Source organism: Flavobacterium sp. (assembly GCF_031411595.1).
Classification (GTDB): Bacteria; Bacteroidota; Bacteroidia; order Flavobacteriales; family Flavobacteriaceae; genus Flavobacterium.
Map to the genome: position 1 here is coordinate 1 of NZ_JANOBI010000038.1, position 47,684 is coordinate 47,684.

39 protein-coding genes and 1 tRNA gene are annotated in these 47,684 nt (G+C 37.5%); 23 read left to right on the plus strand and 17 right to left on the minus strand.

Annotation, left to right across the window (positions count from 1 at the left end):
- Positions 1 to 126 precede the first annotated feature (126 nt).
- The 11 genes from RMO03_RS09195 to RMO03_RS09245 all read left to right on the plus strand — a co-directional run bounded on the left by RMO03_RS09195 (position 127) and on the right by RMO03_RS09245 (position 7,829).
- Entirely contained in the window at positions 127 to 1,527 is a 1,401-nt protein-coding gene (locus tag RMO03_RS09195; RefSeq protein WP_309641811.1) for a dihydrolipoamide acetyltransferase family protein, read from the plus strand.
- Between the two features lie 130 nt (positions 1,528 to 1,657).
- Positions 1,658 to 2,434, plus strand: coding sequence for a 3'-5' exonuclease (locus tag RMO03_RS09200; RefSeq protein WP_309641812.1), 777 nt, complete (start codon positions 1,658 to 1,660; stop codon positions 2,432 to 2,434).
- 211 nt (positions 2,435 to 2,645) lie between these two features.
- A complete protein-coding gene (locus RMO03_RS09205) occupies positions 2,646 to 3,257 on the plus strand; it encodes a fumarylacetoacetate hydrolase family protein (RefSeq protein WP_309641813.1) in 612 nt (203 codons plus the stop codon).
- A 1-nt stretch (position 3,258) separates the two neighbouring features.
- Positions 3,259 to 3,603, plus strand: a complete 345-nt coding sequence (locus RMO03_RS09210) for a histidine kinase (RefSeq protein ID WP_309641814.1) — start codon at positions 3,259 to 3,261, stop codon at positions 3,601 to 3,603.
- Positions 3,604 to 3,801: 198 nt separating this feature from the next.
- On the plus strand, positions 3,802 to 5,052 hold the full coding sequence (locus RMO03_RS09215) for a competence/damage-inducible protein A (RefSeq protein WP_309641815.1): 1,251 nt from the start codon (positions 3,802 to 3,804) through the stop codon (positions 5,050 to 5,052).
- A gap of 74 nt (positions 5,053 to 5,126) precedes the next feature.
- Positions 5,127 to 5,363: a 50S ribosomal protein L28 gene (rpmB, locus tag RMO03_RS09220; RefSeq protein WP_200105856.1), complete on the plus strand. Its 237-nt coding sequence runs from the start codon at positions 5,127 to 5,129 to the stop codon at positions 5,361 to 5,363.
- A 15-nt stretch (positions 5,364 to 5,378) separates the two neighbouring features.
- Positions 5,379 to 5,561, plus strand: a complete 183-nt coding sequence (rpmG, locus tag RMO03_RS09225) for a 50S ribosomal protein L33 (RefSeq protein ID WP_008253902.1) — start codon at positions 5,379 to 5,381, stop codon at positions 5,559 to 5,561.
- 22 nt (positions 5,562 to 5,583) lie between these two features.
- Positions 5,584 to 5,736, plus strand: a complete 153-nt coding sequence (locus RMO03_RS09230; protein WP_091090435.1) for a DUF4295 domain-containing protein — start codon at positions 5,584 to 5,586, stop codon at positions 5,734 to 5,736.
- 309 nt (positions 5,737 to 6,045) lie between these two features.
- A complete protein-coding gene (gene ftsY, locus RMO03_RS09235) occupies positions 6,046 to 7,017 on the plus strand; it encodes a signal recognition particle-docking protein FtsY (protein ID WP_309641816.1) in 972 nt (323 codons plus the stop codon).
- A gap of 94 nt (positions 7,018 to 7,111) precedes the next feature.
- Positions 7,112 to 7,552 carry a lipocalin family protein gene (locus RMO03_RS09240; protein WP_309641817.1) on the plus strand — a complete coding sequence of 147 codons (441 nt, stop codon included), beginning with the start codon at positions 7,112 to 7,114 and terminating at the stop codon, positions 7,550 to 7,552.
- Positions 7,533 to 7,829 (plus strand): DUF721 domain-containing protein, encoded by a 297-nt coding sequence (locus RMO03_RS09245; protein ID WP_309641818.1) that lies wholly within the window; start codon positions 7,533 to 7,535, stop codon positions 7,827 to 7,829. Before RMO03_RS09240 ends, RMO03_RS09245 begins: the two co-directional genes overlap by 20 nt.
- 169 nt (positions 7,830 to 7,998) lie before the next feature.
- Here RMO03_RS09245 and RMO03_RS09250 read toward each other — a convergent pair whose 3' ends face one another.
- The 6 genes from RMO03_RS09250 to bshC all read right to left on the minus strand — a co-directional run bounded on the left by RMO03_RS09250 (position 7,999) and on the right by bshC (position 17,099).
- Positions 7,999 to 8,418, minus strand: a complete 420-nt coding sequence (locus RMO03_RS09250; RefSeq protein WP_309641819.1) for a nucleoside-diphosphate kinase — start codon at positions 8,416 to 8,418, stop codon at positions 7,999 to 8,001.
- Between the two features lie 125 nt (positions 8,419 to 8,543).
- Positions 8,544 to 10,052, minus strand: a complete 1,509-nt coding sequence (locus RMO03_RS09255; RefSeq protein ID WP_309641820.1) for a T9SS type A sorting domain-containing protein — start codon at positions 10,050 to 10,052, stop codon at positions 8,544 to 8,546.
- A 312-nt stretch (positions 10,053 to 10,364) separates the two neighbouring features.
- Positions 10,365 to 12,950 (minus strand): hypothetical protein, encoded by a 2,586-nt coding sequence (locus tag RMO03_RS09260; RefSeq protein WP_309641821.1) that lies wholly within the window; start codon positions 12,948 to 12,950, stop codon positions 10,365 to 10,367.
- A gap of 2 nt (positions 12,951 to 12,952) precedes the next feature.
- Positions 12,953 to 14,062 (minus strand): hypothetical protein, encoded by a 1,110-nt coding sequence (locus RMO03_RS09265; RefSeq protein ID WP_309641822.1) that lies wholly within the window; start codon positions 14,060 to 14,062, stop codon positions 12,953 to 12,955.
- Positions 14,063 to 14,336: 274 nt separating this feature from the next.
- Positions 14,337 to 15,500, minus strand: a complete 1,164-nt coding sequence (locus RMO03_RS09270; RefSeq protein ID WP_309641823.1) for a T9SS type A sorting domain-containing protein — start codon at positions 15,498 to 15,500, stop codon at positions 14,337 to 14,339.
- Between the two features lie 9 nt (positions 15,501 to 15,509).
- Positions 15,510 to 17,099: a bacillithiol biosynthesis cysteine-adding enzyme BshC gene (bshC, locus tag RMO03_RS09275; protein WP_309641824.1), complete on the minus strand. Its 1,590-nt coding sequence runs from the start codon at positions 17,097 to 17,099 to the stop codon at positions 15,510 to 15,512.
- Between the two features lie 229 nt (positions 17,100 to 17,328).
- Between bshC and RMO03_RS09280 the strand changes: the two genes are divergently transcribed.
- From RMO03_RS09280 to RMO03_RS09295, 4 genes are all read left to right on the plus strand, one after another.
- A complete protein-coding gene (locus RMO03_RS09280; protein ID WP_309641825.1) occupies positions 17,329 to 19,548 on the plus strand; it encodes a B12-binding domain-containing radical SAM protein in 2,220 nt (739 codons plus the stop codon).
- Between the two features lie 99 nt (positions 19,549 to 19,647).
- On the plus strand, positions 19,648 to 20,130 hold the full coding sequence (locus RMO03_RS09285) for an acetyl-CoA carboxylase biotin carboxyl carrier protein subunit (RefSeq protein ID WP_309641826.1): 483 nt from the start codon (positions 19,648 to 19,650) through the stop codon (positions 20,128 to 20,130).
- A 4-nt stretch (positions 20,131 to 20,134) separates the two neighbouring features.
- On the plus strand, positions 20,135 to 21,577 hold the full coding sequence (gene accC, locus RMO03_RS09290; RefSeq protein ID WP_309641846.1) for an acetyl-CoA carboxylase biotin carboxylase subunit: 1,443 nt from the start codon (positions 20,135 to 20,137) through the stop codon (positions 21,575 to 21,577).
- 3 nt (positions 21,578 to 21,580) lie between these two features.
- Entirely contained in the window at positions 21,581 to 23,122 is a 1,542-nt protein-coding gene (locus RMO03_RS09295; RefSeq protein WP_309641827.1) for an acyl-CoA carboxylase subunit beta, read from the plus strand.
- A gap of 140 nt (positions 23,123 to 23,262) precedes the next feature.
- Here RMO03_RS09295 and RMO03_RS09300 read toward each other — a convergent pair whose 3' ends face one another.
- The 6 genes from RMO03_RS09300 to RMO03_RS09325 form a co-directional block, all read right to left on the minus strand.
- On the minus strand, positions 23,263 to 25,977 hold the full coding sequence (locus RMO03_RS09300) for a T9SS type A sorting domain-containing protein (protein WP_309641828.1): 2,715 nt from the start codon (positions 25,975 to 25,977) through the stop codon (positions 23,263 to 23,265).
- An 18-nt stretch (positions 25,978 to 25,995) separates the two neighbouring features.
- Positions 25,996 to 27,981 (minus strand): T9SS type A sorting domain-containing protein, encoded by a 1,986-nt coding sequence (locus RMO03_RS09305; RefSeq protein WP_309641829.1) that lies wholly within the window; start codon positions 27,979 to 27,981, stop codon positions 25,996 to 25,998.
- A 44-nt stretch (positions 27,982 to 28,025) separates the two neighbouring features.
- Entirely contained in the window at positions 28,026 to 28,787 is a 762-nt protein-coding gene (locus RMO03_RS09310; RefSeq protein WP_309641830.1) for a LytTR family DNA-binding domain-containing protein, read from the minus strand.
- Positions 28,784 to 30,670: a DUF2225 domain-containing protein gene (locus RMO03_RS09315; RefSeq protein WP_309641831.1), complete on the minus strand. Its 1,887-nt coding sequence runs from the start codon at positions 30,668 to 30,670 to the stop codon at positions 28,784 to 28,786. The genes RMO03_RS09310 and RMO03_RS09315 overlap by 4 nt, the downstream gene beginning before the upstream one ends.
- A gap of 194 nt (positions 30,671 to 30,864) precedes the next feature.
- Positions 30,865 to 31,551 (minus strand): response regulator transcription factor, encoded by a 687-nt coding sequence (locus RMO03_RS09320; protein WP_309641832.1) that lies wholly within the window; start codon positions 31,549 to 31,551, stop codon positions 30,865 to 30,867.
- The gene (locus tag RMO03_RS09325) at positions 31,538 to 32,803 is read right to left on the minus strand and encodes a HAMP domain-containing sensor histidine kinase (protein WP_309641833.1); all 1,266 of its coding nucleotides are present in this window, start codon (positions 32,801 to 32,803) and stop codon (positions 31,538 to 31,540) included. Before RMO03_RS09325 ends, RMO03_RS09320 begins: the two co-directional genes overlap by 14 nt.
- Positions 32,804 to 33,209: 406 nt before the next feature.
- Between RMO03_RS09325 and RMO03_RS09330 the strand changes: the two genes are divergently transcribed.
- The 3 genes from RMO03_RS09330 (at position 33,210) to RMO03_RS09340 (ending at position 36,759) form a co-directional block, all read left to right on the plus strand.
- Positions 33,210 to 33,614 carry a DUF1573 domain-containing protein gene (locus RMO03_RS09330; RefSeq protein ID WP_309641834.1) on the plus strand — a complete coding sequence of 135 codons (405 nt, stop codon included), beginning with the start codon at positions 33,210 to 33,212 and terminating at the stop codon, positions 33,612 to 33,614.
- Positions 33,615 to 33,803: 189 nt separating this feature from the next.
- Entirely contained in the window at positions 33,804 to 35,906 is a 2,103-nt protein-coding gene (locus tag RMO03_RS09335) for an ATP-binding protein (protein WP_309641835.1), read from the plus strand.
- Between the two features lie 4 nt (positions 35,907 to 35,910).
- Positions 35,911 to 36,759, plus strand: a complete 849-nt coding sequence (locus RMO03_RS09340) for a hypothetical protein (protein WP_309641836.1) — start codon at positions 35,911 to 35,913, stop codon at positions 36,757 to 36,759.
- Between the two features lie 98 nt (positions 36,760 to 36,857).
- On the opposite strand, the gene rimO is transcribed toward RMO03_RS09340, so the two are convergent.
- From rimO to RMO03_RS09355, 3 genes are all read right to left on the minus strand, one after another.
- Positions 36,858 to 38,174 (minus strand): 30S ribosomal protein S12 methylthiotransferase RimO, encoded by a 1,317-nt coding sequence (gene rimO / locus RMO03_RS09345; protein WP_309641837.1) that lies wholly within the window; start codon positions 38,172 to 38,174, stop codon positions 36,858 to 36,860.
- Between the two features lie 391 nt (positions 38,175 to 38,565).
- Positions 38,566 to 40,074: an outer membrane protein transport protein gene (locus RMO03_RS09350; RefSeq protein ID WP_309641838.1), complete on the minus strand. Its 1,509-nt coding sequence runs from the start codon at positions 40,072 to 40,074 to the stop codon at positions 38,566 to 38,568.
- Positions 40,075 to 40,145: 71 nt separating this feature from the next.
- Positions 40,146 to 41,081: a hypothetical protein gene (locus RMO03_RS09355; protein WP_309641839.1), complete on the minus strand. Its 936-nt coding sequence runs from the start codon at positions 41,079 to 41,081 to the stop codon at positions 40,146 to 40,148.
- A gap of 99 nt (positions 41,082 to 41,180) precedes the next feature.
- Here RMO03_RS09355 and proS point away from each other — a divergent pair, with 99 nt between their 5' ends.
- The 3 genes from proS to rpsT all read left to right on the plus strand — a co-directional run bounded on the left by proS (position 41,181) and on the right by rpsT (position 43,090).
- Positions 41,181 to 42,659 (plus strand): proline--tRNA ligase, encoded by a 1,479-nt coding sequence (gene proS / locus RMO03_RS09360; protein ID WP_309641840.1) that lies wholly within the window; start codon positions 41,181 to 41,183, stop codon positions 42,657 to 42,659.
- Positions 42,660 to 42,737: 78 nt separating this feature from the next.
- Positions 42,738 to 42,809, plus strand: a tRNA-Glu gene (locus tag RMO03_RS09365).
- 29 nt (positions 42,810 to 42,838) lie between these two features.
- Positions 42,839 to 43,090 carry a 30S ribosomal protein S20 gene (gene rpsT, locus RMO03_RS09370; protein WP_309641841.1) on the plus strand — a complete coding sequence of 84 codons (252 nt, stop codon included), beginning with the start codon at positions 42,839 to 42,841 and terminating at the stop codon, positions 43,088 to 43,090.
- A gap of 49 nt (positions 43,091 to 43,139) precedes the next feature.
- On the opposite strand, the gene RMO03_RS09375 is transcribed toward rpsT, so the two are convergent.
- Together RMO03_RS09375 and RMO03_RS09380 are read right to left on the minus strand one after the other, a co-directional pair.
- Positions 43,140 to 43,553, minus strand: a complete 414-nt coding sequence (locus RMO03_RS09375; RefSeq protein ID WP_309641842.1) for a response regulator — start codon at positions 43,551 to 43,553, stop codon at positions 43,140 to 43,142.
- Positions 43,554 to 43,558: 5 nt separating this feature from the next.
- Entirely contained in the window at positions 43,559 to 45,274 is a 1,716-nt protein-coding gene (locus tag RMO03_RS09380; RefSeq protein WP_309641843.1) for a PAS domain-containing sensor histidine kinase, read from the minus strand.
- 162 nt (positions 45,275 to 45,436) lie between these two features.
- Between RMO03_RS09380 and typA the strand changes: the two genes are divergently transcribed.
- Entirely contained in the window at positions 45,437 to 47,233 is a 1,797-nt protein-coding gene (gene typA / locus RMO03_RS09385; RefSeq protein ID WP_309641844.1) for a translational GTPase TypA, read from the plus strand.
- Positions 47,234 to 47,415: 182 nt separating this feature from the next.
- The coding region (locus tag RMO03_RS09390; protein ID WP_309641845.1) for a hypothetical protein at positions 47,416 to 47,684 on the plus strand (269 nt) is incomplete at its 3' end.

A 47,684-nucleotide genomic window follows, 5' to 3' on the forward strand; every position in this document is an offset into this window, starting at 1 on the left:
AAGTAGTTAAAACGGTTGAAGCTGCTAGAGAATATGTTGCGGCACCTACGCCTAGTCAAACCATTTCAAACCAACCGCAAGATTACACGCATTCAGAAATCAAAAACCACCTTTTAGGTTATAAATATGGCAAGATTTGAATTGAAACTTCCTAAAATGGGAGAAAGCGTTGCTGAAGCAACCATTACCAATTGGCTCAAAGCAGTAGGCGACAAAATCGAAATGGATGAAGCGGTTTTAGAAATCGCGACTGATAAAGTCGATAGCGAAGTGCCTTCTGAAGTCAGCGGAATTCTGGTAGAGCAATTATTTCAAAAAGACGATTTGGTTCAAGTGGGTCAGACCATTGCTATTATTGAAACGGAAGGTGGAGCGGTAGTGCCGGCGCCTGTAGCTGCTGTAGAAGTACCAACTCCGATAGCCGCTGTAGAAGAAGTAGTTAAAACGGTTGAAGCTGCTAGAGAATATGTTGCGGCACCTACGCCTAGTCAAACCATTTCAAACCAACCGCAAGATTACACGCATTCAGAAAAATTCTTCTCGCCTTTGGTTCGCAATATTGCCAAAGAAGAAGGTGTTTCAGTAGCTGAACTAGAATCGATTTCGGGAACAGGCAACGACGGACGTGTTACTAAAAATGATATTTTAGATTATATTAAAAATAGAGGTAATGCTCCTGTAGCGCAAGCAGCACCAGCAGTTTCTCAACCTACAGTTGTTACTCCTAGTGTTGCCGAGGTGCCTCAGCCGGTAGTCAATAATCAACAGCCAGCAACTCCGAATGCACAACCTAAAGCGGTTCCTGTTTCCGTAAACGGTCAAGACGAAATCATCGAAATGGATCGCATGCGTAAGTTGATTTCAGGTTATATGGTGCAATCGTTGCAAACATCAGCACACGTACAATCATTCATTGAAGTCGATGTGACTGCGATTTGGGATTGGAGAGAGAAAAATAAAAATGCCTTCGAGAAAAGAGAAGGCGAGAAGCTAACTTTTACGCCAATATTCATGGAAATTGTTGCTAAAGCATTGAAAGATTTCCCAATGATGAACATTTCCGTTGATGGTGATTATATTGTCAAAAAGAAAAACATCAATCTCGGAATGGCAGCTGCTTTACCTAATGGAAATTTAATCGTTCCTGTTATCAAAAATGCAGACCAATTGAATCTACTGGGCATGGCAAAAGCCGTAAACGATTTAGGAAACCGTGCGAAGGCAGGGAAACTAAAACCGGATGATACGCAAGGCGGAACTTATACCGTAACCAATGTCGGAACTTTCGGCAGTGTTTTTGGAACGCCAATCATCAACCAACCACAAGTGGGAATTTTAGCTTTAGGTGCCATCAGAAAAGTGCCAGCAGTAATAGAAACTCCGGAAGGTGATTTCATCGGAATCAGAAAGAAAATGTTCTTATCGCACAGTTACGATCATAGAGTTGTTGATGGTGCGTTGGGCGGAAGTTTTGTGAAACGCGTGGCGGATTATATGGAAGCGTTTGATGAGAGCCGTTCTTTTTAATAAATAATTATTAGTTAATATTAATAATGAAGCCTTTTCCTAGTGAAAAGGCTTTTTCTTTTTAAGTTACTTCCTCTAATTATTCATTATTAATTCTAAAAACTATATTTGTAGCTCAAAAAAACAATAAATGGAACTCAAATTAAACAAACCCATTTGCTTTTTCGACCTTGAAACGACAGGCATCGACGTGGCGAAAGACCGCATCGTTGAAATCTCGGTTTTCAAAGTGTTTCCCAATGGCAACAAAGAAAGCAAAACGTGGTTGGTCAATCCCGAAATGACGATTCCACCGCAAGTCATTGCCGTGCATGGCATCACGAATGAGAAAGTAGCGAATGAACCTACATTTAAAGAACTCGCTCAGCAGGTTTACATTATGATTAAAGACAGCGATTTGGCCGGATTCAATTCGGATCGTTTTGATATTCCGTTATTGGCGGAAGAATTGCTTCGCGCTGGTGTCGACTTTGACATGAAAACCCGAGTTTCTGTTGATGTGCAAACGATTTTTCACAAAATGGAAGAACGTACTTTAAGCGCAGCCTTGAAATTCTATTGCGGTAAAAGTCTCGAAAACGCCCATTCCGCAGAAGCCGATACGATGGCTACATACGAAATATTGAAAGCACAATTAGAGCGTTATCCTGAACTCGAAAACGATATGAAATCGTTATCCGAATTCACGACCAGAAAACGTTCTGCTGATTTTGCTGGTTTCATAGCTTTCGACAAAGATGGAGATGAAATTTTCTCTTTCGGAAAACACAAAGGCGCCAAAGTCGATAAAGTTTTAGAAGACGAACCGGGTTATTTCGGTTGGATTCAAAATGCTGATTTTCCTTTGTATACGAAGAAAGTACTCACGGCTATTAAGTTGCGAAAACTCAATAATAAGTTGTTGTAGGTGCTAAGGCGCTGAGGTTCTGAGGTACTAAGGTTCGTGAATCTTGACCAGAAACCCTAGCCCAGATTGGAGGGAAAATCCTTGGCATTGCGCCGTAAGCATCAAACAGATTGCTTCACTGCGTTCGCAATGACAAGATTGGAAGGAAAGCTGGAAACAGCTCCTAAAAAAACCTTAGAACCTTTTACCTTAGAACCTTAGAACCTCAAAAATGAAACTCATCTGCATCGGCCGCAACTACGCCAAACATATCGAAGAACTCCAAAACGAGCGCCCTGACGAACCCGTGGTTTTTTTAAAGCCCGACTCTGCAATATTATTGAAGCAACATCCGTTTGTAATACCGGAATTCTCCTCGGATATTCATCATGAGATTGAGTTGATTGTAAAAATCAATAAAGTCGGAAAATATATCGAGCCGAAATTTGCGCACAAGTATTATGATGCGATTAGTGTAGGCATTGATTTTACCGCTCGTGATCTGCAACAAAAACTCAAAGACAAAGGTCTGCCGTGGGAAAAAGCAAAAGCGTTTGACGGTTCAGCGGTTATTGGTGACTTTATATCGAAAAAAGTTTTTAGTTCGCTAGAAAGTATTAATTTTGAACTCACCAACAACGGAAAAACGGTACAAAAAGGTAATTCTGGTCTGATGTTGTGGAAAATTGATGAACTGATTGCCCATGTTTCACAATACTTCACGCTCAAAATTGGAGATATTATTTTTACTGGTACGCCAGAAGGTGTTGCCGTCGTAAAGCCTAACGACATCCTTGAAGGATTTATAGAAAACAAAAAATTATTTAGAATTAACGTAAAATAATATGGCCCTAAATTACAACCTATCCAAAGTTTACGCACTTTCAGACAATGATCCTGAATTTGTAAATCAAATTATCTCTTTGTTCGTGACCGAAGTTCCTCTAGATTTACTTCAAATCAAACTCGGCATTAAAACGAAAGACCACAAATTGGCGTACAGTTACGCACACAAAATCAAACCTACACTAGATTTGTTGGGCATGGATCAAGCATTCGAGGAAATTCTTCAAATCGAAGCCTGGACCAAAACCGAAGGCAAGAAAAAAGAAATCAAAGCCACTTACGATAGTGTAGAATCTCAGATTGAGAAAGCCGTAAAAGAGATTTCAAAAGATTTCGAATTATAACATAAGTTGCTAAGGTGCTAAGTTACTAAGGTTCTAAGGTTCTAAGTTTTTTAGAAGCTGTTTCCTGCTATACGCTAAATCTTTTGCACCGAACGCCGGCACAAAAGGATATCGCTACTATCAGGGCTAAAAAGGCGCCTGCGTAATTTTTGGTATTTAACTTAGTACCTTAGCACCTCAGAACCTTAGTACCTTAGAATGAAAGCAACCATCGTAACCATCGGCGACGAAATTCTAATAGGCCAAATCGTCGATACCAACTCCGGATTCATAGCCAAAGCTTTGGATAAAATAGGTGTAGCCGTTCACGAAATGATTTCGATTTCAGATGATAAGCAGCACATACTCGATACGTTTGCCAAACTCCAAAATCAAGTTGATTTGGTCATTATTACGGGTGGTTTAGGTCCAACGAAAGACGACATCACCAAGCACACTTTCTGCGAATATTTCGAAGATACGCTAGTGGTTGACGCTACTGTTTTAGCCCATGTAACCGAAATCATCGAAGGATTCTACAAGCGTCCGATTACGCAATTGAATAAAGATCAAGCTTTGGTTCCATCCAAATGCATCATTTTACACAACAAAATGGGCACCGCTCCAGGCATGTGGATGAAGAAAGCGCAAACCGTTTTTATTTCGCTTCCGGGCGTTCCTTATGAGATGAAATATTTGGTCGATTATGAAATCATCCCCAAAGTAGTGTGCGAATACGAACGTCCGTATATTATCCATAAAACGATACTTACGTATGGCGAAGGCGAAAGTAAAATAGCCGAACGCATCGAAGATTGGGAAAACAATCTACCGACTTTCATCAAACTTGCTTACCTGCCCAATCCCGGAAGAGTACGTTTGCGATTGACGGCTCGTGGCACCGATAAAGAACTTCTCGAAAAATCCATTGCAGATAACGTTACTTCATTAACTCAAATCATTGGCGACATCATCGTCGGTTTTGATGAAGACGACACGATAGAAGTGGTTTTAGGAAGATTGCTTACACAACAAAAGAAAACCATCGCCACGGCAGAAAGTTGCACAGGCGGCAAAATCGCACAAATGCTGAGTGCTGTTCCAGGTGCATCAAATTACTTTAAAGGCAGCGTTGTTTCGTATGCTACGGAAACCAAAATTAAAGTATTGGGAATTCCCGAAGAATTGATTCAAAAGCATTCCGTAGTCAGCGCAGAGGTCGCAAAAGCAATGGCAATCTCGATTCAAAAGTTAATGCAAACCGATTACGCAATTGCCACCACTGGAAATGCCGGACCTACTAAAGGCGATGCTGATGCCGAAGTCGGAACCGTTTTTATTGCGTTAGCTACTGCTGATGAAGTCGTTGTGCACGAATTTAATTTCGGACAACCGCGCGAAAAAGTCATCGACAGAACTGTAAATAAAAGCATGGAACTGCTACAGAAAGAAATTTTAAAATTTGTGTAATAATTGTTTTGCAATAAGGTTTATTTTTCTTTTCTTTGCACCCTGATTTTGAATAACGATAAAAGATAAGCATAATGTCAAGAGTTTGTGACCTTACAGGTAAAAGAGCGATGGTAGGAAATAACGTTTCCCACGCGATGAACAAAACTAAGAGAAAGTTTTCTGTGAACTTAGTAAAAAAACGTTTTTATCTTCCTGAAGAAGACCGATGGATTACGCTAAGAGTAGCTGCATCTACGATAAAAACAATCAACAAAAATGGAATTTCTGCTGTTTTGAAAAAAGCACAAGCAGAAGGATTCATCAAATAATAATTATACAGTAAGATGGCAAAGAAAGGCAATAGAATCCAGGTAATTTTAGAATGTACCGAGCACAAAACATCAGGTGTTCCGGGAACTTCAAGATACATCACAACGAAGAACAAAAAGAATACTCCGGACCGTTTGGAAATTAAAAAATTCAACCCGATCTTGAAAAGAGTAACTGTTCACAAAGAAATTAAATAATAAACTCATAAGTCAATAAGTCATGGCAAAGAAAACCGTAGCATCGTTACAAACCTCTTCAAAGAGATTATCAAAAGCCATTAAGATGGTAAAATCTCCTAAGACGGGCGCATATACATTCGTAGAATCTATCATGGCTCCTGAATTGGTTGATGAGTTCTTGAAAAAGAAATAATCACAATCATAATATATAGAACAGCTACTTTCATTCGGAAGTAGCTTTTTTATTTTCTATATTTGTCAAATGCGGAGCATTCACTAAACACCGCTAAAAAATAAATGTTTAGTGAAGTAAATTTTTTAGGAGCTAATCCCGCTATCCGTTCCCAAACTTTGTCACCGAACAACGGTGTCAAAGGTTTTCCACTGCTATCGGGGCTAGGGCAATCGATTTCAGATTGCTGATTTTAGATTTCAGATTAAAACCGTCACAGATTAATCGAAACCCTAAAATCTAAATTCTAAATTCTAAAATCTAAAACCCATGAGTTTTTTCAAAAGAATATTCTCATCCGAGAAAAAAATAACTGAAGAGGAAAAACAAACCCTCGACAAAGGACTCGAGAAATCGAAAACCACTTTCTTTTCCAAACTGACCAAAGCCATCGCGGGCAAATCTAAAGTCGATGATGAGGTTCTTGATAATTTAGAAGAAATCCTCGTGTCGTCCGATGTAGGTGTAGAAACCACACTTAAAATCATCACACGCATCGAGAAACGCGTTGCCGAAGATAAATACCTTGGAACTGAAGAACTCAACCAAATCTTGCGCGACGAAATTTCAGGTTTACTATCAGAAACCAATACCGGTGAAGCGACTGAATTTGTAATCCCAATCAATACCAAACCTTATGTGTTAATGGTGGTTGGTGTTAACGGCGTTGGGAAAACCACCACGATTGGAAAACTCGCACACCAATTTAAAAAGCAAGGTTATAAAGTGGTTCTTGGAGCCGCTGATACTTTCCGTGCTGCCGCGATTGATCAATTGCAAGTTTGGGCTGATCGAGTGGGTGTTCCACTCGTAAAACAACAAATGGGAAGTGATCCTGCATCTGTGGCATTTGATACTTTGCAAAGTGCTGTAGCCCAAGACGCTGATATCGTAATCATTGATACTGCCGGACGTTTGCACAACAAAACCAATCTGATGGCTGAACTCACCAAAGTCAAACGTGTCATGCAAAAAGTCGTTGAGAATACTCCAAATGATGTCTTGTTGGTGCTAGACGGTTCGACCGGACAAAATGCTTTCGAGCAAGCGAAACAATTTACGGCTGCCACAGAAGTCACATGTCTTGCCGTAACCAAGCTCGACGGAACGGCAAAAGGCGGCGTGGTGATTGGTATTTCTGACCAGTTTCAAATTCCAGTAAAATATATTGGAGTAGGTGAAGGTTTAGAAGATTTGCAAGTGTTCAATAAATATGAATTTGTCGATTCGTTCTTCAAATAAGCAATATAAAAAGTTTTCAAAAAGGATATTATTTTTTTAAAGTAATGTCCTTTTTTTCGTTTAAATTAGTAGATAGTTTTATTCTTATTTACTTATGAAAAAATTGCTTGCTATTGCCTTCATTGCTGTGCTTACATTCTCGTGTCAATCGAAAGTGGCTCCGACCGATATTCCAAAAATCAATGGTTATTGGGAAATCGAAAAAGTTGTTTTCCCGGACGGTAATGAAAAGGAATATAGCATCAATGAAGTCTATGATTATTTCGAAATCAAAAACAACAAAGGCATCAGAAAGAAAGTCATGCCACAACTCGATGGCACTTTTCTAGTTAATGATACATTTGAAACCATTGAGGTTAAAGAATCGAACGGAAAATATTCCATTCATTGCAACACTGCTTTCGCCAAATGGCAAGAAGAAATCGTGTCATTGACAGACAAAGAATTGGTTTTATTAAATCCTTCCAAAAAAGAATACCACTACAAAAGAGCCACACCAATTAATATCATTCCCAATGGCAAAAAGACTCAGTAACGAAAGTTCCATTGGAGATGTACTAAAGGAAATCATCCAATCGAATAAGCTACAGCCCGGTATCAATCAGGTTGCTGTTAATGATGCATGGAAAAATTTGATGGGTAATGGTGTCAATAATTATACGCAAAAAATCACACTCAAAGGTTCGACTTTGTATGTAGAATTGACATCTGCAGTATTGCGTCAAGAACTAAGTTACGGCAAAGATAAAATCATCAAAATGATTAATGAGGAATTGCAGAGTGAGGTGGTGAAGGAAGTGGTTTTAAGATAGACACGGCTGCGCCTTTGGACACGCTTCGCTTTAGACTCGCCCTACGGGCTTTAGATTTTAAGACTGTTGCGCTATAAAAGAAAATCCCGTTTCAATTTGAAACGGGATTTTCTATTTGCTAAATTTCAAGTCTCATAGTCTTAAAATCTTACAGTCTTATAATCTCCTACTAGAATTGTTCTCTTCCTGCAAAGTGAAAAGCACCTTCAATAGCTGCATTTTCATCACTGTCAGAACCGTGCACTGCATTTTCTCCTATAGAAGTTGCGTATTTTTTACGAATTGTTCCTTCAGCAGCATCAGCAGGGTTAGTTGCACCAATTAAAGTTCTGAAGTCTTCGATGGCATTGTCTTTTTCTAAAATGGCTGCTACAATTGGGCCTCGTGACATAAACTCAACCAATTCTCCGTAGAATGGTCTTGCTGCGTGTACTGCATAAAATGCTTTTGCATCTGCTATGGTTAATTGCGTTAATTTCAAAGAAATAATTTTGAAACCACCTTCTGAAATCATATTTAAAATTCCTCCGATGTGTCCGTTTTCGACAGCATCAGGTTTAATCATTGTGAATGTTCTATTCGTTGCCATTTTTTTGGTTTTTATTTTGGTGCAAAAGTAGGACTTAATAATCGATTTTTAAAATCTAATCTGGTTATAATGCAAAAAAAATCCCTTACCGAAGCAAGGGATTTTCAATATATAGAAACTAAAAATTAGTTTTTCATCAACTTCGCTGTTTCAGTAGCGTTTGCAGTTGAAATTTTTGCGAAATACAAACCTCTTGTCAAGCTAGAAGCATCAACAGTAGTATTCATGTCTTTAGGTGAAATTGTCATTACAGTTTTTCCTAAAACATCTACGATTTGGATGGTTTCGATAGCTTGTTTAGCAGAAGTAAAGTTCCAAACGTTTGTTGTTGGGTTTGGATATACTTTGAAATTAGCAGAGTTGAATGTAGTCGTAGCTAAGCCTGGTGTAAAATTGTAGGCAGCAGTAACTCTGTTGAAGGTAACATCCCAAGTTCCGGCAACGCTTAAAACATTAGGCCCGTTTTGTGTACCAGTACCTGTCGGCCATGCAGCATCTCCCCAGTTTATAGCCCAATCATTGTTTTTACGGAATTTAAGACCACCACCGACTGGAGCATCAACCAATACAACGTCATTAAGTGTGTAGATTAAACCATCTGTAGTCTGCATATTAACATCTGTACCAAATGCACCACCCTGAATACCATCACCTGTCAAACTTACCACCGGAAAGGAAAATGAATAAGCACCTGTACTTCTCGTAAAAGAAACATCATAAGTTCCATCTGCGCCTACAATAATGTTAGGACCATTCTGAGTACCAACTCCTGATGGCCACACAACATCACCCCAGTTTATAGCCCACGCATTATCCTGTCTGAATTTAATTTCGTTATCAGGAGCTGTAGCCTGTAATGCGATTGCAGTATAAGTGTAATTTTCTCCGTTTGCATTGGTGGAAGTCATGTCAAAATCAGTTCCAAAGGCCCCGCCTACTACTCCTGTACCAGTGATGCTGACAACAGGATTTAAAGGAGCGGCTATAAACTCATAATTTCCTGAGGTTGTATTAAACGTAACCGAAGAATATACACCTGCTGGAATCGGAATAAAAAGTGATGCATCAGCAATAGTTCCTGTTGGGAAAGTATCACCACCAAATATATCAGTGTCAACACTAAATTGTCCTAAACCATCAACCAAAGTAACATTGGTAGCTCTGAATGAATCAGGACCTGTAGGAGACATTGTAATACCGCCAGCATCAGTAACAGCTGTTCCTATTAATTTAACAGTTGGAGGAGGAGTTCCACTACTAAAAGTATACACTCCAGTAGTACTATTGAATTCTACATCAAAAGTACCAGCGTAACATTCGATGTTATGACCATTTTGTGTACCTGTTCCTGAAGGAAAATCTATAGCTCCCCAGTTGATAACCCAATCATTGTTAGCTCTAAATTTTATACCACCTTCTGTGGCAAAAGTGGTAAGTGTTAATGCAGAAAGCGTCCAGTTTTCACCGTCTGTAGAGACCATTTGATGAACATCTGTAGGACCTGGGTTACCTGCGTCTCCTGGCCAACCACCAGCGGCTTCTCCAACTACTGCAACCGAAGTTACCCCTGGTGTTTGTGCAAAACCGGTTAAAATCACTGCAAATAACATTAAAAATAGTAATTTTGTTTTCATAATTTTTTAGTTAAATAATTTATATTACGCTAATTTAATGTAAAATTATTTCCCAACAGCTAAACAAATACTAAAATTAGTCACGAAAACGTTTTCGTGTTGATAAGATTATTTTTTAACTTAGAATTGGTGATACATTAATTTAACTTACAAATAATTTTATTTTGATAATTAAAAAAAAAAATTTTGCAGATTAGATAATGTAAAAATCTTTTTAAAGATTGAAATTTTGAAGTTTTAAAATGATGTTTTACTAATTATAAGTATAAAAAAAACTCCAATGTTACAATTGGAGTTTTTAAAATAAGGCTTTTATTGTTTAATGATTTTGATAACTTTTGAATCACCATCTTCGAAGAAAATTTGTACTGTGAACAGTCCAATGTGTTCATGGGAAATGTCAATAATAATATTCTCTTGGAAATCATAATCATTAGAGAATACTAATTTTCCTGAGTCGATTCGGTTTACGACTACTTTAGAGATTGTTTTTGAAGTTCCATTTTCTATATTGAATCTACCATTGTTAGGATTTGGAAATAATTTCAATGTTCCATCATTGGTTACCAATCTAATTCTTGATTCTATAAATGGTGGATCTTGCGGACTAACAACTCCTGAAGGTTGGATATTATCGGGATTTGTATTATAACTGCCACTCTCTAATGCAGTATTTAAGGGAATTGAACACAAGGTTGGGTTAATTCTTCCTAAAAAAATAGCGCCGTTTTTTATCCACGAGTCACCAATTATTCTAATTTCTTTTTCGGCAATTGCGGTGACATTTGCTCCTGAGTTTGCGGTATAGGCGGTGCCAAACGTAATTCTGTTTCTGGCTTCGAAATTTGATGTTGCAATGTCAGTATAATTGTTTTTGGTTAAATTATATTCTAATCCTGGGCATTCAAATTCAATAACATAAGTATTAAAATCTATATTGGAATGGATTGGTACTGAAGCATATGGAGCACCATAAATGGTGCCTGTCGCGGGTAAAGGAAGTTCAAAATTTGTTGGATCATGGTTTGGGAGTATAATACCTGTGGCTGGGTAATTATTTGTTGAAGTATGAAAATAATTTTGGACATCACTAATTCTGTATTGCATATCATTTGGGATACCATAATTTGCACCAATTTGATTAAAGTTGATTGTATAAGGTGTATTTGATTCGCGGGAATTGTATACAGATACATAGAACTTATTTGGATTATATTTGTTTTGATTAATCAGTATTCGATTAGAGGGGTATGACCAACTGATTACAAATGCTAATCTTGTTGAATTTTGCTCTCCTAAATTTATTGAATTTAGTACATTGCCATATTCACTGGTGAGACGAAACCAAGTAGAATTTAAGGAGATATTTTGATCGTTCACAACGTTATTCATTGCAATAAATCTTGTCGCGCTACTATTTGGATTAAATGGAATTTGTGGTACTTTATAAAAAAAAGGACCTCCAGCTGGCGGAGCATTTTGGACTACATCCCCAGGTCTTGTATAATATATATTGTTGTTCATATTCCATTCATAGCCTTGTAATTTGTAGTTATCAACTGAAGTGATAACATTCATTCTGCTACCTGCGAAAAGATTATTGCGAAAAGTAATTTTGTGATTGGACTCACCATTCAACTCCATTCCTGTATAGCCAAAAATTAAATTGTTTGTTATATTTATATTTTCTGATCCCTTCACTAAAATACCAGCAGTGCCTTTACTTAGCTTATTTCTGTAAAAAACATTACTATCTACATCAATGTTTCGGGCTGAGCTATTGTTAGACGTAGCGGTCCCTGCATTTGTACTAATAATCATGTTTGCAGTTTCGTCAGTAACTGGACTTCCGTTATTAACTAAAACGTTCTTGCTCACCGTATAATTTTTTAAATAATTAACAACAGAAGCTTCACTAGCTGACCAAATACCTATTCCAGAATCATAACTGTTTAAAAAAATATTGTTCCTTATGATTCTTTTTTTTAAAATATCGTCACTGTCGTTTTGAGTATAGATAGCAGTTTGATGCCCCCTGCAGTTTGTACCAGTTCCAGAAGTTGTTAGAGTTATACTAGATACATAAGCTTCAAAATCGGGAAAGCAAGGAAAACCAAAAACTTCAATTACACCATTATTTAAAAAAATATTGCCATATATTTCACTATCCAAAGTTTTTTTCCATGAAGTTAACGCAATTCCTGGAATATTTCTAATAACAAGATTTCGGAATTCATTTCTAATAGGAGGTGATCCGATAGATGGATGTTGAATCCCAACATATTCATGGAAGTTAAATGGCGGTCTATTACTTGGTGGCAAAGGGTTATTACAAAGTGCGGGCGGGGGGTCAGCAGGAATGCCATTAGGAAAAGGATCGGATACTGTCCTAAAATCAGCCAATCTACTAAAATTTCCCAAACACGTAATTTCAAAATTTTCAAAACGAACATTACCACCCGAAACTTCAAGAATGTAAATTGGGCTATTACCTCCAATTATAGGGTTTTGAGTTTCTGGATTGTTATGAATATTACCATCAATCACAGCCCATTCCCCAGGGAAAGATGATACGGTAATATAATCTGAAGTATTATCTCCGCCAACAATAGTACTCTTAAAATGACCTTTGTATACCATATTAGCATTTGGCGTACCAACATAGGTTGCTCTATCAACACCATGCAGCCAAACAATATCTCCAGCATGTATAGCTCCGCCTGCTCCAGATAAAGCATATTGCAAACACCAAGCTGTTGCAAACGAAGTCCCATCGATAATAATACCTGGACCTGAAGGGTTTGTATAGTTATTAGCATAAGGCCGCACATGCCATTCCGTTTGTCCCCACACTTGGTGAACACAAAACGCTATTAAAAAAATTAGTATCTTTCTCATAACTATCTTTTTTCAATTGCAGTTAGTCTGTCAGATAATTCTAAAATCATCTTATTTTGTGCGATGATATAAAGCGTGAGTTCCTCAATTTTCTCCTGTTGAATTTTCGCCATTTCACTTACTGCAATTCCTTCTTCTTTTATTTGTGCTGCAGATGGAACATTAGGAAGATGTCCTTTTTCTTGAATGAATTTTTCAACTTCTGATAAAGGCTTTAAATCATAATCTTTCGCAAACACATAGTCCGCCCAAGTATTGCCACCTGATGAAGTTAAAAGGATACGCACTTCTTCGGTAAGAATACCTCCAGTTACAAAAAGACGGTACGCGCCCACATTCACACTACCTGCCGTCGCAGGAAATGTTCCTACAGTACCAACACCTACTTTTCCATTGAGTTTTACCTGACGAGAAGCAGGTGTAAAGTCTCCCCAAATAAGCGGTGTTGAAGTAGCTGTATTGTCGATGAAGAGTTTGTCTGACAGACCTTGGTAGCGGCCTACCTGATAACCGATCAAAACATTACCGGTGCCTATCGCGCCGCCACCTGCCGGTGATGTGCCTTCACCGGCACCTGCACCAAGTAAAGTATTATTACTTCCATTTGCAAAAGTTCCTGATGAAGCACCTACAAAAACATTATTGCTGCCCCCGGTTGCTATTTGTCCTGAATTATTTCCTAAAGCGACATTATAATTACACGCTACTGTAGCTCCAGAAGCTTGGGATAGTGCACTATTTCCAAAAGCAACATTTCCTGTTCCTATATTATATTGACCTGTAGATACTCCAACATAAGCATTGGCTGAACTAGAGGTATTCACTCCGGCACCAAAACCTAGAAAAGTATTTAAAGTACCACCAGCAATATTCAAACCTGCAGATGCTCCAAAAAAACTATTCTTTGCGTTTGCTGTTGAAGCAGTGGCAAATTTTCCTGCTTGGTAACCATAAAATGAACTTCCAGATGTAGAAACTGTTGTCACTCCTGCAAGGCTACCAAAACTCGTTACATTCGCATTGGCATAACCGGTTTGGGTTTGTGCCTGCAAGTTTACTAATGAGGAAAAAATTCCCAAGATTCCTAAAAATAATAATCGTGTTGTTTTCATAATAAAAAATATTTGAGTTTATAATACTGGAAGTTTCCAAAAAAATAAATCAAAACTACTAGGGTTTTCCTAGGGGGAAGCACTAGAGAAATCCCTAGAGAAATCCCTAGAGAAATCCCTAATAGTAATGGTCGCAATACTTGAGAATGTATTTTATCTTAACGAATTGTAAAAAAAATAAAACTTTAACATTTAGAAGGTTAGTCGCAAAAAAAAACGCCCTTGCGACAGAAATCAATAAGGGAGTTTTTAATATTAAAACAACAAGTATTTTTTAATGTTTGATTAATTTTACCCGGGTAATACCGGCATTCGAGGTGATTTTTCCAAAATACAAACCATTAGGAAGTTGCGTTCCATCTAACGAAAAAGAGAATTCATTTGGTTGTATGTTTTTTACCTTTTTTCCAATACTATCATATAGTTCAAAAGAATCTATTTTTTCCGCTTCAAAACTAAAGTTCCAAACTGAGGTTGTCGGATTCGGGTACACGGTCAAACTTTTTGTGTTGAAGTTTTGAGTTTCCAATAATCCTGTAAAAGTATATTGTCCTGACAATCGATCGAAAGCAACATTATAATCGCCATCAATCGCAATTGGGATATTCGCCCCATCTTGAACTCCGGTTCCCGCAGGAAAAGCATTAGATCCCCAATTGATGGTCCAACTGTTGTCTTTCCTGAATTTAACTTCACCAACGTTTAAATGCAAATCTAATGTATAAGTAAATCCATCAACAGTTCCTAAATCAGTATCATCAACATCAAAACCACCCAAGGCAGTTCCTAAAATACCCACACTAGGAAAGCTAAAAGTATAATCATGTGTTATTCTATTAAAGGTAGCGAAATGCTCACCGCCCGGAATAAAAATACTCGGACCGCTCTGAACTGCTGTTCCTGTTGGATAACTGGTGCTTCCCCAAACAAAATTCGTAGCATTGTCTTGCCTGAAATACGCTTGACCACTACTAAAATAAAACCCTGATAGTGTATAATGTATGCCATCCGTTGTAGTCATATCAACATCTTGTCCCGCAAATCCATTCTGAGAATCCACTGCTGGTCCCCAAATACCAATACTTGGGAAATTACCCGAAGTAATAAAAGTATAAGTGCCGTTCGAAATATTAAAAGTAACATCATAAGTTCCAGCAATAGTGGGAATATCCGGGCCGTTTTGATAGGATGTACCACTCGGAAAAGTACTTCCACCCCAATTATACACCCAAGCAGCATCTTTTCTGAATTTGACAAAACCATTGGTAACCACCAAATTAGGAATAAAATACGAAATGTTATCGGTGGTTGAGAGCATAATTTCCGGAGTGGTTTGAGTATCAGGCCAACCATTGACACCGGTTCCAACAATAGAAACTTGCGCATTGGCAAAAAATCCGGTGAGTATTATAATAAGGTAAAGTAATTTTGCTTTCATAAATTTTAATTAAAACACTAAAATAGTAAACTGATGCTCAAGTGGTTTCAATTCCATCAACATTTTTTCAATTAACGAATCTCCATTGTCAATATAATACTCCGAAAAATTAGCCTGCCTTTCCTGCAAACCACCATTGGGAAACAGCTGATTTTGCAAATCGATAATGCGTTCTAATTCTTGCTCATATTTTCGCTTCTGCGCCTTCAACAATCGTTTTTCTAAATGCTCCAATCCTTTAATTTGTTTGGCTTCCTGTGCTTTTACGGCACCTGCAAACGACTTGTCGGTTTGATTGGCCAATACATGCAAATAGTGAAATTGATTTCTAAGATGGTCTTTCTGTATCGATAAATCAATCGGAAACTCCGAAAGCAAAGTAGCTTTCTGATTGATTAAATCCGCTTGTTTTGCAAACAAATCTTTCCATGTCAATCCCAATTTATCAGCTTTATCCGCTTGTTTTTGCGTCGCGATTAATGCCGAATTGCGCAATAAAAGTATCGGAAACGGAACCTGAACCGCATCGAAAAACGATTTCAATTCCAACCAATACGCCAATTCACCACCGCCACCGATATAACATAAATTGGGTAAAATGACTTCTTGATACAACGGTCGAAGCATCACATTCGGACTAAATTTTTCAGGATGTTGTTCTAAAAGTTCGAGAATTTCAGTTTCTGAAAATTCTAGCGCAGTGTTATTCACTTGGTATTTTCCATTTTCCAGAACAATACGCTCCCGCAAATCATCTTCAATATAAAACAAATTGATTTCGCGCGGATTCACTTGAATCGCATAAGATTTCAATTTTTCAATCGTTGCAGTAACTTGCTTATAAGAAGTCTGCTGCAACAATTCCTCTTTCACAAAAGGCGCAAATTCTTTTTTCAAAGTCGCATCATCAGCATCCAAAATCACCAAACCCGTTTCGCCAAAAAGCACATTCGCTAAATACCGCGCGGCTGCAGTTAACGATTGATGCTTCACATAAGATTCCTCAAATAAATTTTTAATGAATTGCGCGTTGATATTGTTGCCAGTTTCCTTTTCAAAAACCTTAAAAATTTCCTCTAGTCCTTGTGTTGTATGCCGTCCGACCGGCCCTGAACTTTCAACATTCCATCGAATCTTCTTTCCTCTAAAAGTAAAATAATTGATTTCCTCAAAATCATGATCCTCCGTCGCCATCCAATAAATAGGTACAAAATTTTGACTCGGATATTGAGCCTTCAATTCCTTTGTGAGATTGATCGTCGAAATAATTTTATACAAAAAATACAACGGCCCGGTAAACAAATTCAACTGATGTCCTGTAGTAACCGTAAACGTATTCGATTGCAATAAAGCATCAATATTGTGAGCTGTTTTCTGACTGGTTTCAACCGCAGCATATTGTTTTTTCAAAGCTGCAACCAGCACCTTTCGATGCGCATCCGTAAAATAAGATTGCTTTTCCTGAAACTGTTTTTCAAAATTGTCAAGCGTCGGAAACCTATTGTATAGTGGTGCCAAATCCGGTTTTTGATTTAAATAATCACACATCAAAGGAATAAAATAACCGGAATCTTGATAGCTGATACAGTCGCTGGGCATGGTGTAATTTTTTTGGTAAAAGTAACAATTTTCTTCGAGTTACTGAGCAACTAAGTTTCTGAGTTACTGAGCTTTTTTAGGAGCCGGGAACCTGCTATCCGCCATATCTTTTGCGCCGAAAGCCGGCACAAAAGGATAAATGCTTCTATCAGGGCTAGGGCATTCTCTAAATCAATAACCGTAACCTACAACATACAACCTACAACAAAAAAAACCTATTTTTACACCAATGAAAACCAAAGTCTTCCTCATCACCCCACCCTTCACACAACTGAATACTCCGTATCCGGCAACGGCCTACATCAAAGGTTTTCTAAACACAAAGAATATCGATTCCACACAAGCCGATCTGGGCATCGAAGTCATTCTCAAACTGTTCTCCAAAGCAGGATTACAGTCCCTATTCCAACAGACAACCTACAACCTACAACCTACAACCTACAACTCAAAACGAATACTAGCCCTTCAAGAAGAATACCTCAAAACCATCGACGCTGTTATCGCTTTCCTTCAAGGTAAAAATCCAACACTTGCATTACAAATTTGCCAAGAAGATTTCTTGCCGGAAGCTTCGCGTTTTGCACCATTAGAGGAACTCGATTGGGCTTTCGGCAGCATGGGAACGCAAGACAAAGCCAAACATTTAGCCACTTTATACCTTGAAGATATTTCAGATTTTATTGTCGAATGTGTCGATGACAATTTCGGTTTCAGCCGATACGCAGAACGTTTGGGCAGAAGCGCGAATTCGTTCGACGAACTCTACAAGGCCTTACAATCCAACCCAACTTTTATTGATAACCTGTTGTTCTCAATATTGAAAGAAAAAATCGAAACGATTCAACCCACATTATTTCTGATTTCCGTGCCGTTTCCCGGGAATTTATATTCGGCTTTTCGCTGTGCACAATGGGTGAAACAGCATTATCCAAATATTAAAATCAGTATGGGCGGCGGTTTCCCAAATACAGAATTGCGTTCGCTTTCCGATGCGCGCGTTTTTGAGTTCGTAGATTTTATTACTTTGGATGATGGCGAACTTCCGATAGAATTGCTAGTTAAAAATCTTGACCCGAGCGATAGCGAACAGGCGAAGCAATCAAAAATTAATAACGAATACAAACGAACCTTTCTACTCGAAAACGGAAAAGTAGTTTATAAGAATAATGCCCTTCAAAACGATTACAAACAAAGTGAAGTGGGCACACCCGATTATTCGGATTTGCTTTTAAACCAATACATTTCCGTAATAGAAATCGTCAATCCGATGCACAAAATGTGGAGCGATGGCCGATGGAATAAACTCACCATGGCGCACGGTTGCTATTGGGGAAAATGTACGTTCTGTGATATTTCGTTAGATTATATTAAAATCTATGAACCGGTGGCTGCGAAACTAATCGTAGACAGAATCGAAGAACTCATCGCGCAAACCGGAGAAACCGGATTTCATTTTGTCGATGAAGCTGCGCCACCGGCTTTAATGCGCGAAGTAGCTTTAGAAATTCTAAGACGAAAAGTAGTCGTCACTTGGTGGACGAACATTCGCTTCGAGAAAAGTTTCACCCAAGATTTATGTGTTTTATTGAGAGCGTCGGGTTGCATCGCCATTTCGGGTGGACTCGAAGTCGCATCCGACCGTTTATTAAAGTTAATCGATAAAGGTGTGACAGTCGAACAGGTCGCAAAAGTCACCCGAAATTTTACCGAAGCCGGAACGATGGTGCATGCGTATTTGATGTACGGTTATCCAACACAAACCGTTCAAGAAACTATCGACAGCTTAGAAATGGTGCGACAACTATTTGAAATGGGCATTTTGCAATCCGGATTCTGGCATCAATTTGCAATGACTGCGCACAGTCCGGTGGGCTTATATCCCGAGCAATTTGGCGTAGTCAAAGAATCCGAATCGATAGGAACATTCGCCAATAACGATATTGTTTATAAAGATAAAACAGGCATCGATCACGATCAATTTAGTTTTGGCTTGAAGAAGTCACTCTATAATTTCATGCACGGCATTTGTTTCGATTATCCGTTGCAAGATTGGTTCGAGTTTAAAATTCCAAAGTCAACAATTCCATACGATTTCATCGAAAATGCTTTACTCGAAGAACAAGATTTTCAATTAAAACCTTCGGCTAAAATCATTTGGCTCGGAGGAAAACCAACCATAGAAACGTTCACCAAAACCAAAAAAGAAACTTCTTGGGAAATGATGACGCTGACTTTCCACGACAAAAAAGAAAGTTTTAGCATTCAAACCAATAAAGAAGAGGGTGAATGGTTGGTTCAAATGCTGCAACGCACCGCAGTTTCTAATCAAAAGCCAATAACACTTCAAGAAATTAAAAAAGATTTTGAAACACGGTTTGAGAATTTTGAACTTTTCTGGTTTTCCAAACCGATTACAACCTTACACACTTTCGGATTGTTGGTATTGTAAATTTTTCAATTGATGTATATTTATTTGCATTTATATGATATTTAACAGCAAATAAAAATATATTTACTATTAAATTTACAACGAATAAAAATCCAATCTATGAGTGATTATAAAGTAAAGGTGAATGGTACGGTCGATTTCAATTTCGACAAAGACAGCCTTTCCCAACTCGATGCCGTAAGCGTGGAAGCGAATAAATTTCACGTACTAAGGCAAAACTTACCTTACCAAGCTGAAATCGTACACGCTGATTTCAATCATAAAAGTTATTCCGTCAAAGTCAATAACAATACTTATTCGGTAGTAATTTCGAATGCGCTTGACCAACTGATTTCTGCTATGGGATTTGATGTTAGTGCGACAAAACAAGTCAATGCGATCAAAGCGCCAATGCCCGGACTCATTATCGAAATCAGCGTTGCAGTCGGACAAACCGTAAAAGAAAATGAAAACCTATTGATTCTAAGCGCGATGAAAATGGAAAATAGTTTCCTTTCACCACGAGATGGCGTCATCAAATCGATTGCTGTTGCTGTCGGTGATGCTGTTGAAAAAGGTCAGTTATTAATTGAATTTGAATAAGATGATACAAAAAATATTAGTTGCCAATCGCGGGGAAATTGCGATTAGAGTCATGAAAACTGCCCAGAAAATGGGTATTAAAACGGTAGCTGTTTATTCGACTGTAGACCGAAATGCACCGCATGTCAAATTTGCTGATGAAGCCGTTTGCATCGGTGAAGCACCATCGAATCAGTCCTATTTATTAGGAAGCAAAATCATTGAAGTCGCTAAGTCATTAAACGTCGATGCGATTCATCCCGGTTATGGATTCTTGAGTGAAAATGCAGAATTCGCAGAAGAAGCCGAAAAGAACAACATCATTTTTATCGGACCAAAATCGCAAGCAATTCGTGTCATGGGAAGCAAATTGGCGGCAAAAGAAGCCGTGATGCATTACAACATTCCGATGGTTCCTGGTGTAGACCATGCCATTATCGATATTGATGAAGCTAAAAAAACGGCTAACATTATTGGGTTTCCAATTCTAATCAAAGCCTCTGCTGGTGGTGGTGGAAAAGGAATGCGTGTCGTTGAAAAAGAAAGCGATTTCGAAGCGCAAATGAATAGAGCCATTAGTGAAGCAGTAGCTGCGTTTGGAGATGGGTCTGTTTTTATCGAAAAATATGTGACTTCACCACGCCACATTGAAATTCAAATTATGGCCGACAGTCACGGTAATATTTTATATTTCTTTGAAAGAGAATGTAGTATACAACGTCGTCATCAAAAAGTAGTCGAAGAAGCGCCATCCTCAGTTTTAACACCTGAACTTAGAAAGAAAATGGGCGAAGCTGCAGTTTTGGTAGCGAAGTCTTGTGATTATTTAGGTGCCGGAACCGTTGAGTTTTTACTCGATGAAAAGCATAATTTTTATTTCCTTGAAATGAATACCCGTTTGCAAGTTGAGCATCCAGTAACCGAATTAATTGCGGGTGTCGATTTGGTTGAACTGCAAATTAAAGTCGCTAGAGGTGAAGCATTACCAATGAAACAAGACGATTTGCAAATTCATGGACATGCTTTAGAATTGCGTGTCTACGCCGAAGATCCATTGAATGATTTCCTTCCAAGTGTCGGGCATTTGGATGTCTATCAATTGCCAACCGGTGAAGGCGTTCGAGTTGATAATGGTTTCGAACAAGGCATGGATATTCCAATTTATTACGATCCGATGCTATCGAAATTGATTACGTACGGAAAAACGCGCGAAGAAGCTATACAATTGATGCTCAAAGCAATTGACGATTATAAAATTGAAGGCGTGCAAACGACTTTGCCTTTCGGGAAATTCGTATTCGAGCACGAAGCATTCCGCTCAGGAGATTTTGATACGCATTTTGTTAAAAAATATTATGATGCTGCGATGCTTAAAAAGCAAATGGAAGCAGAAGCAGAAATTGCTGCTTTAATCGCTTTGAAGCAATACATAGAAGATCAAAAAATCGTTCGCTTACCAATACAATAAACCATGGAATCTAAAATAAAAACATTAAACGATAAAATCGCTCTAGCCCATTTAGGTGGTGGCGAAAAGCGAATTGCCAAGCAACACGAAAAGAAAAAACTAACGGCAAGAGAACGCGTCGAATATCTTATGGATGAAGGTTCATTTGAAGAAATTGGCCTGCTCGTTACACACCGCACCACCGATTTCGGCATGGAAAAGGAAATCTATTTTGGCGATGGTGTGATTACTGGTTATGGTACAATTAACGGAAGATTGGTGTATGTTTTCGCTCAAGATTTCACCGTTTTTGGAGGTGCTTTATCCGAAACCCATGCCGAGAAAATCTGTAAAGTCATGGACATGGCACTCAAAGTAGGTGCGCCCATGATCGGATTGAATGATTCCGGTGGTGCCAGAATTCAAGAAGGCGTTCGTTCGTTGGGTGGTTATGCTGATATCTTTTTTAGAAATGTACAATCATCGGGTGTCATTCCTCAGATTTCTGCCATACTCGGACCTTGTGCCGGTGGCGCTGTTTATTCTCCTGCGATGACCGATTTTACAATGATGGTCGAAAACAACAGTTATATGTTTGTGACCGGTCCGAATGTTGTGAAAACCGTAACCAATGAAGAAGTAACTTCAGAAGCTTTGGGCGGAGCGGTGACCCATTCTACGAAATCAGGTGTGGCGCATACCACTTCGCCAAATGGCATTGCATGTTTGGAAGATATTAAAACATTACTCCGTTATATTCCACAAAATAATAGAGAAACCACGCCAAGATTGCCTTATGTTTTGGGTGATGAAATCAGAAGCGCTTTGAACGACATCATACCCGAAAACGCCAACAAGCCTTATGACATGCACGAAGTCATTAAAGGCATTATTGATGAAGAATCTTTTTTTGAAATTCATAAAGATTTTGCTGAAAATATCATCGTTGGTTTTGCGAGAATTGCAGGTAGAAGTATTGGAATTGTCGCCAATAATCCGATGTTTTTAGCCGGTTGTCTCGATGTGAAAAGTTCCATCAAAGCCGCCAGATTTACGCGTTTTTGTGATGCTTTCAATATTCCGTTATTAGTACTGGTTGATGTTCCCGGATTTCTGCCAGGAACCGATCAAGAGTGGAATGGCATCATTGTTCACGGCGCCAAATTGTTATACGCATTAAGCGAAGCTACGGTGCCAAGGGTTACGGTAATTACCCGAAAAGCCTATGGTGGTGCTTATGATGTAATGAATTCAAAACACATCGGAGCCGATATGAATTTTGCGTGGCCAACTGCCGAAATTGCCGTAATGGGAGCGAAAGGAGCTAGTGAAATTATCTTCAAAAAAGAAATCAGCGAAGCCGAAAATCCCGAAGCTAAATTGTTGGAGAAAGAAGCTGAATATGCTGATTTATTTGCCAATCCATACACCGCAGCGCAACGCGGATTCATCGATGAGGTGATTTTGCCACAAGATACCAGACGAAAATTGATTAAAGCATTTAGCATGCTTGAAAATAAAGTGGTCGAAATGCCGAAACGCAAACACGGAAATATTCCTTTGTGATTGTAAGATTTTAAGACTGTAGGATTTTAAGACTCTAAGACTAGAATATTTGTCTTAAAATCCTACAGTCTTATAGTCTAAAAAAAGCGCCAATCTATGGCATTTGATTGGCGCTTTCAACTTAAAAAAATCTAACCAAATTAATTCTCTTTCATAATTTTTTCTACACTGTTGCCTACTTCCGTTATCACTTTTACGAAATAAATGCCGTTCGTGTAATTCGAAATATCGAGTGTTGTCGTTTTTTTATTGTCTAAAAACGTTTGTAATAACCTGCCTTGTACATCGAAAAGCAGTATCGATTTAATATTATTTTTCGAAGTAATATTGATGTTACCCTTGGTCGGATTGGGCGCTACCAGGATACTTTCGTCTTTGATAAAATCATGATTGCTTAAAGCGGCAATAGTCGTTCGCGCTTCGTTGGTGGCAATCGGTGCATTATAATCGAAGAAGATATTGGCGGTGCCCATGACTTCATCACCAACCACCAAATTCGGAAGCGTTCGGATTTTAAACAGCACATTGCCATGACCACCAATCGGGCCACTCGAAGGTTGTAAGTGTATGTTTTTAAAAATAAATTCTATGATATTACCTGAAATTTTGGTTTCTACATCGTGAGAAGCATATTGCAATTGTAAGGAATTGATGTTGAATTTGGCAGTATTGATGGTGTCTTTTACGACAATATTAATGGCATCTGCGTTACCCACATTTTCAAAATTGATGTTGTAATGCAAGTAATTGCCAACAGCTTGCGTAGTAATAGTATTGCCTTCTAAACATACTATTTGGTTAGGATCATGAGCGTTAACCACGACATGATGACAATTCGAAACGTTATCCGAAGGTGATTCATCGCCAGGAATTGGATTGATGGTCGCAACATATTCTAACACATCGCCGGCATTGATTTCAGGCGATGTATGCAGCAATAATTTTAATTCGATCATTCGGGTTTCAAAAGGTTTTAAATTACTGTAATTCCATGTAAATAAATCCGGATCGAGTGTATCAAAATTAGGAATGGATTCGACATAATCTAAAAGTATACTATTGAAATTTAAGGTAATAGTGCCCGATACTATTTGGTTGCCTTTGTTTTTGTAAATGATTTTATAAGTGGTTTCAAAGCCCGGACGTGCAGTACTTGTTGGGACAAAAACCACTTCTACATCCGGATGAATACCATTGGCACTGACACAAAAATTTTGCGTTTGTGTTGAATTGTCCAACACAGGAGCATTGATGATGGCATTCGGTGGTGAAATGTTAAAAAAACTTGGGTTTTCCACTTCAGGTGTTATCGTGAAATTTCCGGTTTGTGTATAAAAAATATAATCCCCGGTGCTATTGGTAAAAGTACTTCCTGAGTTGGTTCCGTCGTTGATATTGATTTTGATGTATGGATTGCTAATATCACTCAAATCACAACCATCGCCCAAGACATCAAAAGGAGCTTGTCCTGTGATACTGTTGTAATTTCCTCCTGGAACAAAAGTGCAATAAGAACTCATCACAACATTAGGCAAGGCCATAAGAATTTGTTGTTGGATGGTTTCTAATTGACTCTCATCAGCACAAATGTATTGAAGGTTAGGACTGCCAGTAAAACTGATTGTTTCATTGCGCCCGTTTTTAATGAACAGTGAAGTCAGATTGCTTTCTACCATGATAATTAGATTCAAACTGGTGCAAGTTGATAAATCTAAGGTTGGCAATAGTGGATTAGCCGATATATTGATATCCAGTAAAGCCGAACAACCGTTTACATTTAATGAAGTTAAAGTACCATGCGAAACATCCAAACTGGTTAAAGCAGCATATCCCGATACATCTAAAGCAGTTAAATTGTTGAATTGAATACTTAAATCAACCAAACCCGTACAACTGGTCAAATCTATAGCATTAAAACTACTATTGCCAATATTCAAACTCGTCAATGCTGAACAACCATTCAAATTGATAGTGGCTATCGTACTGAAACTATTGCTTATTCTGGCTAACGAAGAACAGCCACTGAAATTAAGTGTCGTCATATTAGCACTAGTATAGATTTGATTATTACTTAACGCAATACAACCCGATAGATTAACGCTGGTTAATAGTTGATCAAATGCTGAAGAAACCATAATTTGAGCAGTTTGCAAATTAGTCAACCCCGAAAAATCGATGATGGTTAATTGATTTTGATAACAATCAATACTGTTTAATGCGGTACATCCTTGAACATTAAGACTGGTTAATTGATTATCAAAGCAAATTAATTGAGTCAAAAGTGTCAAGTTGCCTACATCCAAACTTTGCAAATTATTATTACTGCAATTTAAATACTCTAAATTATTCAATCCGCTTAGGTTGAGCGCTGTCAATTCGTTTTCCTCGCAGTTTAATCTTTTGAGGCTCGTTAAGGTGGAAACATCCAAGCTCCCTACTAAGCAACCGTTGCATGTTAGTACTTCGAGTTGGGTTAGACCAGTAATATTGATGCCAGAAGAATAGGTTCCGCTACAATCGAGGGTTTTAAGCTGGGGTAAAATCGTAAAATCGAGTACGCCTGAAAACGATATATAACTGATCTGCAAATGCTCAAGATTCGTAAAAGCTTCGAGACCTGTCATAGTTCCAGCAAGCAGTATACCTATATATAATCCGTTTACCGCTTGGGCTTCACTGACTTGAATTTCTCCGTCGTTGTTGGTGTCTGCATCGGCATCTCCTATACCATCGGCATTAAGATCTACGCAGGTATTATTCGTCAATATTTGTTTGAGAAATGTGTCTTGTATATATACAATTTGCGCATTCGCAATTCCTGTAAAAAACAATAAGAGTATGAGTATTTTTTTCATAATGAATGGTGTTTGTCTTTACTCTTTTACAATTTTCTCCACATTACTACCCATTTCAGAAGTCACTTTCAAGAAATAAATGCCCTTTACTTTATTTGAAAGGTCTAAAACGGTTGATTTTCTATTGTCAAAAACCGTTTGCAGTTGTCGACCTTGTTCATCAAAAAGCATTATCGATTTGATATTGTTTTTTGAAGTAATCACAATATTATTCTTCGTCGGATTCGGCGCCACAGTAATGCTTTCATCTTTGGTAAAACTCGCATTGCTCAGCACAACATCGGTTCTGGCTTCGTTGGTTTGCGTAGGAACATTATAATCAAAGTAGATGGTTCCCGTATTGGTAACGATATCACCACCTACCAAAGTCGGCAGTGTTTTTATTTTAAACAATACATTGCCATGACCGCCAATCGGATTGATAATGGCACGAGGCAGGTTAATATCCTTGAAAATAAATTCCACTTTATCATTCGTAATTTTCGTTTCCAAAGTATCAGAACCATACAATACTTGCAACGTGCTAATGTCGAATTTGGTTGGATCGATGATGTCTTCAACCACAATATTGGTGGCATCTGTAGTTCCTGTATTTTCAAAATTGATGTTGTAATGCAGGTAATCACCAATTTGCGCTGTAGTCAAAACAGTTCCTTGCAAACAGATTTTACTGTTCAAATCTAAAGTATTAACCACCAATTGACTTAAGTTGAAGAAATTATCCAAAGGCGTTTCATCTCCTTCTGAAAAATTGATGTTTGCTGTAAAACTTAAAATGTCTCCAACATTCACGGCAGGTGTTTCAACAGTAGAATTGATGTTCAATTTAAACTTAATTTCTCTAGTTTCAAAAGGTTGTAAGCTACTGTAAAACCAAAGCAATGAATTGAATCCTTGATTGGCGACTGCCGGTGTAGCCGAAACAAAATCGCTTCTCGAATCGTCGAAAGATAAATTGATAGAACCACTTTGCACTTGATTTCCTTTGTTTTTATAAACCAATTTATAGTCAGAATCTGCTCCAGGAGTAGCGCCGCCAATAGGAACCAATATGATTTCTAAATCAGGATGAACACCATTGGCCACAATACAGAAATCTTGAATTTGAGTGGAATTGTCTACAATAGGAAAAGTAACAATTTGCGAAGCCGGTGTGATCGTAAAATAAGTCGGGTTTTGCACTTCAGGTGTAATAGTAAAACTACCGGCTTGGGTGAAAAAACTATAATTTCCATCGGAATTGGTATAAAAACTACCTGTGTTGGTGCCGTCTGAGATTTTTACTTTTGTATAAGGTTGTACCAAATCGCCAACATCGCAGCCATCATTTTCGTTATCAAATTTGATGGTTCCAGTAATGGTATTGAAATTTCCACCGGGAACAAAAGAACAATAAGTGGATATGGCCACTAAATTCGGATTCACACCACATTCAGTGACCAATTGTGCTTCGATTTCATCAACACAGACAAACTTTAGATTCGGTGTATTGGTAAAAGATAACACAGGTGGGTCAATACCAACGCCTTGAGATAAGATACCGTTTTTGATGTTGACGTATTCTAAATTAGGATTATTTTCACAGTTAAATTCTCTAACATTGGAGTTCGAAAAATCCAGACTGATAAAATTGTTAGAAGTAACTATTGCTTTATCCAAAAGATGACACCCATTGACATTTAATGTACTGAGTTGATTGTTCGGGCAATATAACGTATTGATTTGTGACAGCATCGATAAATCTAATGTTGTTAAATTGTTTTGTGTACAATCTAAATAGGTAAGATTGGTGAATGCTTCGATTCCGGTTAAATCAGAAATGTTTTGAAATGAAACATTCAACACCGTCATAATTGCGGCTTCACTATTCTGAATTTGACCATCCAAATTAGTATCGACGCCAAGTGCAATGAGCTTCGTCTTAAAATTCGCATCTGGAATAGTCACAACCTGCCCATTCACAATTCCTGTAAAAAGCAATAATAATAGGAGAGTATTTTTCATAATTGAGTTTGTTTTGTTTGTCTGTTTTGTTTTCTGACCACTTTTCAAAGCGCCTTAATCAATTCCTGCAATCGTTCTTTCTTTCGTTGTGCAATTGGCAGTCGTGCATTATCGCCCATAATTACATAACCACCATCGGTTTTGATATATGATTTCAAATAAGAAAGGTTAATCAAATGCGATTGGTGAATGCGTTCAAAACCATGTTCCGTGAGCAATTCTTCATATTCTTTGAGCGTTTTCGAAATCAATAACGGCTTGTGGTTTTTAATAAAAAACTGCGTGTAATTGTCCTGCGATTCACAGCGAATGATATCACTGATTTCAAACAAATGAATCCCGTCAGCCGTTGATAATGCAATGCGTTTAAAATGATCAACTTTCTTGCGAATGTTCTCCAACAACAAATCGATATGCTCAAACGAAGTGTTTTTTTCCAACGCTTCTTTAATCTTGGCAATCGATTTTTTCAAATCTTCGGGATCAACAGGTTTCAATAAAAAATCTAAGGCACTAAACTTAAACGCTTTCAATGCATATTGTTCATGCGCCGTAATAAATACGATATGCGAGTTTAGTTTTCCATTCGTTTTGGCCACTTGTTCGAGAATATCAAATCCGGTTCCGTCGGTTAGGTGAATGTCTAAAAACACCACTTGTGGTTGGTGCTTTTCGATGGCTTCGATGCCGGTTTTCACACTTTCAGCTTCTCCAATAATTCGAATTTCTGGTGCATGTCGCTCCAAAAGACTTTTCATGCCTTGGCGTAAATGGTTGTCGTCGTCTATTAATAATGCTGTAATCATATTCTCGGTTTGGTGTCTAAAGTATATTGAATCGGCAACGTAATGATGATTTTGGTTCCAATGATTTGGTTGTCGATGTTTTGCACTTCTTCCATTGTCACGTGTGCTTTTTGTTGCGTGCTGCTTTCCATCATTTCCAAACGCTTTTTAGTGATTTCCAAGGCCATCGATTGGTGTGCTTTAACAGAGTTTTCTTTCATCGCTTTCGATTTTGAAAACCCAATGCCGTCATCGGTAATCGTGCAAATCAATTGGTTGCTGATGACGTTAAAATTCACTTCAATGCGGCCATTGCCTTCTTTGGGAACAATGCCATGCAAGATCGCATTTTCTACAAAAGGTTGCACCAATAGTGGCGGCAATGCCATATCATCTTCAATAGCGGAACTCGAATGAATGCGGAATTCGAACTTGTTGTTGAAACGCAATTGCTCCAACTCCAAATAGTTTTGCAAGCTTTCAATTTCTTTATCAATCGGAATCAACGAACCTTTCGAATATTCTAAAGTAAGTCGCATGAGCTTCGAGAATTTCGATAAATATTTAATCGCCGAATCGGTGCCGTTTTGTACAATAAAACTAGAAATCGAACCCAAACAATTGAACACAAAATGCGGATTCATCTGCAAGTGTAATGCTTTTTGCTCGTATTCCGCGACTTCTTTTTGCAATGTCAATCGGCGTTTGATTTGGAGTCGATTGTAAGTCACGAAGATCAATCCGAGCAACAATAATCCACCAATAATCGCAAACCAAGTGAGTTGTTGTTGTCTTTTATTTTCTTCCAACATCAAGGCTTCACGCTTTTGATATTCGAAATTCATTTCGGAACGCAGGAATTTTTTGTTGTTTTCTTCATTGTTCAATGAATCTTTCGCGATGATGTATTCTTTATAATGCACCAACGATTCGGTCGGATTATTCAAAGCACTATAAATATCGCTGAGTAATTTTTCGGAATGAATTTTTTGATCGATAACGCCAATGGCTTTCGCTAAATCGAGTGATTTGGTGGTGTAAGTTAAAGCGTCGTTGTATTTTTTTAAATCGAAATACAATTGCCCCATATTGAATAAAGCCAGCGAAGCCCCAAATTGATTGTCGATCGCTTCATACAAAGTCAATGATTTTTGATAATACGAAAAGGCTTGTTCAAGGTTGTGTTGCTTTTTGAAATAATCGCCCCAATAGTTTTGCAATAAGGCGTTGTTTCTTTCATTGTCGGTTTTTTTAAACTCTTGTTGCGCTTGAGAATAATAAGTAAACGCTTGTTTTTCGTTGCCTTGTTCGAAATAAACAACGCCAATATTCATCAACGTTACGCCGAATGTTGGTTCTTCAATTTGCTTTTGAATGCGCAATGCTTTTTGCAAATAATCCAACGCTTTCGTCAGATTTCCTTGCGATTTGTATACGATAGCAATATTGTTGTAAGCTTTAGAAATGCTGTTTTTCTGATCGATTTCCTGGTAGATTTTTAAGGCTTTCAAATAATAATTCAAAGCAATAGAATAATTATTGACTTCAGAATAGACCACGCCAGCACTTGCATAAGCACGCGCCAATCCGTTTTTTACTTTTTTGATATCGGAACCCGAAGTCGTTTCTAATAGATTTTGATAATGCATTTGTGCATTATTAAAATCAACCAACGCTTGTTTGTATTGGCTTAGAATAATGTTGGCATTTCCTTTATTCATCGAAGCACTGGCTAGACCAAAAATGTAATCCGTTTTTTGGGCTAATGTCATTGCTTTATTCGCGTAGAAAGTCGTAGAATCAGGATTGATTTCTTTGAATTCGTTGGCTATAGCATTGAGTGTATTAACTTTCGAAGTGTCAAGTTTAGTGATTTTGAGCTCTTTTTTTAAACTGTCAACCATAGAATTTTGCGACCATGCAAAGACAGTGAAGAAAAAGAGTAGTAAAAATAGGTTAGGTTTGGTGCGTTTATTTTTCAAAATGAATTCTTTAACATTAGCCTCACAAATATACTTGAAGAAAGTAGAAACCCATTAGTCTAATTAGAATTTGGTGGTTTTGAATTAGAATTTGATGATATCGTCAACTTTCCTCATCATTCACATTTAAACCGAAACCCAATGCCATGCAAATTCTCAATAGTAATGCCTTTTTCATTGGCTACGATTTTTCGCAATCTCGAAATAAACACATCCAAGCTGCGGCCCATAAAATAATCATCGTCGCCCCAAAGCGATTTGAGAATGGCCTCGCGTTTTAAAACCACATTCTGATTATCGAGAAAAAGCTTCAAAAGTTCTGATTCGCGTTGTGTTAAACTGATTTTTTCATCATCATTAAAAACAATAAAATTAGCCGGATCGAAAGCGTATTTCCCAACGCTGTACAGCGGTTTTTCTAAAGCTTTGTTTTTTTGAGAACGTTTTAAAAAGATTTCGATTTTGAGCAACAATTCTTCAATGCTAAATGGTTTAACGAGATAATCATCGGCTCCCAAACGCAATCCTTTGATGCGGTCTTCTTTCAAAGTTTTAGCCGAAAGGAAAATAATCGGAATGTCGGCGTTGCGTTTTCTGACTTCGGTGGCGAGTTCAAATCCATCCATTTTGGGCAGCATGATATCGAAAATACAAATATCAAAACCGCCTTTTTTGAACGTTTCCAAGCACAAATTTCCATCACAACAATGCGTCACTTCATAACCGTGTTGCTCTAGATTGTCTTTGGTTAGAAACGCTAAGGTTTCGTCGTCTTCGGCGTATAGAATTTTAAATGGTGTCATGATGTGGTGGAATTAAAATCGAAATGGTGATGCCGTTTTCGATATTGTTTTGTGCCGAAATTTTCCAATGGTGTAAGGTGCAAATTTTCTTTACATAATACAAACCCAATCCGAAACCATTGACTTCATTGCTTTTCGTACTTGGAATTCTATAGAACTTATCGAAAATAAATGGAATGTTTTTGTTCGAAATTCCAATGCCATTGTCCGTGAAATCAATCTGAATTTGCTTTGCCTTTTTGGATAGACCAATCGTAATTTCAGGTTTGTTTTCACAATATTTAATCGCATTGTCGAGCAAGTTGTATATTAAATTCGTGAAGTGAAAAGCGTCAGCATCAATCGAAATTTCGCTTTCAATTGTTTGAATTTGAATTTTACTTTCAGGATATTTCAATTGAATATTCTCAATCACATCCTTCAAAATTGGAATCACAGAAACTTTCTTTTTATCTAGTATCAACGGCGAATTATCGGATTTGGCGCTGTTCAAAATCGTTTCGATATGCGTGTTGAGTTTGTTGCTTTGACTGATGATAATGTTGGTATACTTCTCAAGCTTTTCATCGCTTTTGATGGCGTTTTGTTGCTTGAGATAATTCGATGCAATCAATATCGAAGAAAGCGGCGTTTTAAATTCATGCGTCATATTGTTGATGAAATCGCGTTGCAATTCGGAATATTTTTTCTGCTGAAGAATCGTGAAAATCGAATAGACATACACCAAAAGAATGATGATTAGCGCGAAGGAAAGGATAAACCAAAACTTTAATGAACTAAACAAATAATTGGTTTCATTAGGAAATCGAATCGCAAAATAATACACTAAATTTTTGTGCTTGGGAAAGTAAACCGAGCGTTGCGTATCCGCATTTTTGTCTGTCGAAACGTAATTGCCATACACCATTTCATCGCTTTGACAATTGTACATCGCATATTCATAATCGGTCGAAATGTTGATTTTCTCAAATTCTGTTTTCAAATAAAACTCTAAAATTTTGGGCTCAAAATCATTATCGATGTTGACGATATAATAATCATTCGAAATTTTCTGCACCGGATTTTCTGCAGGCAATTCGTGGTTCGTGCCTTCATATAATTTCTTGGCTACTTCGAGCAATCCGATATGCACTTTTTGGCTGAATTTTTTTTCCTCGAGATTGAAAGCTTGCTTCGTCCACAGCAATTGTGCGACCAAGATGCCGATGATGGCGAGAAGCCCGAGAACGATGATGCTGTTGAGTTTATTCATTGCTGAGTTTCTATGTTTTAGGAGCCTGGAACCTGCTATCATTCCAATCTTGTCATTGCGAGCTTGCGCGGCAATCTCACAATGCCAAGGATTTTCCCTTCTATCAGGGCTAGGGTTTCAGGTCACCAAGAACAAACTTATTCCGCTGCGCTCCGTACAATTCACATCGCAATGCTCGCTCGGGTCAGTAACTCAGCAACTCAGGAACTCTCGTACAATATTAATCAAAATTTACGAGCCATTTCCCCATTAACAACTCGTTAACAAAGATTAGAAACCGCTTAACAAGAGTCGAAGCAAAACCCAACTACTTTTGACATGTTCAAACGAATTACCCGAGGCATCGCCGAACTGTTTGGAGTGCAACGGAAAAAAACCAAAAAAATAACCATTAAAAACAACCATTATGAAAACAATTAAAATTTCAATTCTAGCAAGCATTTTAGGATTAATGTCTTTTACAGTGTTGCCAACAGCAAACAAAATCCATAAAGTCGAAATCGGAACATCGCCAATTGCTTGGAAAAGCGAATCCGTAGATTTAGGGGAAATTCCACAAAACAAACCTAAAGAAGTTGATTTCGAATTTAAAAACACAGGAAAAACCGCAGTCATTATCACCAACGTGAAAGCATCATGCGGTTGTACGGCGACAGATTATACTAAAACGCCGATACAACCCGGAGAAACTGCAATCGTGAAAGCCACTTATAATGCGGCCAACAAAGGCGCTTTTTCTAAAACGGTTACGGTAACTACTAATGCGGAAGATGCTCCAAAAGTATTGTCATTTAAAGGTACGGTCATATAAATAGAGGGTTAGTGATGTTGTGAACTCCAAGCGAAAGTTTGGAGTTTTTTTGTTTCATATATTGAGGAATAGTAGCTAAATAACAAGGATGATTGAAGATTTGTTAAAAACTTTTGATTTATTATTTCATACACACGATGCACTGCATCTTAATTGTTTTAAATTCGGAGGATTAAAACGCACTAAAATATGGAAGTCAAAAAAACGTATCCAAAAATATTACTCTTGATTTTTTCGTCGAGTATGTTTTTTATGTTGCTCTTTTTCTTTTTATATTATTATACCAAACAAATTGAAAATCAAGTTCGTATTAACTCTAAAGTACAGTTTAATAGCGAAGTCAATAAGTTATTAGAACTCGACAACAAACCGATTCAAGTTGCGATTAACAACGACACGAATTGGGATGAATTTGTTAAATTCGTTCAATCGAAAGATACAATTTGGTATAATGAAACGATTGGCAATGAATTGAATATATACAAAGCGGACTATTTAGGTGCTTATGATGTCAATAAAAAATTCATCATTAGAACGGCTTCTTCCAAAATAAAATCGAAAGATATTATTCCTGATGAAGCTATGATTGCGTTGAATCGATTGGGATTGAATAAGTTTTATATGAAAATTCCTGAAGGTTTGATTGAAGTAACCGGCGCTGCTATTCATGCTTCGAATGATCCTTTAAAAAATAAAACCACACCATTTGGCTATTTTTTTGTTGCCCGACTTTTGGATGCTTCTTTTATAAAAGATTTTGAAAAAGTATCAGAATCACAGATTAGTATCATTGATCAAAAGTATTCTGAAATCGAAGCGCAACACACGATTTTTGCGACTGTTGATTTGAAAGATTGTAACGGGAAAATCGTCGAAAAGCTACTGTTTAAAAGAAAATTTGAAGTCTATTTCGAGAACATGCTGACGATTTTGTATGTAATCTTCTTCGCTTTTTTTGTGAATTTAATCATCAATTTATTCTACACTCGAAAGTTGGTCTATGCTCCGTTAGACTTGATTACGCGCGCACTCCAAACAGGAAATAAAAAGGCCATCAAGCAATTGAAAGAAACTACGGGTGAGTTCAGTCACATCGGAATTTTGTTTGAAGAAAACAGCAATCAAAAGATAGAACTCGTCAAAGCCAAACTCAAAGCGGAGGAAGGCGAGCGACTCAAATCGTCGTTCTTGGCGAATTTATCGCATGAGATTCGTACGCCGATGAATGCTATCAATGGATTTACAGATTTGATTTTGAATACCCAACTCAACAAAGAAGAGCAGCTCGAATATTTGAAAGTCGTTGATAAAAGCGGAAAAAACTTGGTTTCCATCATTGATGATTTGATTGAAATGTCGAAAATCGATTCGAATCAGATTTCACCCAATTATACCAATCTCAATTTAGAATCGTGCATCAACGAGTTGTATGAAACCATTAGGATCACCATTCCAAAAACAAAGAATATCGATTTTTATATCATTCACAATGAAGCACCTGCAGCTTATAATATCATTGCTGATGAAGTCAAATTGAAACAAGTAATCGTTAATTTAGTAACCAACGCGATTAAATTTACCAATGAAGGTTATGTAGCTTTCGGCTATCAAATTGATGATAAGAAGCAAGCTATTGTTTTCACGATTAAAGATACCGGACCCGGAATCGACAAAGACAATCACAAGCATATTTTTGATCGTTTCAAAAGAGTCGAGAATGATGCGACCATCAAAGCCGGTGGGTTAGGTTTGGGATTGGCGATTTCGAAAGCGTATGTTGAAATGATGGGCGGCACCATATCGTTGGCATCGAAAGTGGAGAAAGGATCAACATTTACTTTTACGATTCCACTACAATATGATGAGGTTCAAAAAATAACAGTGCAACCGGTTAAAGCCAGTACAATTCCACATGCATTAGATGCCGTAACAATATTGATTGCCGAAGATGACAACATCAATTTCTTGTTGTTTCAAAAGATGATTCAAGTCAAAAACTACAACATCATACGCGCCGTCAATGGGCTCGAAGCGGTAGACATTAGCCTAAGCAATCCCAATATCGACATTGTTTTGATGGATATCAAAATGCCGATTATGAATGGTTTTGAAGCTTTAGAAAAAATAAAAGCCATTCGACCTGATTTGGTGGTTATTGCGCAAACCGCTTATGCGTCTGTGGAAGACGAAGACAGAATTATGAAAGCAGGTTTCTACGGTTATTTGACCAAACCTATCAACCGAGAGAATTTGTTTGAAACGATTGAAGATGTCATCAAAAACAAAACGTAATTCGATGGTAAAAATACTTTCTTGCATTACTTTCATTCTGATTGGTTGTCACTTGTTTGCTCAGGAAGTCAAAATAGAGCAAGACACGATTCAACCTAAAAAAAGCAAAAAGTTGGAGCTTAATTTAGACATTGCCAGCCGTTATATTTGGCGCGGTCAGTCTTGGGGTGGCGATTATGTTGTGGTGCAGCCTGCCATTAATTATAGTATTACGGATAAACTCGTAGCAGGTTTTTGGGCGACTACCAATTTTCAAAACGATTATTTTTATGCTGATGGGAATGCTGGAAAAGGGTATCAGGAAGTCGATTTTAGTTTAAGTTATGAAATCAATTCTTTTTTGACGGTTCAAGTTTGGGATTATTATTGGCCTTCGGTAGCAAAGGTTGAAGGCGTTGATAACGGGTTTTTCAATTACGGAACCGACGGCACCAAAACCGTTGATGCGAATTTGTTGTTTGATTTTTCTGACTATAAAGTGCCTTTGAGTTTGACGCTAAGTACTTTGGTTGCTGGAAATGATTACCGCTATGATGATGAAGGAGAAAACCCGAAACAGAATTACACCACTTATTTCGAAGCGGTTTACACTTTAGAAGAATTATTCCAAAAAATAACCTTTGAAGCTACAACCGGAGCGGTTTTCAACAATCAAGCTAAATACTATGCAGCCGGAGATTATGATCAAACTTCGTTGGTGAATGTTGGCCTAGAAGCCACCCGAGAATTCCAATTGACCGACCGCATTTCAATGCCGTTATCATTGAATTACATTCACAATGCTGCGACCAAAAACACGGAATTTTTCGGAAGAAATTTTTTGGTTGCTGGAATTACTTTCAATTACAATTAATTTTCTCGCAAAGACGCAAAGACGCAAAACTGTTGACGAATTTTTTGCGTCTTTGCGAGACATATTTTTAAATAATATAAAGGAAAGTTTAGATGGTTTTATAAAATCGGTTCGCCGTATAAGTCGAATTCAGTAGCTTCCGTAATTTTAATCATCGCAAAATCACCCGTTTTTAAGTAATGCTTCGATGCGTCGATAAGCACTTCATTATCCACATCTGGGCTATCAAATTCCGTGCGTCCTACAAAGTGAGCACCTTCTTTTCGGTCGATGATGCATTTGAAAATTTGTCCGATTTTCTCTTGGTTTAAGTCCCAAGAAATTTGCGATTGTAATTCCATGATTTCTTCGGCACGTGCTTGTTTCACTGCATCGGGAACATCATCTTCGAGCAAATAAGCGTGCGTGTTTTCTTCATGCGAATAAGCGAAACAACCCATACGATCGAACTTCATTTCCTGAACAAAATCTTTCAATATGTTGAAGTCTTCTTGCGTTTCGCCGGGATAACCTACAATCAAAGTTGTGCGAATCGCCATACCCGGAACGGCTTCACGGAAATCTTTCAAAAGCTTTGTAGTCTTAGCTTGTGTCGTACCGCGTCGCATCGATTTCAAAATCGAATCCGAAATATGCTGCAACGGAATATCAATATAATTGCAGATTTTAGGTTCGCGTTTCATCAAATCCAAAACATCCATTGGGAAGCCAGTAGGAAATGCGTAATGCAAACGAATCCATTCAATACCTTCCACTTTTACCAAGTTTTCGAGCAATTCTGCAAGGTTTCTTTTTTTATAAATATCTAAACCGTAATACGTCAAATCCTGAGCGATTAAAATCAATTCTTTGACACCATCACGCGCCAAACCTTGAGCTTCTTTGACCAATTTTTCAATCGGTTGGGAAACGTGTTTTCCCCGCATCAACGGAATCGCACAGAAACTGCAAGGTCGATCACAACCTTCAGCAATTTTAAGATAAGCGTAGTTTTTTGGAGTCGTCGTCAAACGTTCGCCAAGCAATTCATGTTTGTAATCTGCTCCCAAAGCTTTAAGCAATTGAGGCAATTCTGTCGTGCCAAAATACTGATCTACATTCGGGATTTCTTTCTCCAAATCAGGACGATAACGCTCCGATAAACAGCCCGTCACAAAGACTTTGTCGACCAAACCGCGTTCTTTTTTATCGGCATATTCCAAAATCATATTGACTGATTCGGCTTTGGCATTGTCAATAAATCCACAAGTATTAATAACGATGATGTTACCCTCACGTTCCGCCGGTGCTTCATGCTCCACATCTTTTCCGCTGGCACGCAATTGTCCCATCAAAACTTCACTGTCATAAACATTTTTGGAACACCCTAAAGTGATGACATTGATCTTATTCTTTTTTAACGACTTGGTTCTCATGGATTTGTAAATTGGAGTGCAAAATTACATTTTTTTATTCCTTAAAGCACTATAAGAAGTTAAATTTTAAGAAGCCGGGAACCTGCTATACGCTCCAATCTTTTGCGCCGAACCCCGGCACAAAAGGATAACCGCTGCTATCAGGGCTAAAATACATTGGATTCCATTATAACTTCTGATGGCTATCAAGAAGTTTATAGCAAGTAAAGAAATTAATTAATACATTATTTTGATATCAGATGTCTTTAAAAGCTTTGCGTCTTAGCGCCTTTGCGAGATTTAATTGGCTCGCAAAGGCACTAAGACGCAAAGGAAAAAATACATAAAATTATAAGTGAAAAAATATTGGTTTAAATTCCCCAATAGTCATTTAACTTTTTAATTATTAAAACTACAACTCAAAAACCAAAGTCAATGCGAAGTTGTTGTTCTCCGTTTTAATTTTCGGAGCCGACGTAAACCCTTGCGTAAAAAAAGCTTCCTGAGATTTTCTTTGCGCATAAGCATACGATAAATCCAATCGGGTAGTGCCAAAATTATAACCAAATCCGGTAGAGAATCCGGCTAAATCGCCCATGATTTTTTTGTCTTTATACGGACTTTGCTCGTAACGATAACCGCCACGCAAACTCCATTCTTTAATTCTATATTCGCCACCGATATGCAATTCACCAGCAGCATGCAGTTGATTATCAACCGCCGCATTTAAAGGTCTGAAAAAAGAATCGTTAGGCTTGAAAGTAGCGTTTCCATAATCTTTGATGCTGTAATCAAGGCTTATTAATCCATTTTTCCCAAATACATAAGCCAAACTTCCGGTCCATTTGCTTGGTGTTTGAAGTTTGTAGGCAGGATAAATCAATAGAATATCGGAATCCGTAGTAAATTGATAATTATCGGGATCCGGAGCATTGTTTTTTGAACTTGACAATAGTTGTATTTTTTCATCCGTAAGTCGATACCACGTTGGAGATTGATATGATAAGCCGGCTCTAAGTGATTTAGTTACTTTTGCAATGGCTCCCAATTGAAATGAAAAACCATTGCCGTAAGTATGTTGGTAATTGCCGAAAAGTATATTTTTTATGGCATCGGGCGTTTGGCTGTTGTCATTTTCTTCATAAAAAAGTGTCTTTTTTTCGAAGTCGGTAAAATGAGTATTCAGGTTTAAACCGAAAAAGAATTTGTCCTTATACTGCGTTGCTAAATTAAGGGCCACTTTACCATTATATCCTTTAGTATCAACGTAGTTTTCTTGGTAAAAATCTCCGGGAGCAACATTCGCTTCATAGGTGTTGTTATCAGGCAGTATAGGGTTAATAATATAACCTTGATAACCAAGAAAAGCTTGTTGGTTTCTGATATCTAAATCTTCATAAAAAGAATTTGAAAGTGTGCTTTCGGGAATATTGGAGTTGTACAATCCAGGATTGGCATAACTCAAAAAGTATTGAGCCACTGATTGGTTTGGATTGTTTCCATAAGTTGTGATTGAATTATCAAGATTGGAGGTGTTTTCATAATCGACGGCGAGTGTAATTTTTTTCCAATTATTTTTTTCGTCAGTATTTTTAAAAACCAGTATGCCACCCGCTTGACTGATATCAAAAGCTATATTGCTCGTACTTACTTTTGATCCAAAATAGTCTGAACTGTTTTTTACATTAAAATTACTAAAAGTAATACTCGCTTGATTATTAGAAAACACAGCACTTCCCGCCGGATTTACTTGAATTGAGGAAAAATCTCCGCCCAAAGCACCAAACGCGCCACCCATAGCGCTGAAACGAGCTGTGCCGGTCAGATTGTCTTTAGAATACAATAAAGCATCGGCAATGGTTTGAGATTCTACTGAGTAAAAACTCAATCCTGCAATGATAAAAGTGAGGTATCTTTTCATGATTATATTGTTCAAAAAAATACCTATGACATTGATTTTAATCAAAAGCATAGGTAAAATTAATATTGATTTTATCTTCTTCCACCGGCTGATCTTGTAGAACTTGAACTACTGCCACTATAACTTGGTGAACTATAACTTCCGGATCTTGTTGGTCCCGGATTATAGTTACTGTTGGTTCTTGGCGGAGTCGACGGCATTCTTGTAGTATTGTTATTCGATCGGGTGTTGCCGTAGTTATTATTAGTATTGCTTCCAGAATTTGGATTTCTAATGATAGTTCTTGTTGGGCCCGTACCATAACTATTATTGGAATTTTCAGTATTGGTTCTTACTCCGGAATTATTGTTTCTGGTACCACCAAAATTAGCTCCTGGATTTCTCGTGCCACTGGTGTTAGTTGCATAAGTGCGACCCGGATTTGAGTAGCTTCTAGTTCCATTGGAATAAGGGTAATTATGGTAACCTGAATAATAATTATTTGCGTATGGATTGCAACCCCAACCATAATATCCATAATAAGGCATTAACCAAGGATTGTAACCCCAATTATTATAACCCCAACCGTAGTAATTTGGGCCGTACCAGGAATTCCATCCCCAACCTAAATTCCATCCCCAGTAATTACTCCATCCCCAATTGCCACCGTAAAAATTAATGTTTACGTTGTCTGAAGTACTGCCCCAATCAGAATTGCTAGTGCTGTATTCTTGATTGTTATTATCATTATTATAATTGTTTGAAGCGTAATTTTCAACATCAGTAAAAGTCTCAGTTTGTTCTTTGGTATCTTGCAACGAATTGAAGTAATTTTTGTATTGGTTGTTTCCAGTATCATTTTGGGAAGTTGCAGCGGTTCTGTTTTGAGGTTCTGAACTTCCATAAACTCCGTCTCGATCGTAATAGGAAGTGTTCTGATAAGTGCCGCAGGAAGTTGCTAGTATAGAGAAAATCCCTAGTAAGAAGTATAAGGAATTTTTTTGTGCTGGGAAATATTTAGTTTTCATAACAACAGTTTTTTTATTGTCCGACAACACAAAATTAGTTAGTTTTGCCAAACTATTTAGTTAAAAAAAGTTAAACAATTTTTATGCCAATACTTTGATATGAGCAAGAACCTGACTACAAGATCTGAAGATTATTCAAAATGGTACAACGAGCTGGTTGTAAAGGCTGATTTAGCCGAAAATTCTGGCGTTAGAGGCTGCATGGTTATCAAACCATACGGCTATGCTATTTGGGAAAAAATGCAGGCAGAACTCGACAGAATGTTTAAAGAAACAGGACATAGTAATGCTTATTTTCCTTTGTTTGTTCCAAAGAGTATGTTCGAAGCAGAAGAAAAAAATGCAGAAGGTTTTGCTAAAGAATGTGCTATTGTTACGCATTACAGATTGAAGAACGATCCAGATAAACCAGGCAAACTAATGGTCGATCCAAACGCAAAATTAGAGGAAGAACTCATTGTTCGTCCAACGAGTGAAGCGATTATTTGGTCTACGTATAAAAATTGGGTGCAGTCTTATAGAGATTTACCATTATTAATCAATCAATGGGCGAATGTCGTACGTTGGGAAATGCGCACGCGATTGTTTTTGCGTACTGCCGAATTCCTTTGGCAAGAAGGACACACCGCTCACGCTACTAAATTAGAAGCGATTGAAGAATCTGAAAAAATGATGAATGTATATGCCGAGTTTGTTGAGAACTTTATGGCTATTCCGGTAATCAAAGGATTGAAAACCGAAACAGAACGTTTTGCCGGCGCTGAAGAAACCTATTGCATTGAAGCCTTAATGCAAGACGGAAAAGCTCTGCAAGCTGGGACTTCACACTTTCTTGGACAGAATTTCGCTAAAGCATTTGATGTAAAATTCGCCAATGCAGAAGGAAAGCAAGAGCATGTTTGGGGAACTTCATGGGGCGTTTCAACCCGTTTGATGGGTGCGTTAGTGATGACACATTCGGATGATCAAGGGTTGGTGTTACCTCCAAATCTGGCTCCGATACAAGTGGTGATTGTTCCAATATATAAATCGGATGAGCAATTGGCTGAAATTACTACAGCAGTAAATGAATTAGTAGCCCAATTGAAAAAACTAAAAATTTCAGTAAAATACGATGACCGCACGACACAAAAACCAGGTTTCAAATTTGCTGAATGGGAATTGAAAGGCGTACCGGTGCGGATTGCTGTTGGTCCAAAAGATTTAGAAAACGGCACTTTTGAAGTGGCACGTCGCGATACATTGACTAAAGAAATTGTTGCGAAAGATACTATTGTCAATTATGTCAACGAATTGCTTGAGCAAATACAAAAAGAACTTTTTGATAAAGCTTTACATTATAGAGAATCTCATATTACCGAAGTCAATTCATTTGAAGAATTCAAAGAAATTTTGGAAAACAAAGGCGGATTTATCTCAGCACATTGGGATGGAACTGCAGAAACGGAAGAAAAAATCAAAGATTTGACCAAAGCTACCATCCGTTGTATCCCATTAAATCGAAAAAATGAGGGCGGAAATTGTGTGTTAACCGGTGCTAAATCTACTGGTAGAGTGCTGTTTGCAAAGGCATATTAAAAAAAAATAAAAAAATATACTTCAGCTATTGTACGAATAGAAAATAGTTGTATTTTTGCATCCGCATTACAGAAGTATGGCCCGTTCGTCTATCGGTTAGGACGCCAGGTTTTCATCCTGGTAAGAGGGGTTCGATTCCCCTACGGGCTACAAAAAATAAATTTTAAGAAAAAAACAAAATGGCAAATCATAAGTCAGCTTTAAAAAGAATCAGAAGTAACGAAAAAAGAAGAGTTTTAAATCGTTACCAACATAAAACGACACGTAACGCGATCAAAGCTTTGCGTATGGCTACTGACAAATCAGATGCTACAGCTAAATTATCAGGCGTAATTTCTATGATTGATAAATTGGCTAAGAAAAATGTTATTCATGATAACAAAGCTTCTAACTTGAAATCTAAATTAACAAAACACGTTGCAAAATTGTAATCGTATTTTGATACTATATAAAAAACGTTCCAACTTGGAGCGTTTTTTTTTACAATAATGTTTCCTTCAGATTTTCGAGCATTTCTTTAGAAATAGGCTTCGATAAAAAATCCAAAACCATAGGATAGGTCTTTGCTTTATTGATGTCGTCAGGATCAATCGTAGAAGATAACACGATAACTTTACAATCTTTAAAATACGTGCGGTAATCTTCTTTTGTAAAGCAATCCAGAAATTCCCAACCACCCATGACGGGCATATTCAAATCGAGGAAAATCAATTGCGGATAGCGTTTGACTTCATTCCCCAAATTATTGAGTCTTAAATCATCAAAATAATTTAATGCTTCTTCGCCATTCTGAGCCGTAATCAATTCCTGAGCAAAATCAGATCGGTTGATTACCATCTTACACAGCATCAGTGTGATTGGATCATCGTCTACGCATAAAACTAAATCAAGCATACTCATTATTTTTTAAATGTTATTGTAAATGTCGTGCCTTTATCAACTTCACTTTCCACACTAATAGTTCCACCCATCGATTCCACTTGCGATTTTACGAGATACAAACCTAATCCTTTACTGTCGGAATAATTGTGAAATCTTTGATACAATCCAAATATTTTATCGCCATTGCGTTCTAAATCGATTCCGATACCATTGTCTTTAAAAACCAATACAATCTGATTGTCGATTTCTTTCGAGGAAACAAAAATTCGCAGAATTCTTTTTGGCGAGCGATATTTAATGGCATTCGTAAATAAATTCAACAGAATACTTTCTAAATACGCCTTATTGATGTTTAAGATGGTGACTTTCTCGAGTTCGATTTTCAAAATCGGTTTGTGCAAGCTAATCAAATAACTCAACTGATTGAAGACATTTTCAAAGACATCTTTAATCAGAACTTCTTCTTTATTAATCGATGGATTGTCTTTAATAATGACCACTTTCACCAAATCATTAATGGTTTCATTAAGCAAATTCGTAGAAGTAGAAAAACCATTGATGACTTCTCGGAGCTCCTGATTTTCTACAGGAATTTCATGCATCAAATTCAATAAACCAGTCAAATTAGACAACGGTGCTCGCAAGTTGTGCGAAGTGATATAAGAAAACTGTTTCAAATCCTTATTGTTTTGTGTCAATTCCCGAATGAGTTGTTCTTTCTCTTTTTCTTGCTTTTTCTCTTCGGTAATATCACGTTGAATCGATATCCAATGCGAATGTTCGCCTTCTTGATTCGTAATAGGAATCATCGAAAAATTAACCCAATATTCTTCACCACTTTTGGTGTGATTCAAAGTTTCAAATTTAAATTCTTCTCTGCCTTTTAAGGCTTTCGACAAATTCGCAATGTCATTTTTAACCGATTTTCTACCCATAAAAACGATAGGCGTTTTGCCAATCACTTCCGAAGATTTATAACCGGTCATTTCAGTAAAAGCAGGATTCACAAAGACAATTTTCGGAATGGTTTTGCTCTGTTTTTCAGATTCTGTAATAATTACGGCGTCTTTCGTTTGTGTAATTACCGTTTCCAACAGCTTGAGTCGCTGTTCTTCTTCTTTTTGTTTGGTGACATCTTGAATTGCTCCAATCATTCGAATCGCGTTGCCCTCCTCATCTTTTACTAAAAATCCTCTGTCAAAAACATATTTGTAGGTGCCATCAGCGCATTTGAATCGGTATTCATCTTGCCATTTTTCTGTTTTTTGTTCGATGAATGAATACAATTTAATCGACATTTTGATACTGTCTTCAGGATGAATGCGATCAAACCACCATTTCGAAGTCTTGCCAACTTCTTCTTTTTTATACCCAAAAATACCTTGAATTCCTTTGTTCCAAATGAAATCATCTTCCTGTATTTTCCAATCCCAAATCGTATCACTGGTTGCTTTTGCTACAATATCATAGCGCTCATTCGACTCTTTTATTTCCTCGTTGGTTTCTTGAAGTTTTTCAAAAATTTTATGGTTTTGAAAATCATTTTTTGTCAAAATCATTTTGAAAATAATTCCTGAAAGTATAATAAAAGCAAGGTCTTTGGCCAAACTTAAATAAAGTAATTCGGTAAAATTAGAGAAGCTAAAACGGTTTAAAACAAAGAAACTGACAATAGCCAGAAATGCGGAAAAAACTATGTAAAGCAGTGTTATTTTGTTCGCCTTGTTTTTCATTACTTCAAATATATAGAATAAATAATTAAAACAAAATCATGTGTATCAACTTAATTTTATTTCCCATGATTTCAACACTTTAGGTTAACAAAAAGTAAACTCCTTATTAAAGGTTTTATATGTAAAAATAAAGTGTACCTTTGCACCCATTAAAAATCACAGATGGAATCTATCAGAAACATTGCAATTATTGCCCACGTCGATCACGGAAAAACTACTTTGGTTGACAAAATTATGTATCACTGTCAATTATTTCGTGACAACGAAAACACAGGTGATTTAATTCTAGACAACAACGATCTCGAACGCGAAAGAGGCATCACGATTACTTCTAAAAACGTTTCTGTAGTTTATAAAGGAACGAAAATCAATATCATCGATACTCCCGGTCACGCCGATTTCGGAGGTGAAGTAGAGCGTGTATTGAATATGGCTGATGGCGTGTGTCTTCTAGTAGATGCTTTCGAAGGCCCAATGCCGCAAACACGTTTCGTATTGCAAAAAGCACTCGACTTAGGTTTAAAACCTTGCGTGGTTATTAATAAAGTAGACAAAGAAAACTGTACACCGGAAGAAGTACACGAAAAAGTATTCGATCTCATGTTCGAATTGGGTGCCGAAGAATGGCAACTTGATTTCCCAACTGTATACGGTTCAGCCAAAAACAACTGGATGTCGGACGATTGGAGAAATGAAACCTCTAACATCGAACCTTTGTTGGATATGGTTATCGCCAATGTACCACCTCCAAAAGTTTCTCAAGGAACACCACAAATGTTAATCACATCTTTAGATTTCTCTTCATTCACCGGTCGTATCGCGATTGGTCGTTTAGAAAGAGGCGAATTAAAAGAAGGTATGCCCATTTCTCTAGTAAAAAGAGATGGCAAAATCATGAAATCAAGAATCAAAGAACTCCACACTTTCGAAGGTTTAGGCCGTAAAAAAGTGGAAAGCGTTATAGCCGGAGATATTTGTGCGATTGTTGGAGTAGAAGGTTTTGAAATTGGTGACACCATCGCCGACTTCGAAAACCCAGAAGCCTTACAAACCATCGCCATCGACGAACCAACGATGAGTATGTTATTCACCATTAACGATTCGCCTTTCTTTGGTAAAGAAGGAAAATTTGTGACTTCACGACACATCAGAGATCGTTTGACAAAAGAGTTAGAGAAAAACTTAGCGATGAAATTGGGTGAAACCGATTCAGCCGATAAATTCATGGTATTCGGACGTGGTGTTTTGCACTTGTCTGTACTTATCGAAACCATGCGTAGAGAAGGTTACGAATTGCAAATTGGTCAACCACAAGTAATCATCAAAGAAATTGATGGTAAAAAATGTGAGCCAATTGAAGAATTAACCATCGACTTACCAGATCATTTATCAGGTCGTGCCGTAGAATTCGTTTCTATCCGTAAAGGAGAAATGCTCAGTATGGAAGCGAAAGGTGAACGTATGATCGTTAAATTTAATATTCCATCTCGTGGTATTATCGGATTGCGTAACTTACTGCTTACGGCTACTGCTGGAGAAGCAATTATGTCACACCGTTATATTGGTTACGAACCATTCAAAGGAGAAATTCCGGGAAGAAACAATGGTTCATTAATCTCAATGGAAAACGGAAAAGCCATTCCATATTCAATCGATAAATTACAAGATCGTGGTAAATTCTTCGTCAATCCAAATGACGAAATCTACGAAGGTCAAGTAATCGGAGAAAACTCTCGTAGCGATGATATGGCTATCAACGTTACTAAAGCCAAGAAACAATCGAACGTTCGTTCGTCAGGAAATGATGAAAAAGCAAGGATTATCCCACCGATTATTTTCTCATTAGAAGAAGCTTTAGAATACATTCAAAAAGATGAATACGTTGAGGTAACTCCAAAATCAATTCGTTTGAGAAAAATCTATTTGACAGAAAACGATAGAAAACGTTTCAAAATCTAATTTGAAATTCCCATCAATAAAGAAACCCATTCGACATCGAGTGAGTTTTTTGTTTAGGATTTATTCTGAATTTATTTCAGAAGCTATTTACAGCTTTCCGCGCTACACGGTAGCTTGCTTCAATCTGGGCTAGGGCTATTTCTTCAACAAGAACTCCAACGGAATAGTCAACCTTTCAGCCCATGATTTTTCCGAATGATCTTTTCCGGGAAAGAATAGTTAGCAGACCCAAACTTGATTCAAATGGTAACCCGATTAAAGACAGCATCCTTTCTAACCTGGAAGATCCTGTGAGTATTGACCTGTCTAAGGCAATGAAGTATAAAAACTCAAAGCATGATATCGTTTTACAGGAAAGGGATGTGATCTATATCCCGGAATTTAATCCATTTGTGACCATCAAAGGAAAAGTGCAATCACCTTTAAAGATCACTTTTGATAAGGAGCATAC

What these genes read in the sequence shown, in the direction of transcription:
- RMO03_RS09195 (WP_309641811.1), top strand. Translation starts at nt 127, where the DNA reads ATGGCAAGATTTGAATTGAAACTTCCTAAAATGGGAGAAAGCGTTGCT.
- RMO03_RS09200 (WP_309641812.1), top strand. Translation starts at nt 1,658, where the DNA reads ATGGAACTCAAATTAAACAAACCCATTTGCTTTTTCGACCTTGAAACG.
- RMO03_RS09205 (WP_309641813.1), top strand. Translation starts at nt 2,646, where the DNA reads ATGAAACTCATCTGCATCGGCCGCAACTACGCCAAACATATCGAAGAA.
- RMO03_RS09210 (WP_309641814.1), top strand. Translation starts at nt 3,259, where the DNA reads ATGGCCCTAAATTACAACCTATCCAAAGTTTACGCACTTTCAGACAAT.
- RMO03_RS09215 (WP_309641815.1), top strand. Translation starts at nt 3,802, where the DNA reads ATGAAAGCAACCATCGTAACCATCGGCGACGAAATTCTAATAGGCCAA.
- rpmB (WP_200105856.1), top strand. Translation starts at nt 5,127, where the DNA reads ATGTCAAGAGTTTGTGACCTTACAGGTAAAAGAGCGATGGTAGGAAAT.
- rpmG (WP_008253902.1), top strand. Translation starts at nt 5,379, where the DNA reads ATGGCAAAGAAAGGCAATAGAATCCAGGTAATTTTAGAATGTACCGAG.
- RMO03_RS09230 (WP_091090435.1), top strand. Translation starts at nt 5,584, where the DNA reads ATGGCAAAGAAAACCGTAGCATCGTTACAAACCTCTTCAAAGAGATTA.
- ftsY (WP_309641816.1), top strand. Translation starts at nt 6,046, where the DNA reads ATGAGTTTTTTCAAAAGAATATTCTCATCCGAGAAAAAAATAACTGAA.
- RMO03_RS09240 (WP_309641817.1), top strand. Translation starts at nt 7,112, where the DNA reads ATGAAAAAATTGCTTGCTATTGCCTTCATTGCTGTGCTTACATTCTCG.
- RMO03_RS09245 (WP_309641818.1), top strand. Translation starts at nt 7,533, where the DNA reads ATGGCAAAAAGACTCAGTAACGAAAGTTCCATTGGAGATGTACTAAAG.
- RMO03_RS09250 (WP_309641819.1), bottom strand. Translation starts at nt 8,418, where the DNA reads ATGGCAACGAATAGAACATTCACAATGATTAAACCTGATGCTGTCGAA.
- RMO03_RS09255 (WP_309641820.1), bottom strand. Translation starts at nt 10,052, where the DNA reads ATGAAAACAAAATTACTATTTTTAATGTTATTTGCAGTGATTTTAACC.
- RMO03_RS09260 (WP_309641821.1), bottom strand. Translation starts at nt 12,950, where the DNA reads ATGAGAAAGATACTAATTTTTTTAATAGCGTTTTGTGTTCACCAAGTG.
- RMO03_RS09265 (WP_309641822.1), bottom strand. Translation starts at nt 14,062, where the DNA reads ATGAAAACAACACGATTATTATTTTTAGGAATCTTGGGAATTTTTTCC.
- RMO03_RS09270 (WP_309641823.1), bottom strand. Translation starts at nt 15,500, where the DNA reads ATGAAAGCAAAATTACTTTACCTTATTATAATACTCACCGGATTTTTT.
- bshC (WP_309641824.1), bottom strand. Translation starts at nt 17,099, where the DNA reads ATGCCCAGCGACTGTATCAGCTATCAAGATTCCGGTTATTTTATTCCT.
- RMO03_RS09280 (WP_309641825.1), top strand. Translation starts at nt 17,329, where the DNA reads ATGAAAACCAAAGTCTTCCTCATCACCCCACCCTTCACACAACTGAAT.
- RMO03_RS09285 (WP_309641826.1), top strand. Translation starts at nt 19,648, where the DNA reads ATGAGTGATTATAAAGTAAAGGTGAATGGTACGGTCGATTTCAATTTC.
- RMO03_RS09295 (WP_309641827.1), top strand. Translation starts at nt 21,581, where the DNA reads ATGGAATCTAAAATAAAAACATTAAACGATAAAATCGCTCTAGCCCAT.
- RMO03_RS09300 (WP_309641828.1), bottom strand. Translation starts at nt 25,977, where the DNA reads ATGAAAAAAATACTCATACTCTTATTGTTTTTTACAGGAATTGCGAAT.
- RMO03_RS09305 (WP_309641829.1), bottom strand. Translation starts at nt 27,981, where the DNA reads ATGAAAAATACTCTCCTATTATTATTGCTTTTTACAGGAATTGTGAAT.
- RMO03_RS09310 (WP_309641830.1), bottom strand. Translation starts at nt 28,787, where the DNA reads ATGATTACAGCATTATTAATAGACGACGACAACCATTTACGCCAAGGC.
- RMO03_RS09315 (WP_309641831.1), bottom strand. Translation starts at nt 30,670, where the DNA reads ATGGTTGACAGTTTAAAAAAAGAGCTCAAAATCACTAAACTTGACACT.
- RMO03_RS09320 (WP_309641832.1), bottom strand. Translation starts at nt 31,551, where the DNA reads ATGACACCATTTAAAATTCTATACGCCGAAGACGACGAAACCTTAGCG.
- RMO03_RS09325 (WP_309641833.1), bottom strand. Translation starts at nt 32,803, where the DNA reads ATGAATAAACTCAACAGCATCATCGTTCTCGGGCTTCTCGCCATCATC.
- RMO03_RS09330 (WP_309641834.1), top strand. Translation starts at nt 33,210, where the DNA reads ATGAAAACAATTAAAATTTCAATTCTAGCAAGCATTTTAGGATTAATG.
- RMO03_RS09335 (WP_309641835.1), top strand. Translation starts at nt 33,804, where the DNA reads ATGGAAGTCAAAAAAACGTATCCAAAAATATTACTCTTGATTTTTTCG.
- RMO03_RS09340 (WP_309641836.1), top strand. Translation starts at nt 35,911, where the DNA reads ATGGTAAAAATACTTTCTTGCATTACTTTCATTCTGATTGGTTGTCAC.
- rimO (WP_309641837.1), bottom strand. Translation starts at nt 38,174, where the DNA reads ATGAGAACCAAGTCGTTAAAAAAGAATAAGATCAATGTCATCACTTTA.
- RMO03_RS09350 (WP_309641838.1), bottom strand. Translation starts at nt 40,074, where the DNA reads ATGAAAAGATACCTCACTTTTATCATTGCAGGATTGAGTTTTTACTCA.
- RMO03_RS09355 (WP_309641839.1), bottom strand. Translation starts at nt 41,081, where the DNA reads ATGAAAACTAAATATTTCCCAGCACAAAAAAATTCCTTATACTTCTTA.
- proS (WP_309641840.1), top strand. Translation starts at nt 41,181, where the DNA reads ATGAGCAAGAACCTGACTACAAGATCTGAAGATTATTCAAAATGGTAC.
- rpsT (WP_309641841.1), top strand. Translation starts at nt 42,839, where the DNA reads ATGGCAAATCATAAGTCAGCTTTAAAAAGAATCAGAAGTAACGAAAAA.
- RMO03_RS09375 (WP_309641842.1), bottom strand. Translation starts at nt 43,553, where the DNA reads ATGCTTGATTTAGTTTTATGCGTAGACGATGATCCAATCACACTGATG.
- RMO03_RS09380 (WP_309641843.1), bottom strand. Translation starts at nt 45,274, where the DNA reads ATGAAAAACAAGGCGAACAAAATAACACTGCTTTACATAGTTTTTTCC.
- typA (WP_309641844.1), top strand. Translation starts at nt 45,437, where the DNA reads ATGGAATCTATCAGAAACATTGCAATTATTGCCCACGTCGATCACGGA.